The following is a 55,942-nucleotide window of genomic DNA, read 5'->3' as shown; positions in this document are numbered from 1 at the left end:
TCACCGTGACCGAATTCGACGGCAGCACAACCAAACTCAACGAGCGCGGACCAACCCTGGACGCCGCGACAGTCGACGCGTTGACCGCAGCCGTCGTGCAGGCCGCCGAGCGGGCATCGTGGGTGGTGCTGTCCGGGTCGCTGCCGCCGGGCGTGCCGCCCGGCTGGTATGCCGATGTCGTGTCGCTGTTGGCGCCGCTGGACTGTCGCGTCGCCGTCGACACCTCCGACGAGCCGCTGGCCGCGTTGGCGTCCTCCTTCGAAAGTGCTGCACCAGATCTGGTGAAGCCGAACGCCGAAGAACTCGCGAGCATCACAGGTTCATCCGCTGCCGCAATGGAAAGCGCTGCAGCGCAAGGAAATCCAGAGCCTGTGGTCGCGGCTGCCCGCCAGATCGTCGACCGCGGGGGGTGCGCGGTGCTCGCGACTCTTGGCGCTGCCGGCGCTGTGCTGGTGGACCGGACCGGCGCCTGGGTGGCGGCCGCTCCCCCGATCGCCGTGCGCAGCACGGTGGGTGCCGGCGACGCCTCGCTCGCCGGTTATCTGTACGCCGACGCGGCCGGTGCCGACGCACCGGACCGGTTACGCACGGCCGTCGCCTATGGCAGCGCGGCCGCGTCGCTGCCCGGGTCTGCGTTGCCGGCGCCGCACGAAGTCGACGTCGACGCGGTGACCGTGCACCCGATCTCCCGTCAGCCCGTCAACTAGCACCGAAGGTAGCCCCATGCCCGAATCGATCATCAGCCCCGACCTGGTGTTGCTCGACGCCGACGCCGGCGCGGACAAGGAGGCGGTGATCGGCCGGCTCGCCCGCCAACTCGCCGACACCGGGCGAGCCACCGACGCTGACGGGCTGATCACCGCGATCATGGCCCGCGAGGCGCAGTCGGCGACCGGCTTGCCCGGCGGCATCGCGATCCCGCACGCCCGTTCGCCGCACGTGGGCACCGCGTCGATCGGCTTCGCGCGGTTGCAGCCCCCGGTCGACTTCGGCGCCCCCGACGGTCCGGCAGACCTCGTGTTCATGATCGCCGCGCCGGAGGCGGGCGGTTCGGAGCATATGAAGCTGCTGTCCAGCCTGGCGCGCGCGCTGGTGCGGCCCGACTTCGTCGAGTCGCTGCGCGGCGCATCGAGCCGCGACGACGTGGTGCGGCTCGTCGAGAGCGTGGTGAAGCCGACACCAGCTGCCCCGGCCGCACGAACCGAACAGCCTGCGGCACAACTCAAGTCGCTCGTCGCCGTGACGGCGTGCCCCACCGGCATCGCGCACACGTACATGGCCGCCGACGCGTTGGTCGCCGCCGCCAAGCGGGCCGGTGTGACGCTGTCGGTGGAGACGCAGGGCTCATCCGGCAGCACCCCGCTGTCGCCTCACACCATCGCCGACGCCGACGCAGTCATCTTCGCCACCGACGTCGGCGTCAAAGACCGTCAGCGGTTCGCCGGCAAGCCTGTCGTCGCCTCCGGCGTCAAGCGGGCGATCAACGAACCGGACCGGATGATCGCCGAAGCAGTTTCGGCCGCAGGTAACCCCGCCGCCGCACGGGTGCAGGCCGCCCCCGGTGACGCCACACCTGAAGCCGCTTCGGCGGGTGGTGTCGGGTGGGGCACCCGAACCCGGCAGATCTTGCTCACCGGCGTGAGTTACATGATTCCGTTCGTCGCCGCGGGCGGTCTGCTGATCGCGTTGGGCTTTCTGTTCGGCGGCTACGAGATCGCCAATACGCCAAGCGGCGCCACCGACGCGCTCGGCAACATCATCGCCAGAACCAACTCGCTGACCGATCTCCCCGACGGCGGCCTGCTCCAGTATCTGGGCGCTGTGCTCTTCGCGCTCGGCAAGCTGGCGTTCGCGTTTCTGGTACCCGCGCTCGCTGGCTACATCGCGTTCGCGATCGCCGACCGGCCGGGGCTGGCCCCTGGATTCACCGCGGGCGCGGTCGCAGTGTTCGTGGGCGCCGGGTTCATCGGCGGTATCGTCGGCGGGCTGATCGCCGGGTTCGTCGCGCTGTGGATCAGCAAAATCACTGTGCCGGAATGGTTTCGCGGCCTGATGCCGGTCGTGGTGATCCCGTTGTTCGCGACGATGATCGTCGGGCTGTCGATGTTCCTGCTTCTCGGCCGGCCGCTGGCGTGGGTCACCACAAGCCTGACCAACTGGCTCAACGGAATGTCTGGAACGTCGGTGATCATCCTCGGCATCATCCTCGGGCTGATGATGTGCTTCGACCTCGGCGGCCCGGTCAACAAGGCCGCATACGCGTTCGCGACCGCAGGGCTCAACGTCGCCGACCCGGCCACCCTGCGGATCATGGCGGCCGTGATGGCCGCGGGAATGGTGCCGCCACTTGCGATGGCACTGGCATCGACCGTGCGGCCTAAGTTGTTCACCGAACCGGAACGGGAAAACGGCAGGGCCGCATGGCTTCTCGGCGCGTCGTTCATCTCCGAGGGCGCAATCCCGTTCGCGGCGGCCGACCCGCTGCGGGTGATTCCGTCGATGATGGCCGGCGGAGCGGTCACCGGTGCCCTCGTGATGGCGTTCGACGTGACGCTCAAGGCACCGCACGGCGGCATCTTCGTGTTCTTCGCGATCGGCAACCTGGTCTGGTTCGTGGTCGCGCTGGCCGCCGGCACTGCTGTGGGTGGCGTCGCCGTGATCTTCGCCAAGCAGTTCATCGGCGCCAAACCGCAGCCGTCGGCGGCCGAACCCGCATTGGCCGCTGCCTGAATCCCCCTGCAAATCAAGGAGTATCGCTCATGTACACGAAGACCGTGATCGTCGGCTCAGCCATCGGCCTGCACGCCCGGCCAGCGGCGATCATCGCCGATGCCGCTGTGAAAGCCGGTGTGCCCGTGACGCTGGCCGTCGACGGCGGCGAACCCGTGGACGCGGGTTCGGCGCTGATGATCATGACGCTGGGCGCGGGCAACGGCGCGCAGGTGACCGTGGCATCCGACGACGAGCAGGCCGTGCAGACCGTCGCCGAGCTGGTGGCGCAGGACCTCGACGCCTGACGCTGTTTCATTGCGCTGGCGACGGGTATGCCGGTACCCACCGAGAGGAGATCGCCATGGGTGCCGCCGACAAAGTGCGCAACAAGATCGACCAATTCGCCGGCCGGGCGAAGGAAGCCCTCGGCCGCGCCAGCGGGGACCGCGACATGGAAACGCGCGGCCGCGGCCAGCAGTCGAAATCGCACCTGGAGGACGCCGGCGAGAAGATCAAAGACGCGTTCCGCCCGAAGCGTTAGCTCGCAGCGTCAACTCGCCGAAACAGGCGCCTCCGTCGTGGTTTCGCGCGAACCACGCCTGAACGTGTCACCACGGTCGGCAACCGCCGAATCACCCAGTACCGCGCGCACACTCGCATCGGGCCTCAGGTCCAGCCGGCGCAGCAGCTGAGCATTGACGGCCACCACCACGGTGGACATCGACATGAGCAGCGCACCCACCGACATCGGCATCACGAAACCGACTGGTGCCAGCACGCCGGCTGCCAACGGTACCGAGAGCAGGTTGTATCCCGCTGCCCACCAGAGGTTCTGCTTCATCTTGCGGTAGGTGGCCTTCGACAGCTCGATCACCGACAGCACCGAGCGCGGGTCGGAGCTGCCCAGAATCACGCCCGCCGAGGCGATCGCGACGTCGGTGCCCGCACCGATCGCGATCCCGACATCGGCCTGCGCGAGCGCCGGGGCGTCGTTGACACCGTCGCCCACCATCGCGACTTTGTATCCCTCGCTTTGTAATTCGCTGACTTTCGCGGCCTTGTCTTCCGGCCGCACTCGCGCGAACACCCGGTCGATGCCCAGCTGCGCGGCCACCGCATCGGCGACCGCGGGCGCGTCGCCGGTGATCATCACGACACGCAGGCCCAGCCGGTGCAGCGCGTCGACGGCCTGGCGGGATTCCGGCCGGATCTCGTCGGCAAGCTCGAGCGCACCCACCACATCGCCGTCGACGACCACATGCAGCACGATCGCGCCTTCGTCGTGCCAGGCCGCCGTCTCCGGCAGTTCGTCGAGGCCTGCTTCCTCGAGCATGCGCGGCCCACCGACGCGCACGGTCCGCCCGTCGACCGTCGCGGTGACGCCGACCGCCGGCGCGGACGTGAAGTCGGTCCACCGGGGCAGCGACAACTCACGACGGCGAGCCTCGTCGACGATCGCGCGGGCCAGCGGATGCTCGCTGTCGGATTCGGCGGCCGCGGCAAGCGCCAGCACCTGATCCGCGCTGCCGACCGCCGCAGCGATGCCCGTGACGGCCGGCTCACCCTTGGTCAGCGTGCCGGTCTTGTCGAACAGCACCGTATCGACCGTGCGCATGCTCTCCAGCGCCAGCCGGTCCTTGACCAGCACGCCGCCGCGCGCCGCGCGCTCGGTGGCGATCGACACCACCAGCGGTATCGCCAGGCCCAGCGCGTGCGGGCAGGCGATCACCAGCACCGTGATGGTCCGGATCACCGCCTGGTCGGGGTGCCCGATGAAACCCCACACGATCGCGGTGATGATCGCCGAGCCCAGCGCGAACCAGAACAGCCAGCCGGCCGCGGTGTCGGCCAGCCGCTGGGCCCGCGACGACGAGTTCTGCGCCTCGGTGACCAGGCGCTGGATGCCGGCGAGTGCGGTGTCGTCGCCGACCGCCGTCACGCGGATACGCAGTCCGGAATCGGTGGCGACGGTGCCGGCGACCACCCGCTCGCCCGGTCCCCGGGACACCGGGCGGGATTCGCCGGTCACCATCGACTCGTCGATCGCGGCGGCTCCTTCGACGATTTCGCCGTCGGCCGGCACGCTGCCGCCGGGTCGCACGATCACCAGGTCCCCGACGCGAAGCTGCGCCGGCGCCACACGCACGGTCGCGTCGCCGTCGACGCGCTCGGCTTCGTCGGGCAGCAACGCGGCCAGCGAGTCGAGCGCCGAACTGGTTTGCGCCAGCGACCGCATCTCGATCCAATGGCCGAGCAACATGATCACGATCAGCAGCGCGAGTTCCCACCAGAAATCGAGTTGATGGCCGAGCACCCCGAGGCTCGCGCCCCAGGACGAGATGAACGCCACTACGATCGCCAACCCGATGAGCAGCATCATTCCCGGTGCGCGCGAACGGATTTCGCTGACCGCGCCGGTGAGGAAGGGCCGGCCACCCCACACGAAGATGACCGTGCCCAGCACAGGCGACACCCAGCGCAGCCCAGGAAGCTCAGGAAGTGAGTAGCCGAGGATCATCGCGAACATGCCCGAGGCGGCCACCGTCGGGATTGCGAGCAGCAGCATCAGCCAGAACAACCGCCGATATTGCGCGACGTGGTCGCTGTGGTCGCCGTGGCCGCCACCACAGTGGCCGGCCGGGGCGGCGTGCTCGTGGTGTCCGTGATGCTCGGTCATGCGGTCACTATACCCCTAGGGGGTATCAGCGGATGGCTCTGGCGGGGCGAAGGCGCCCTGCTGGTCAGTAGATGATCGGACCGCTGCCCGTCGAGGTGGGCGGCTTCACCGGCCCTACGGTCGGCCGAGAGATCGTCGGCTTCGAGGGTTTGACAGGACCGGCCGACGGCGACGGCGGCGTGGTGGAAACAGGCGGCTCCTCGATCACCGACGGCGTGGTGGTCACGGGCGGCTGCGGCTCGGGCTCTTCCGACGTCGTCGACGGGGTGAACACCGGAGCGGCCGATGTCCCCGACGACGGGCCGGCCGGCGGTGGCCCGGCGGGCGCGGTCGTGGTGACGGCAGGCGGCGCCTCGGATGGCTGCGCCGTCGGCGGAAGCGTGGTCACGGCGGGGATCGTCGTGGTGAGGTCGTCCGACGGCGGCGGTGCTGCCGGGGGGCCGGGCGGTGACGGCGCGACGACGCGCGGAGCCTGGAGCTGCCCGGTCGGCGGCGGCGCGGGCTTGGTGAGGTTCGCCGGCGCGATGTGCTCGTTGCGCTGGTGAAGCCACGCGATGGTCAGCCCGAGCACCAGAAGCAGCGCCAGCGCGGCAAGGGCGGCCGGCAGCGCCGTGCGCCGCGAGAACAGTGCCGGCTCCTCGCCTGCACCGGCTTCGGCGAGTGCCATCGGCTCGTCGCCGTCGGTGAGCGACGTGCTGGCGCACGTGAGGTTGACGTGGTCCAGCGTGCGGTCGCGCAACCATGCCGGGGCGGGAATGAACACCGGCACAGCACCCAGCAGCGCGACGGGGTTGACCATTCGCCGCCGCTCCTCGTCGCACACCGGGCACGATTCGATATGGCGCGCAATACGTTTGCGCATCAGCACCGTGAACTGGCCGTCCCACCCGGCCAAGATCTCACCCAATTCGGGGCATGCGTTCGGATTGCTGCGCACGCCACGCGACACCAGCAGCGCACCCAGTGAACGTTCGATGGTGTCACGCAGCCGCTGCGCCATCTTCTTCGCGTTGGCGGCGCTGACGCCCAGTGCCTCGGCAAGTTCGGGCCCGTCCAGCCCATGGCGGTACGCCAGCTCCAGCACCGCACGGTCCCGGTCGGACAGCCCTCCGGCCGCCTCCGCGATCAGGTCCGCGAGCTCACTGCGGGCGGCCAGGGTGTCCGGGCCGGCATCCGTCGACTCCACCTCCGGCAACTCGTCCGACGCACGTTCGCGGCTGCGCGCGCGGATGCAGCGCAGGCACTCGTTGCGGGCGATCGCATACAGCCACGGCCGCAGCTTGTCGGCCTCGCGGAGTTGGGGAAGCCGCGTGGCCGCCGCACAGAACACGTCCTGCACGCAGTCCGCAGCGGCGTCGCGGTCGCGCAGCATGCCGATGCAGAAGTCATGCAGCCGGTTGGCGTACCGGTCGTAGATCGTCGCGAACGCGCCACGGTCACCGCCCGCCGCAGCAGACGCCAGCTCGGCGTCGCTGACGAGGTCCCAATCGGGCAGAGCCGTCATCGCGGTGGTCCCCTCTGACTGCGTACTGATCGTAGTTCGCGACAAGGACACGCTGGACCCATCTGCAGAAGTTCAATCCGGCTAGCATCCGCTGCATGCTGGCCTCGCTGCGCTCGTCCGCCGGCCGAGCCCGGCAGTGGGCCAGCGCCTCGATCAACCGCGCGGGTTATCTGCGCAAGTGGCTGATCCTCGGTATCGCGATCGGTGTCATCGCCGGACTCGGCGCCGTCGTGTTCTACCTTGCGCTGGACTACGCCGGCCGCGTGCTGCTCGGCTACCTCGCCGACTACCACATCCCCAAACCCGTCGGTGACGGCGGCGACCCCGGCTCACCGCGCTTCACCAGACCCTGGGCGATCCCTCTGGTCACGGTCGCTGGAGCGCTCGCGTCCGCGGTGCTGGTGGCCAGGTTCGCGCCGGAAGCCGAAGGACACGGCACCGACAGCGCAATCGAGGCCGTGCACACCGATCCGCGCGCAATCCGCGGCCGCGCGATCGTCGTCAAGACCATCGCCAGCGCACTGACCATCGGCTCCGGCGGATCGGGAGGTCGGGAAGGCCCGGCAGCGCAGATCTCGGCGGGCTTCGGCTCGCTGCTCAGCCGCCAGCTCAACCTGACCGACGAGGACGGTCGCATCGCGGTGTCGCTGGGCATCGGCTCGGGCATCGGAGCGATCTTCGGCGCCCCGCTGGGCGGTGCGGTGCTGGCCGCATCGATCGTCTACCGCGACGACTTCGACTATCGCTCGCTGATTCCGGGGTTCATCACGTCGGCCACCGGCTACGCCGTGTTCGGCTCGATGCTCGGCTTCGAGCCGCTGTTCGGCGACGTGGCGTCGTCGTTCCAATTCCACCAACCGCTGCAGCTGATCTGGTTCGCGGTGTTGGGAATCGTCGCCGCGGCTGTGGGCTACCTGTACGCCAAGACGTTCTACGGCACCGTCGCGCTGACCGCGCGGCTGCCCGGGGGCACTGTGATCAAGCCGGCAGCCGGCGGGCTGGCCGTCGGGCTCCTCGCGCTGCTGCTGCCCCAGGTGCTGTCCAGCGGCTACGGCTGGGCGCAGAAGGCCGCCGCCGCGCAGACGCTGATGGCGATCCCGCTGTGGGTGGTGCTGTTGCTGCCGGCGGCCAAAATCGTGGCCACCTCGCTGTCGATCGGCACCGGCGGCTCGGGTGGCATCTTCGGCCCCGGTGTGGTGATCGGCGCCTTCACCGGAGCAGCGATCTGGCGGCTCGCGGACGCCCTGCACGCGCCCGGATTACCGAGCAACCCCGGCGTGTTCGTCGTCGTCGGCATGATGGCGTGCTTCGGCAGCATCGCGCATGCCCCGCTCGCGATGATCATCATGGTGGCGGAGATGACGACGTCGTTTTCGGTGCTGCCGTGCGCGATGGTTGCAGTCGGCATCGCCTACCTGCTGATTTCGCGTACGGACGTGTCGATCTACCGGGCGCAGCGGCGCAACCGCGAGACCGCCGGCGAAGAGCGCCGCGCCTAGCTAGGCGCTCTTCTTGTCCGACTTCGCTGCCTGCGCCGCGCCTTTCTCGGTCTTCTCACCCGCGTGCGTCAGCGCACCGCCGGCGTTCTCCAGATGCGCGCGCACGAACCACTGGAACTTCTCCAGCTCGGCGGCGTGGTCGATCAGCATGTCCTGGGTGACCAGGTCGAGGTCTTCGAGCTTGTCGATGTTCTTGCGGGTGTCTTCGATCACGCCGTTGTACACGAGGTCGAGCGCGGCCAGGTGCGCCTGCACGGTGTCGCGGTCGACGGAGTAGTCGTCCCAGGTGCGGTCTTTGATGATTGCCCCCGGCGTGCCCTTCGGCGAGTGGCCCAACGCGGCGATTCGCTCGGCGACCTCGTCGGCGTATTTGCGCACCAGCTTCACCTGCGGGTCGATCATCTCGTGGACGCCGATGAAGTTGGGCCCCACCACATTCCAATGGATGTGCTTGAGCGTCAGGTGCAGGTCGTTGTACCTGCTCAGCTGCTTTTGAAGCAGCTTGGCCACCTCCGCCCCTTGCTTGTCCGACATGCCCGGAACAGTGAACTGACCCATTGCCACTCCTCGTCCTGCGTTTCTTGACTCGGTCCAGCAAGGGCTACCCATGACGCCCCCCAGGAAAACGGACCCTTACAGCTTCGAAAGATTCTTGATCGCCTGCCGCGGGCCGAAGCGTTCGTAGCGGGCCATCCCGCTGACCTCCAGCAGCCGGACCACGCGATACCGGTGCGGCCGCAGCGGCTCCAGCAGCGTCACCATCTGCGCGTCGTCGATCGGATAGCCGAGCAGCGTGCGGCCGATCACCCGGGCCAGGTGGTAGTCGCCCACCGACAGTGCGTCGGCGTCGCCGAAGGCGCGTTGTGCGGTCTCGGCGGCCGTCCACACTCCCACCCCAGGCAGTGAAGTCAGCGCCTCGCGGGCCGCTTGCGGGCTGCGGCGGGTCAACCGCTCCAGCGCCGACGCGCGCTGCGCGCATCCGACGATCGTGCGGGCCCGGCCGGGGTCGACGTTGGCGCGGTGGAATTCCCAGGACGGGATGCGCCGCCAGACCTGCGCCGACGGCGGCACGCGCATGCGGGCAGGGGCCGGACCCGGCGCCGGTGCGCCGTACTTGGTGACCAGCACCCGCCACGACCGGAACGCGTCCGCACCGGCGACCCGCTGCTCCACCACCGCAGGAATCAGCGCCTCGAGCACGCGGCCGGTACGGCCCAGGCGCAGATGCGCCGCCTTGCGCCAGGCGGCGGTGATCGTCGGGTGCTGCGGCGCGAACCCGGCCGCGTCGTCGTCGAGCCCCAGCATCGCCGGCAGCGCGTCGGCGAATTCGGCAGCGCCCGCACCCCAAGCTTCGCAGTCCACCACGCACGGCGCCGACTTCGTGATCCGGGCCGTCACCGGGCCGCTGGGCATCAGGCTGGTCCGCCAGAGCGCTCCGTCGGGCGCCACCACGAAGCACGGATCGCCCCGGCCGCGTCGCAACGGGTCCAGAGTGGCCCGCGGTCGCGCCGGAGCGGGGAACGTGACGCTGCATTCGCATTTGATGAACCAATCGTGACATCCGTTGCGCGGGCTGAGCGGTCGGTGCGCCGCTCCGATGTAATGAAGCCTGGTTGTCCGCCAAGGTGACGGGGTAGAAAAGGTCGATGGGGTTCCGGGGTCCGAGCGCGCGGCGGCTCGAGCTGCTCGACGCGCCCGCCGGCGGCGGCTCGGGGGCCGTCACCGGTACCGAGTCTTTCGACGCGTGGTGGGACCGCATCCGCCGCACGGTGCGCACACACGTCCAGGACTTCGTCGACGTGCGATGCGCTGCCGACTTGGCCGGCGCCGGTGTCGACGTGGCCGTCGATGTGCTGGCGCAGTTCGTCTCAGGCGGGAAGTGCCTGCGCTCGACGTTCGCGTACCTGGGCTGGCGATGCGGCGCCGCCGAGGACACCCGCGCGCTGCGCGCCGCCGACGATGATGCCGCGCTCCGCGCGGCGGCCAGCTTCGAGCTGCTGCACGCCTTCGCGTTGCTGCAAGACGACGTGATGGACGGCTCGGCGCTGCGCCGCGGCCGCCCCGCCGCCCATGTGCAATTCGGCCACTGGCACCGTGACCGCAAGCTGTCCGGGTCGGCGCGCCGGTTCGGCGAGTCGGCCGCCATCCTGCTCGGCGACTTGTGCCTGGTCTGGGCCGCGCAGATGCTGCGTGAAAGCGGCCTGCCCGGCGAGGCGCTGAACCGCGCCTGGCCGCGGTACGACGCGATGCGCACCGAATTGGCGGTCGGCCAATTCGCGGATCTGGTGAACGACGCGCGGGGACTGCCCACACTGGACGACGTGCTCGACGTGGCGCGCCGCAAGTCCGGCAACTACACCGTGCGCCGCCCACTGGAAATCGGCGCCACGCTGGCCGGCTGCGACAACCGGACGCTGCTGCTGCTCGGCGGCTACGGCGCCGCGGTGGGCGAGGCCTTCCAGCTGCGTGACGACCTGCTGGGCATCTTCGGTTCGACCGCGGTCACCGGGAAGCCCAGCGGCGGCGACCTGTCCGAGCACAAGGCCACCAGCGTCGTCGTCGCGGCGCACCGGATGGCCGACCCGACGATCCGCCGCCAGCTCACCGAACTGATGCACAGCGACGAGATCGACGACGACGACATCGCCCGCTGGCGGACGCTGATCGTGGCCACCGGCGCAGTGCAGTGGATCGAGGAGATGATCGACGAGCGGGTCGCCGCGGCGCGTCAGCAGATCGGCGACACCCGGATCGACGAGTCGGTGCGTGCAGCGCTGGCCAACATGGCGACCGTCTGCACCGCGCGGACCGCATGATGATCCGCACTGTCGGAGGGCACGCAGATCACGTCGTCGTGGTCGGCGCGGGCCTGGCCGGTCTCTCGGCCGCGCTGCACCTGGCTGGGCGCGGCCGCCAGGTGACCGTCGTCGAACGGGAGCCGGTTCCAGGTGGCCGGGTCGGTCGGGTCGACGCGCGCGGTTATCTGCTCGACACCGGCCCGACGGTGCTGACGATGCCCGACATCATCGACGACATGTTCGCCGCGGTCGGTGAAAGCCGTTCTGCCCGGCTGGATTTGGTGCCGGTTCAGCCGGCGTATCACGCCGCGTTCGCCGACGGCAGCGAGCTCGACGTGCACACAGAGCCGGGCGCAATGACCGCCGAAGTCGAAGCATTCGCCGGGCCGGACGCGGCAGCGGGCTATCTGCGGCTGCGCGAATGGCTGACTCGGCTTTACCGCACCGAATTCGACGGCTTCATCGCCGCGAACTTCGATTCCCCGCTGGGCTTGCTCACGCCGCAACTCGCGCGACTGGCCGCGCTCGGCGGCTTTCGCCGGTGGGCACGGGTGGTGCAGCGGTTCATCGACGACGAGCGGCTGCGGCGGGTGTTCACGTTCCAGTCGCTGTATGCCGGCGTGCCGCCGCACCGGGCGCTGGCCGTGTATGCGGTGATCGCCTACATGGATACCGTTGCGGGCGTCTACTTTCCGCGGGGTGGGATGCGTGCGCTGCCCGACGCGCTCGCCGCGGCGGGCGCTGACGCCGGCGTGCGGTTCGAGTACTCGTCAGCTGTCACCGCGCTGGAGACGTCCGGCGACCGGGTCAGCGCCGTCCACACCGAGCGCGGCAGCCGCATCGCCTGCGACGCGGTGGTGCTGACCACCGAACTGCCGCAGACGTACCGGCTTCTCGGTCGCACACCGCGCCGGCCGTTGCGGCTGCGTCCCGCGCCGTCGGCCGTGGTCGCCCACGTCGGCTGCGCCGCAGTGCAATCCGGTGCACACCACACGATCCTGTTCGGGCACGCGTGGGAGCAGACCTTCGACGACATCATCCGCACCGGCCGACCGATGACCGACCCGTCGCTGCTGGTGACCCGGCCCACCGCCACCGACGCACCATTGGCGCCGCCGGGTCGCGACCTGCTGTACATCCTGGCTCCGGCACCGAATCTCGCCCGCGGACAAGTGGATTGGGACACCATGGCTGACGGTTACGCCGCACGCCTGCTCGACACCGTGCGGAACAGACTTCCCGGTGTCGGCGACGACGCCGAACTGCTGCACCTGGTGACTCCGGCCGATTGGGCCCGGCAGGGCATGCTGGCGGGCACGCCGTTCGCACTGGCGCACACGTTCGCCCAGACCGGGCCGTTCCGGCCTGCCAACACCGTTCGCGGAGTGGCCAACGCGGTGCTCGCGGGTTCGTCGACGGTGCCGGGTGTCGGGGTGCCCACCGCGTTGCTGTCGGGGCGGCTCGCTGCCGACCGGATCACCGGACCGCTGCAGCAGCCCGCACGCAGGATCATCGCTACCGAAGGCAGCAAAGCATGATCCGGTCCGAGCTCGACGCGGCAGGGGTGACGCAGCCGCGGCTACGAATGGCCTACTGCCGCTGCCGCGATCTCAACGCCCGCCACGGCCGCACGTTCTTCTTGGCCACCCGGCTGCTGACACCGGCGCAGCGGCCCGCCGTGCATGCGTTGTACGGGTTCGCCAGGCTGGCCGACGACATTCTCGACGACTTTGATTCGCCGCTCGACACCGAGGCCAAAGAGGCGGGCCTGCAACGACTTTCGGATCTCTTTTTCGAAGGCGGCACCGCTGACGACGAGGAGACGGACCTGGTGCTCACGGCGGTGCGCCACACCGCGGCGTTCTACGGCATCGCCCCGGAACTGTTCCGCGACTTCTTGGCGTCGATGCGGATGGACCTGACGGTCACCGACTATCCCGACCGCGCGGCGCTGGAGCGCTACATGCACGGCTCGGCGGAAGTCATCGGCTTGCAGCTGCTGCCGGTACTCGGCACGGTCGGCCCCGCCGACGAGGCGGCTCCCTACGCTGCGGCGCTGGGTCAAGCGTTTCAGCTCACCAACTTCCTGCGTGACGTCGACGAAGACTTGGCCAGAGAGCGGGTGTACCTGCCGGCCGATGAGCTCGCCTCGTTCGGCGTCGACCGCGAGTTGTTGACGTGGTGTCACGAACACCGGCGCACCGATCCACGGGTGCGCCGAGCGCTGTCCGCGCAGCACCACATCACCCGTGGCATCTACCGGTTCGCCGCCGAGGGTGTGCAGATGCTGGCGCCGTGGTCGCGGCCGTGTGTGGCCACCGCACTGACCCTGTACTCCGAGATCCTCGACTGCATCGAGGAAAGCGATTTCGCGGTGTTCAGCCAGCGCGCCCGGGTCGGCACCGCGCGTCGGCTGCAGGTGGCCGGCGGTGCGCTGATCCAGGCGTGGCGGGCGCGGCGCGGGCAGGCCGCGTAGCCGTGGACCGATGGCAGTACCTGCTGGTGCTGGGCGCCTGCCTGCTCGTCACCGCGCCGCTGGAGTTTTTCGGTCCCGGCGTATACCGCCAGCCGTGGCGCACCGTTCGGTCGGTGCTGCCGGTCGCGTTGCTGTTCGTCGTCTGGGATGCACTGGCGGTCGCGGCGCACGTGTGGACGTACAACCCGCGCTACATCAGCGGAGTTCACGTCGGCTTCGGCATTCCGCTGGAGGAATTACTGTTCTTCATCGTGATCCCGTTGTGCGGCCTGCTCACCTACAACGCGGTGACGGCGATGCTCGGCCGGCTCAGGCGCCGCTCGTGAGCGGGCTCGGCTATACGCTTCCCGCGGTGGTCGCGGCCGCCGCCGTCGTCGCGCTCGAGGTGGTGGTGTGGCGCACCGGGCTGTTCCGCAAGACCGCGTACTGGCTGTCCATGTCGATCGTGATCGGCTTCCAGGTTCTCGTCGACGGCTGGCTCACCAAATTGAGCGCACCGATCGTCGTCTACGACGACGCGCACACCGTCGGCGTCCGGTTTCCGTTCGACATTCCCGTCGAGGACTTCCTGTTCGGGTTCGCGTTGGTGACGGCGGTGCTGTTGCTATGGGAGCGGCAACGTGACAGTCGGTGACGCCGGCCTGCCGCGCGACGCGGTGCCCTCGGCGTTCGACGTCGGCGCACAGGCCTATGACCGCATGGTGGGTGCCAATCCCGGCTACCACGAGCATCTGCGAATCTCAGTGCAGCGCATGCGTATTCCGAACCGCGGGCGCGGATTGCGGCTGCTCGACGCCGGGTGCGGCACCGGGGCGTCGACGGCGGCGCTGCTCGCCGCGGCGCCGGAAGCTCAGATCGTCGCGGTCGACGCGTCGGCCGGGATGCTGCGTGAGGCGCAAGCCAAGACGTGGCCGCCGTCGGTGCAGTTCGTCCACGGCCGCATCGAAGATCTCGCCGACCTCGGCGTCACCGGACCATTCGACGGCATCCTGGCGGCCTACCTGGTGCGCAACCTGGCCGACCCCGACGCGCAGCTGAAGCGCTTCCTGACGTTGCTGCGGCCGGGCGGAACCCTTGCGGTGCACGAATATTCGGTACGTGATTCGCGCGCGGCGACGCTGACGTGGAGCGCGGTGTGCTGGGGCATCATCATCCCGTCGGGTTTCCGGCACACCCGCGACACCGCGCTGTACCGGCACCTGTGGCGCAGCGTGCTGGCGTTCGACGGCGCCACCCGCTTCCGCCGCCGGCTGGCCGACGCGGGGTTCGTGGCCGTGCACAGCGAGACGATGACGGGCTGGCAGCGCAACATCGTCCACACCTTCCTGGCCGACGCTCCCCATGACTAGCAACGGTTTTCGCGATCCGCGCCGTGTGACGCACGCCGCCGAGCCCGGCTTGCCGAACGTAGACTCACTGGCGTCCAGACCGCACGCGGTGGTGGTGGGTGCGGGAATTGCGGGACTGGCCGCAGCGACCGGACTTGCCGAGCGCGGCGTGAGCGTCGAGGTGCTGGAGCGACAACGGTATCTCGGCGGCCGGGTCGGCGGGTGGTCCGAGACGCTGCCCGACGGCACTTCCGTCGCGATGAACCGTGGCTTCCACGCGTTCTTCCGCCAGTACTACAACTTGCGAAACCTGTTGCGGCGCACCGATACTGCGCTGAGCCAACTGACCGCCGTCGACGACTACCCGCTGGTCGACGCCCAGGGCCGCCGCGACACGTTCCGCGGGCTGCCGCGCACCCCGCCGTGGAATGCGCTGTTGTTTGCACTTCGCAGCCCCACGTTCCGGCTACGGGACTTCATCGCGCTCGACGCCCGCGCCGCCGCACCGCTGGCCGCGGTGTCGGTGCCGGACATCTACCACCGTCTCGACGACGTCGACGCCGAAACGTTTCTGCACCACATCAACTTCCCCGACGCAGCGCGGCACCTGGCGTTCGAGGTGTTCTCGCGCAGCTTCTTCGCCGAGCCCACGGAGCTGTCAGCGGCCGAGCTGGCGACGATGTTCCACATCTATTTCCTTGGCTCCAGCGAGGGCTTGGTGTTCGATGTCGCCGCCGCCAACTTCGACACCTGCCTATGGGAACCGTTGCGGCAGTATCTGTCCGACCGGGGTGTGCAGTTCCGCACCGGAGTATCGGTGTCGTCGATCGGCACCGACGGCCCCAGAGCGTTTCGCGTGCATGGTGATTCGATCGACCCGGTCGACACCGACGCTGTCGTCCTCGCCCCCGACGTCAGCGGGCTGCGCGCGATCGTCGGCGCGTCACCGGATCTCGGCGACGAAGCGTGGCGCGAGACGGTGGCGGCCCTGCGGACGGCGCCACCGTTCGTCGTACAGCGGCTGTGGCTCGACCGTCCGGTCAAGCCGCAACGGCCGGCGTTCCTCGGCACCGGGGGACTGCCGCCGCTGGACAACATCAGCGTGCTGAACCGCTATGAGCGCCAAGCGATCGACTGGTCACGGCGCCACGGCGGCGCCGTCGTCGAGCTGCACTCGTACGCCGTGCGTGACCGCGACGGGCTGACGGAGCGGTTGCTCACTCGGCTGCATGAGCTGTACCCCGAGACCCGCGACGCAAAGGTGGTCGCCGAACGAACCTTGTGGCGCGACGATTGCCCCCGGTTCGCCCCGGGCGATTTCGCCCGCCGGCCACCCGTCACCACGCCACACCCTCGGCTGATGCTCGCCGGCGACGGCATCCGCATCGACCTGCCGGTGGCGCTGATGGAACGCGCGGCCACTACCGGGTTCACCGCGGCCAACAAGCTGCTGGCCGGCTGGGGGCTGGCCGGGCACCCACTGCATACCGTGCCGACGCAGGGCCGCATTCCGCTGCTGCGCCGCCTGGCGGGTCAAAGGCAACAACTGGTCGTGAGAGGGCACAGCTCGCCGTGAAGTGGCCGAAAAGCTTTCCAATCCAAGTCCTTCCGCGCACTCAGTGGGCGCAGCAGCCACCCACCTACCGCGACGCCGAACCGGCGATCATCGACGCGGCGCTGCGACGCGCACAGCGGCGGCCGTCGGGCAACTGGTACGCGTTCGCCGCCAGCAGCAACGTGCGAAGCCGGCGCCCGTTCGGCACGACAGTCGCCGGAGTGGAGATCGTCGCGTGGCGCGACGGGAACGGCGGGCTGCACGTCGGCCCCGCCACCTGCCCGCATCTGGGCGCCGATCTGGCTACGGGAACGGTGGACTGCGGGGCACTCGTCTGCCCGTGGCACGGGCTGCGCCTCACCGGCAGCCCCGAGTTCGGATGGAAGCCGCTGCCAAGTCACGACGACGGCGTGCTGGTGTGGGTGCGACTGGACCGCATCGGTGGCGAGGAGTCCACCCCGCAGCCGGTAATTCCGTTGCGGCCCAGCGGGATTCGGCTCGACGCGGTGACGCGGCTAGTCGGCACCTGCGAGCCGGACGACGTCATCGCCAACCGGCTCGACCCGTGGCACGGCGCCTGGTTCCATCCGTACTCGTTCACCCGGCTGGAAGTCCTCAGCGCGCCGCCGCCCGACGCCGACGACGACACCGACCGCTTCCTCGTCGCCGTCACGTTCAAGATGGGCCGGTTCGGCGTACCGGTGATCGCGGAGTTCACCAGCCCGGAGCGGCGCACGATCGTGATGCGGATCGTCGACGGCGAGGGCGCCGGCAGCGTGGTCGAGACGCACGCGACACCACTGGGCGCAGGGCCCGACGGGCACCCGCGCACGGCGGTGATCGAGGCAGTGATCGCCCACTCCGACCGGTCAGGTTTCGCCCGGACCCGACACGTCGCCCCGATGATCACGCCGCTGATGCGCTACGCCGCCACTCGGCTGTGGCGCGATGACCTCGCCTACGCCGAGCGCCGCTATCACGTGCGCACCCGTAGCTAGCGCGATCTCCACGCTCGGCGCACCCGTGGCTAGCCGACGGTGATCTCGGCCTTGTCCGGATAGAACGCGACGTGGCCGGCGATCGCGGCCACCTCCTCGTATGGGTGCTCGTAGGTCCAGATCGCATCTTCGACCGTGCCCGCAGGGGTCACCACGCTGTAGTAGCTCGCGTCGCCCTTGAACGGGCAGTAGGTCGCGGTGTCAGTGGGCCGCAACAGGTCGTGGTTGACGTCGCTGCGCGGGATGTATTGGACGGGCGGATACGTCGACTCTTGCAGCGTAAGCGCGTTGTCGGTGTCGGCCACCACCTCGCCGTTGACGCGGACGGTGACGTGTCCGACGGTCGGGGTGATCGTGATCGGGTGGCGGGCGCTCGGTTGCAGACGCGGCTTGCTCATAGGACAGTCAACGCCGCGTCGGGAATAAGATTCCCGGCTAGCCCGCCTTCGATTTCCTGGCCGCTGCCCGCAAATCCACCCAGAACCGCGCCGCGGCGCGAATCGAATCCTCGACCGGCTGCGGCTGCCAGCCCAGCTCCCGCACCGCCTTGCTGTGGTCGAGTGGCGCTTCGGCCCGCATCAACCTCAGCGACCGCAGGGTCAGCATCTCGCGGCTGCCGCGGCGCGACTTGAGGCTTCCCATCGCCGCCATGCCGTACAACACGGGCAACGACACGGATCGGCGGGGCACCGGCGCACCGGCCGCCTCCGCCGCGATCCGCACGATCTGCGCGTTGGTCATCATCTTCTCGGAGACGATGTAGCGCTCGCCGTTGCGCCCGCGCTCGGCGGCCAGGATCATGGCCCGCGCCGCATCGTCGACGCCGACGACCTCCAGGGCGATGCCGTTCATCACGAACGGCACCTTGCCGAATGCGGCGCCGGCGATCATCGCGCCGTGCGGCGTCATCGCCCAGTCGCCGGGCCCGTAGGTGGTGGACACGCACATCGCGACCGCGGGCAACCCGTGGTCGGCGGCGTAGCGCAGTACCAACTGCTCGGCCTGCAGCCGCGACAACACGTACGGGCCCAACGACCGCCGCCAGTGCAGCTGGTCCTGCTCGGTGGCGACGTGCCCTCGGCGGCGGCCGATCGTCACGTAGCTGCTGGTGAACACGAACCGCCGCAGTGGCATCGTGCGAGCCACCTCGAGCACGTTGCGGGTGCCCTCGACGTTCGTCCGAAACAGCGGCGCGGGATCCCGCAGCCAGGCGCGGGTGTCCGCCACGCAGTAGTAGACGACGTCGCAGCCGGTCATCGCCTCGCGCAGCACCTCGGTGTCGAACACGTCGCCGTGAAACCGTTGCACCGCAAGATCGTCGATGCCTTTGGTGTTCGCGCCGCTGCGCACCATCGCCCGCACATCGGCGCCGCTTTCCACCAGCTGGCGGGTGACGTGGCTGCCCAGGAATCCGTTCGCGCCGATCACCAGAGACGTCGTCATCGGTATTGCTCCATCCAGCGGGCCGCCTCGTCGGGCAGCGTGCCGAGCTGTTGTGCCTTGCGGCACCACTTCATCGTCGCCTTGAGGAACCGCAGCGGGTTGTAGACGTCCTCTTGACGGCGCCACAGCCCGTCGCCGGCGTAGGTGATGATCGAGATGTTCGTGGCGCTGATGATCGTGCCGTCGCCGGGGTCGGCCATCGGGTTGTCGAGCTCCATGATGATTCGTCCCGTCGGCTCGTCGACCACAGACCACAGCGTCGGAAACGCGGTCATGTAGCTGCCCGGGAACGTGGTCATCGTCTTCCAGATCCACTCCCGCACTTCGTCGCGGCCCCGCATCGTGCCGGCGGCATGCTCCACATATTCGACGTCTGCGGTGTACTGCTGCACCCACGGGTCCCAGTCGCGGGTCTCGGCGGCCCGCGCCACGGTCTGCTCGAAGTGCTCGAACGCCGCCGTCAACTCGTCGCGGCCAAAACCGGTCACAGCTCAAAACTAGAACACGTTCTACCAGCGTTGTCGAGGGGCGACATATCGGTGTAAGGAGGAGCCATGACCTACAAGAAGGCGATACTGGCCGGCGGCTGCTTTTGGGGCATGCAAGAGCTGATCCGCAAGCAGCCCGGGGTGGTCAGCACCCGCGTCGGCTACACCGGCGGCGAGAACGCGAACGCCACCTACCGCAACCACCCCGGTCACGCCGAAGCCGTCGAGATCATCTACGACCCAGAGCAGACCGATTTCCGCACGCTGCTGGAGTTCTTCTTCCAGATACACGACCCGACCACGAAAAACCGGCAGGGCAACGACGTCGGCACCAGCTACCGCTCGGCGATCTTCTATCTCGACGACGAGCAGAAGCAGATCGCGCTGGACACGATCTCCGACGTCGAAGCGTCGGGACTGTGGCCCGGCAAGGTGGTCACCGAGGTCACCCCGGCGAGCGACTTCTGGGAGGCCGAGCCGGAGCATCAGGACTACCTGCAGCGCTATCCCAGCGGCTATACCTGCCACTACGTCCGTCCGGGCTGGAAGCTGCCCAGGCGCGCCGGCAGCACTCAGTAATCAGCTGCACTGCGGCAGCGAGCGCAGCGCATCCGACTCGAAAGCCACGCGCTCACCGGAGTCGTCGAGAACCAGTTGCAGTTCGCCTGATTCGACGAACCGCCGACCGTCATCGGCCGACAGCAGCCATTGCGCACCGTCTCCCGGCCACCGGCCGCCGACCACGCGGATCTTGCCGTCGTCGTCCGACTTGACGCAGCTCACCGGCAACTGCGGTGGGACCTGCCGGAAATACACCGCGAGCCGTTGCCGATTCAGGTTGGTGCCCACCGGAATTCCGATCACCGGAAGTTCGGTTCCGCTCGGCCGGTCGCTGAGTGCCTTGCGTACCTCGCGTGAGCCCATCCCGGCACCGAACCAGTTGAGCGTGAACACAGTGGAGAGGTAGTCGACGATCGCGAACGCCAGCAACCCACCCGCCCCGGCCGCGCCCACACCCGCAGCACCGACGGCGGCCGTCACCGGCAGCGCCAGCAGACCGACCACCGCGGCCACTCCCACCGCGGTCGCGGCGTGGCCCGCAGCGGTGAGGCTGAAGTTAGGCTGCACAACGGGTTTGGCCGTCTGGCTGGGCCGCACACCCACGGTGCGCGGTAGTTCGGCGATCCGGTCGTTGGCCCGCTTGACCTCCGCCTCGTATTCCTCTTCGCTCAATTCTCCGGCGCTTCGGCGTTCGCCGGCCTGCTGCAGTGCGCGCTGCAACTCCTCCATCGTCTCGCCGGTGAAGGTTCTGGTCTCATTGCCCACCGCATCGCGGGGGATGTCGTCGAGCACCATGTCGTAGGTGATCGTGAACGCCGCGTCGAAGTCGTAGAACTTGCTGTGCGCGTTGACTTTTCCGTCGATTACCAGGCGGCCGTCCCCGGTGCGGGGCGTGATGTCGGCGTCCAGTGATTCGAGCACACGCTCGTCGCCGCCGATCATCACGGTCTTCGGGCCGTTGAGCAGACACGGCGCGTCGGGGTCGAAGTCGGACTCGTCGAGATTGAACGTCGACTTCACAGTGTCACGCACCTCGCGCAGGATGCTCCACCCGGTGACGGCTAAAGCCGTGTGCTCGCCGGGGTTTTCGGCGAGTACTGACGCGGGCAGCTCTTCGCCGGCCGGCAGTTCGCGCAGCGTCTTCAGTTGCACGACGATGGACTCGTGCGGGCGGCCGCCGACCTCGTAGCGTTGCACCACCGCGTCGAGCTCCTTGACGGTGCTGTCGTCGTCCGCGGCCGGGTCGACGTCCATGGTAGTGGGCAGCACGCCCACGATGCCGTCCTCGCCGAGTGCTCCCACCTCCGGGCCGACCGCCTCGGCGATCTGCGCGGCGATGAAGTCCAGCACCGCGGTGCGGGCGTCGTCGTCGGAGATTCCGGGGTGGCGCAGCTTCTGCAGATTCACCAGCAGCTCACCGGCGACGCAGTGGGTGATCCAGTACGCCTCGGCGTCGTCTAGGTCCCAGGTGACGCGCGGATCCTTCCCGCTGAACGTGGTGTCGCCGTTGGGTATTCGCTCGACACCGGGACCGTAGAGACGTGCACCGTCGTCGGCTGCACTTGCCACCAGCACCGGCGCATCCTGCGATTTGAAATTCAGCGCAATGGTCTGCTTGCCGGGCTCGGGCTCGCGGCATTCAAGTTGTTCGTGAATGGTGAGCCGGCCCATCAGCGGGATCTCGTTGTACGGGATCTGCCGCGACTCCCCGGCGCGCGGACCGTCGGGCACTGTGACTGTGCGCGGCGGCAGCGGCACCAGCGGGATGCAGGTGACGGACTCGATCGCGAGCTTGGAGTCGAAGATCGCCAGGTCGATCGCAAAGTGCCGCAGTGGATCCCGTTCTTGGCTGTCGACTTGCTCTCGCCACAGCCGCCCGCGGGCGTCTTCGACGAACCAGACCCGGTCCAGCGTGAGGTCCAGCGTGGCGGTCGCGGTGAAGCCGGGGCCGTTGGCCGGCTGTGAATACTTCTCGCCGCCGAAGAACTCGAGCGTGAGATCCTGCACCCGCTGTCGATGGATCTCGACCATGGTGTCGGGGCGATCCATGGCTGAACAGTTAGCCAGCCTGGCCGCGGCTCAAACGTCAGCGGTGATGCATGACGATCCGCCCGCCCCGCTTCGGCGTGTACGCCACGCCGCGAGAGTGCACCTTCTCGCCGGGGTCGGTGGTCGAGTCGAGCTCGAAATGGCGCAGCACCGTCCGCAGCACCACATCCATCTCGGTGTTCGCGAACGCCGCACCCAGGCAGCGCCGGGTCCCGCCACCGAACGGCACCCACGCGAACGTCGGCGGTCGGTTGCCGACAAACCGGTACGGGTCGAACCGCTCCGGCTCGAGGAACGCGGTCTCGTGCAGCTGCGCGATGCTGACGACGATCGAGTACCCCTGCGGGATACGCCAGTCACCGAGTTCGAACACGGGCGCCGCGACGTGGCGGCCTGCGAAGTCGATCACGGTCCGCGCCCGCTGCACCTCGAGGATGGTCGCCTGACGCAACTCGTTGCCGTCGCCGTCGGCCTCCTCGGCAAGCGCGGCGACCACGTCGGGGTGCCGGCGCAGCCGCTCGAACGCCCAGGCCAGCGTCGACGCGGTGGTCTCGTGGCCCGCGGCGACCAGCGTCAGCAGCTCGTCGGAGATGTCCCGGTGCGACATCGGCGAGCCGTCGTCGTAGCGGCTGCGCAGCATCAGCGCCAGGATGTCGGTGCGCTCGTCGAAGTACGGGTCGGCTTCGGCCTTGGCGATCAGGGTCTCGACGATCGCGTCGAACCGCTGATGCGACGCCGCCAGCCGGCCCCACGGGCTGAACCGGCCGTATGTCCGTGACGGCTGGGGCAGAGTGGCCAGCCGCGAGCCGAGCTTCACCCAGCCGGGTATCAGCCAGCGCAGGTCTTCGAGCTCGGTGCCCTCGGCGCCGAACACCGCACGCAGGATCACATTCAGCGTGATCCGCATCATCGGCTCCAGCGTCCGAAACTCTTGTCCTACAGGCCAATTCGCAGCTTCGCGAAGGGTCTCTTCTTCGATGATCCGTTCGTAGTTCTTGATGCTCTTGCCGTGGAACGGCGGGTGCAGCAGCTTGCGACGGTTGCGGTGCTCGGCGCGGTCGAGCGCGAAGATCGAGCCCGGCCCTAATACCCGGCTGAGGTTGGGCTGGATGTTGAGCAGATCGTCGGTGCTGGCCATGAACACCTGCTTGACCAGGGCGGGCTCGGCGACCACGACGGTGTGGCCGAACACCGGAATGTCGAGCGTGAACACGTTGCCGTAGCGGCGGGCGGCTTGCCGAATGGTCCAGCGACGGGACACCACGAAGCCCACGCCCTGCACCGGACGGGGCAGTGGCACTTGCGGTGGGAGTTTGGCAGGCGGCGGCGCGCTGCCGCTTTCGACGAGGTTCAGGGCCGCTTCGCTCATCGCTCACTCCCAACCGCGGTCGTGGTACCACGCAGTACCAAGGTGTCATGTTGTACGGTACCGGTTAGTACCGTGCCGATCAAGACTCAACCGTGGACAGGAGGCGCGATGACGGTGGCCGACATCGCCGTCACGGCTTCCGAGCAAGACATCGAGCACCCGTTTCGACGCCGACTGCTCGACGGCCTGGCCGAGTCGATCGCCGAGCGGGGGTACCGCGACACCACGATCGCCGACATCGTCCGGCACGCCCGCACCTCGAAGCGCACCTTCTACCAGGAGTTCGACGGCAAGGAGCAGTGTTTCGTCGAGTTGCTGCGCACGGCGATCGAGGACATGGTCGTCCAGATCAAGGCTGCCGTCGACCCAGAAGCCAACTGGCAGAAGCAAATTCACCAAGCTATCGACGCCTACGTCGGCGTCATCGAGTCACGCCCGGCCGTCGCGCTGAGCTGGATCCGCGAGCTGCCTGCGCTCGGTGCCGCAGTGCGGTCGGTGCAGCGGCACAACATCGAGGTGCTGACGCAGATGCTGGCCGAGGTGACCAGTAACCCCGGCTTTCAGCGCGCAGGCATGCGGCCGGCGTCCCCGGAGATGTCGGTGATCCTTCTCGGCGGCCTGCGGGAGTTGACCGCGTTGACAGTCGAGGACCGCAAGGATGTCCGCGAGATCGTCGACACCGCGGTGGCTGCCTCGATCGCTCTGGTGTCGGCCGAAGCTCAGGTGTCCTGACGCGCGTCGCGTCGGTACCGGCTGACGAATCGGCGTCCGTTCACCAGGAATTCGAGATTTTCGGCCACATCCCGCAGCGGCTGAGGGCTGCGCAGCGACCGGCACAGGATCACCGCGCCCTCGATTGCGGCAAGCATGGTGGTGGCCAGCGTCGCCGCCTCGTCGTCGGGGAAGCCGTCGGCCACGAACGAGCGGGTGAGCGCATCGCGCAACTGTCCGAATATGCGTGCCGCATCGGCGGACAGCGGCGGATCCTCGTCGGTGCTGCTGATCGCCGCGGCGGCCACGGGACAGCCGGCCATGAAGTCGCTTTCGCGCAGTACGGCTTCCCACATCTCGACGAATTCGTGGACCAGCGCCATCGGGCCTCTGGCGGCCGCCTCGCCGATCGCGGTCGTCATCGATTCGCCGGCGAACTGCAGTGCTTCGGCCAGCAACTGATGGCGTCCGCCCGGGAAGTGGTGATACACCGAGCCACGGGGTGCACCGCTTCGGGCGAGCACCTCGTCGATGGTGACGCCGGCCGCACCGCGTTCCCTCAGCACTTCGGCGGCGCTGGTGAGCATCCGGCGCTTGGTCGCGCCTCGCTTAGCTCGTTGCCGCAGCATGTCCATGCTCGACGGCGCGCGTCACGCCGCGGAGTCGGCCGCCTGTACGGGACGGCCGGACCCGCGGACTTCTTTGCGGCGCCACGTCCGGCAGCTGTGGTACCAGGACTTCTTCCCGCCGTCGTCGTGGGCCGAACGCGTGAAGTGCAGTCCGGCGATGTTCAGCTCAATGTTCGTCATGGCGGTTTACCTTTCGCGGAGCGGTTGCATCTCCGCAGCCACGACTATGCCGCTAGCCATACTAACGGTCAAGAAGGCCGTGATCTGGCCGTTATCTTCGACGGCGCTTCCCTGCGCTGATTGCCAGAACTATGCGCCAAGTCATACTTTTTACGGGGTCATCACGACCTTGATCATCCCGTCCTGCTTCTTCTGGAACGTCTCGTAGGCCGCCGGCGCCTCGTCAAGGGACAACCGGTGGGTGGCAAAGGACTCGACGCCCAGCGGATCGTCGGACGTCAGCAGCCCCATGATGTCGGGAACCCAGCGCTTGACGTTGGCTTGGCCCATACGCAGCTGCACCTGCTTGTCGAACAGCGTCATCATGTTGATCGGGTCCGTGGCGCCGCCGTAGACGCCGGACAACGAAATCGTGCCGCCACGGCGCACCATGCCGATCGCGGCATTCAACGCGGCGAGCCGGTCGACGCCCGCGTTGCGCATCACCACCCGACCGACCGGCGACGGCAGGAAACCGGCCGCGGTCTGGGCGGCCTCGGCGATCGGCGAGCCGTGCGCCTCCATCCCGACTGCGTCGATCACCGAATCGGCGCCACGACCGTCGGTGGCGTCGACCACCACAGGTTCGGCGTCGTGCTCGTTGAGGTCGATCACCTCGGCGCCGAAGTCGCGGGCCCGGCTGAGCCGCTCCGGCACCAGATCCACGCCGATCACGCGACAGTTGCCGCGATACAACGCAATCCGGCACGCCATCGACCCGATCGGTCCGAGCCCGAGCACCACCAGCGTGCCGCCGTCGGGAACGGCGGCGTACTCCACGGCCTGCCATGCCGTCGGCAACACATCCGACAGATAGACATACCGTTCGTCGGGCCCGTCGTCGGGCACCTTGATGTGCGTGTACTGAGCCTGGGGCACGCGCAGGTACTCGGCTTGGCCGCCGGCGACTTCGCCATAGAGCTTGGAGTAGCCGAACAGCGCGGCTCCGGTGCCCTGGTCGCGGTTCTGCGTGGTCTCGCACTGGCTCTGCAGCCCGTGGTCGCACATGAAGCAGTGCCCGCACGAGATGTTGAACGGGATGACGACACGATCGCCGACCTTGAGGTCGCCCACCTCACGACCGACGTCTTCGACGACGCCCATCGCCTCGTGGCCCAGGATGTCGCCCGGTGTCATGAATGCGCCGAGCACTTCGTACAGGTGCAGGTCCGAGCCGCAGAGGTTGGTTTTCGTCACCCGGATGATCGCGTCGGTAGGTTCCTTGATCAATGGGTCGGGCACGTTGTCGACCGATACCTTGCGCTTGCCCTGCCACGTCACTGCTCGCATCAAACCTCCCGAAGTTGCTTGGACAGCCATGCCCGTTCGGGGTGGTGTCAAACATTTGGTGCGCCAACGCAACAAGTGTCGAGGCGCAGGTAAGCGGGTATAGGTTGCGCCAACACTCGACGCGGAGGTGACTAGTGAGCGTGACTTCGAAAGTGACGTACAAGGCCTTATCGATTGCGGCGAGCGTGGCCGGCGGTCTTCTGGCGGGCGCCGTGTTCAACCAGATCTGGAAACGCGTCGGCGAGTCCGAGGAGACGCCGGACCCGAAGGATCTCGGGCAGTCGTCACGTGAGGTGCTGACGGCCGCCGCGCTGCAGGGTCTGGTGTTCGGCGTGGTCCGCGCCGTGGTGGATCGGGCGGCGGCGCGCGGCTATCACGCCGTCACCCATGAGAACCCCGCCTAGCTAACCGGCCGAAATGTCACCCGACCCTGACGATCCGCGCAAGCCCGACTCGCCGACCGACCTCACCAAGCCCTCGCTGATCTATTCGGTGCGCATGGCGGTGCGCGAGTTCTCCCGCGACCAGTGCCTCGACCTGGCGGCGGCGTTGACGTACTACGCGGTGCTGTCCCTGTTTCCGGCACTGGTGGTGATGGTGTCGCTGCTCGGCGTGTTCGGCCAGGGCAAGCGAACCGTCGACACCGTGCTGCAGGTGATCGCCGACGTGGCGCCGCCGTCGACGGTCGACACCCTGCGCGGTCCGGTCCAGCAGTTGGTCGACTCTCCGTCGGCGGGTTTCGCGCTGGTTGTCGGTCTGCTGGGGGCGCTGTGGTCGGCGTCGGGATATGTCGGCGCGTTCAGCCGCGCGATGAACCGGATCTACGAGATCGAAGAGGGCCGACCGATCTGGAAGCTGCGCCCGCAGCAGTTGGCATTGACGTTGGCGGGGCTGGTGCTGGCGGCAGCCGTCGCGTTCATGTTGACGGTCAGCGGGCCGCTGGCGTCGGCGATCGGGGATGCGATCGGGCTGGGCGATGTGGCGATGGGCATTTGGCGGATCGGGCGGTGGCCGCTGATCTTGGCGTGCGTCGTGGTCGCGGTCGCGGTGCTCTATTACGCCACGCCGAATGTGCGGCAGCCGAAGTTCCGCTGGATCAGCGTCGGCGCGATGGTCGCGATCGTGGTGTGGGTGGTCGCGTCGATCGGGTTCGGCGTGTACGTCGCCAACTTCGCCAGTTACAACAAGACCTACGGCGCGCTAGGTGGGGTGATCGTCTTCCTGCTGTGGCTGTGGATCACGAATGTGGCCTTGCTGTTCGGTGCAGAGGTGGATTCGGAACTCGAGCGTGGCCGCGAACTGCAGGCCGGGCTGCCGGCTGAAGAGGAGCTGCAGTTGCCACCGCGCGACACGCGCCTTCTCGAGAAGAATCAGGCCAAGCAGGACAAGGACATCGAGCGTGGCACCGCGTTGCGGCAGTCCCGCGGGAAAGAGCAGTGATGGCCGCTAACCCGGTGCAGGGAGCCGTCGGCCGGGCCACCGACAACGACGCATTTCAGCTCGCGGCGCGCGCCGGGTTCGTGATCAGCGGCATCCTTCATCTGCTGGTCGGCTACATCGTCGCGCACATCGCGCTCGGGTCGGCCGGAACCGCCGACCAGTCGGGCGCACTGGCCGCGCTGGCAGCCGGACCCGGCGGAGCCGCGTTGCTGTGGGCAACTGCCGCCGGCTTGGCCGCATTGGGCCTGTGGCGACTGGCCGAGACCGTCGTCGGCCAGCACCCCAGCGAACGCAAGGTGGAGGAGCACGGCATCACGCAAGTGACCAACCGGCTCAAGTCTTTTGGCATCGCTGTCGTCTATTTCGCGATCGCATTCTCCGCGGCCAAGTTCGCGACCGGCGGCAACGAGCCGAGCACGGCACGTAACGCCGGGCTGAGTGCGCGGCTCATGCAGCACGGGTGGGGAGAGTTCCTGCTTGTGGTGATCGGTTTGGCGGTTGTGGCGGTGGGCGGGTATCACGTCCACAAGGGTGTGACGAAGCGTTTCCTGGACGACGTGACCGTTGCGGGTGGCCCGCTGCTCATCCCGCTGGGCATCGCCGGGTACGTTGCCAAGGGCCTGGTGCTGGCCGGTGCGGGCGTTCTGCTGATCGTCGCGACGATGACTTCGGATCCCGCCAAAGCAACAGGCATCGACGGTGCCGTGAAGACCTTGGGTGCGGCACCGTTCGGCAAAGTGCTGTTGATTGCAGCGGCGCTCGGGTTCGCCGCGTTCGGGTTGTATAGCTTTGCCCACAGCCGCTACTGCCGGTTGTAAATGGATCGTCGACAGGAAGGTGCCCGCGTGACCGAGGCTCCGAGGGAAGAACGCTCGTGGGAACAGTGGCCGGGCAAGGCCTATCCGCTGGGCGCGTCCTACGACGGGTCGGGCACCAACTTCGCGATCTTCAGCGAGGTCGCCGAGCGGGTGGAGTTGTGCCTGTTCGACGCCGACGGGACCGAGTCACGCGTGACGCTCAACGAGGTCGACGGATTCGTGTGGCACGGTTTTCTGCCGCAGGTCGAGCCGGGACAGTGCTACGGGTACCGGGTGTACGGGCCGTACGATCCCGCCGCAGGACACCGGTGCAATCCGAACAAGCTGCTGCTGGACCCGTATGCCAAGGCCATCGACGGCAACTTCGAATGGAACCAAGCGCTTTTCAGCTACAACTTCGGCGACCCCGACAGCCGCAACGACGAGGACTCGGCACCGCACATGCCGAAATCGGTGGTCATCAACCCCTACTTCGACTGGGGTGTCGACCGCCCGCCCGGCCACGAGTACGCGAACACGGTGATCTACGAGGCGCACGTCAAGGGCATGACTCAGCTGCACCCTGACATTCCCGATCGCATCCGCGGCACCTACGCAGGGATCGCGCATCCGGCGATCATCGAGCATCTGCAGAAGCTTCGCGTCACAGCGATCGAACTGATGCCGGTGCACCACTTCGCCAACGACTCGCACCTCGTCGAGAAGGGCCTGTCAAACTACTGGGGCTACAACACAATTGGGTTCTTTGCACCCGATTTCAAATACGGCTCCAGCACCACCCCGGGCGGACAGGTGCAGGAGTTCAAGACCATGGTGCGCACCCTGCACGAGGCGGACATCGAGGTGATCCTCGATGTCGTCTACAACCACACCGCCGAGGGGAACCATCTAGGCCCGACGCTGTCGATGCGCGGGATCGACAATGCCGCCTACTACCGCCTCGTCGACAACGACAAGCGCTACTACATGGACTACACCGGCACCGGCAACAGCCTCAACGTCGGGCATCCGCACACGCTGCAGCTGATCATGGATTCGCTTCGGTACTGGGTGACCGAGATGCACGTCGACGGATTCCGATTCGACCTGGCGTCGACGCTGGCCCGGGAGTTCTACGACGTCGACCGGCTGGCCGCGTTTTTCGAACTGGTGCAACAGGATCCCATCGTCAGCCAGGTGAAGCTGATCGCCGAACCGTGGGATGTCGGCCCGGGCGGATATCAGGTGGGCAACTTCCCGCCGCAGTGGACGGAATGGAACGGCAAGTTCCGCGACACCGTGCGCGACTACTGGCGCGGAGAGCCGGCGACGCTCGACGAGTTCGCGTCGCGGCTGACCGGGTCGGCTGATCTGTACGAGCACACCGGACGGCGGCCCGTGGCGTCGATCAACTTCGTCACTTGCCATGACGGGTTCACGCTGCGAGACCTGGTGTCCTACAACGAGAAACACAACGAGGCCAATGGCGAGGACAACCGCGACGGCGAAAGCCACAATCGGTCGTGGAACTGCGGCGTCGAGGGACCCACGGACGACCCGGCGGTCAACGAGCTGCGGGCGCGTCAGCAGCGCAACTTCTTGGCCACCCTGTTGCTTTCGCAGGGCGTGCCGATGATCAGCCACGGTGACGAGTTGGGCCGGACTCAGCGCGGCAACAACAACGGCTACTGCCAGGACAACGAGATCACCTGGATCCATTGGGACGAGGCCGACACCGCGTTGACGGAGTTCACGCAAGAGGTGTCCGCGTTGCGCACCGAGCATCCGGTGTTCCGTCGTCGCCGGTTCTTCACCGGCCGGCCGGTGCGCCGGCGCGGCGCCGAAGGCCTGCCCGACATCTCGTGGTTCCGGCCGGACGGCTCGGAGATGAGCGACGACGATTGGGAGGCCGGCTTCGGCCGGTCGATCGCCGTCTATCTGAACGGACTCGGCATTCCCGACCTCGACGCGCGCGGGCAGCGGGTGACCGACGACTCGTTCGTGCTGTGCTTCAACGCTCACGACGAGGCGCTCGACTTCACTCTGCCGCCAGCGGAATTCGGGTCGGCGTGGTTGCCGGTGGTCAACACGGCCGTCATCGCGCCGACGGACGGGCCGGAGCCCAAGCCGATCGCGGCCGCCGGCATGCTGAAGGTGGAGTCACGCGCAATGGTGGTGCTCAAGAACGTATCGGAGTGAGCCCTTGGTGCCCTAGGCTTTGTCGAGGGTTGACTCCTGGTGGAGGTGATCGATCATGGTTCGTGCACTACGCGTTCTGACCACCGCGGGTGTGGCCGCGCTGGCCGTCGCAGTGTCCACCGCCGCACCTGCGGCTGCCGGGGAGAGCGAGTACCTGCATCTGCTGGCGCCGAAGTATCCGTTCCTGAGTAACCAGCAATTGCTCAACGAAGGCCACCGGGTGTGCCGCGCGATCGACAGCGGCATGATCTCCCCCGATGCCGCCAAAATGGTGCAAGACGATCTCAAGGCGTCACTGGCTGTCGCGGTTGATATCGTCAGCACTGCCGCTGTCACACTCGGCTGCTGATCTCGAATATCTCTGCGCGCCAGCGGTTTTGAGACGGCCTCAGAACGGGGGCGGGTCATCGTCGTCGTCCGTCATTCTCCTGCGCTCGATGTCCCACATGTCGGGCCGCTTTTGCTGCGGTGGCGGCTTTTCGGCTCGTGCAGCGCTCGGTTGGCATCGATACTCGGCAAGAGCGGCCGCGTTGAGTTTGCGCTCCTGCGCGATGTGGTGGGCGCGGTCAGCCGCGCGGCTGCGGCGCCGCCGCGGCATCATAAGCCCGCGACCGGCAACCGGGTCTGCCGACACCGGTCGTTTGGGAAGCGCGGCGGTAGTGGTGTTCCATGCGGGGAAGAAGATTCGGCTCCCGGGCAGTGTCTTGTAGGTTCTGCCGCTGGGCGCCTTCCAGATCACGGTGCCGTCGGGTAATTGCTCGTCAACCCACCCGTCGATGCCTGTCCAGAAAGTCTTGAGCAAGTGGTGTTTTCGGCATAGCGACTTGAGGTTGGACGGGTGGGTCGGGCCGAGCGGCCACGGAATCGTATGGTCGACATCGCACAGTTCGGCCGGGTGCTCGCATCCGGGGAAACGGCATGTGAGATCTCGGCAGCGCACGAATTCGGCCATCTTGGCTGACGGGACATAGCCCGGTTCGGGCATGGTGCCGGGGGTGTAGACCTGCTTGACGGTGGCGCCGCGGTGAATCAGCTCGGCCAACAGCGGACTCGGCACGATGCCCCCGCGACCCAACAAGCCCACTGCCGGTGCGTGCTCCGGTGGCGGCGACGGTTCCGACTCGCCGGCGGCGGGTTCTTCCCCTGACATCCGCGAATCGGGCTGGGCGTCAAGAGCGGAGGCGTCGGTGACCACGTGGATCACGACGTTGGCCGCTCTCGCGTCGGCACCGCCGGCCGAGCAGTCCGGGTTGTTGCAACCACACGCCAACCGGTCGGCCCCTGCCGCCAGCGCCCCGAGCGCGTCGGCACGGCGCTGTGCGATGGTACGCGGGTCGTCGTCGCAGACTCCGTGGGCCATGGTCATTAGTCGGCGGTCCAACACCGCGGCGTCACTGGCGTAGAGCCGACCCCACACCGCGGTGGTATCGCGTGCGTCGTCCTTTTTACCCACATACAAATCGCGGCTGCGCGCGCGCTGACGCAGCTGTCGGCGTGCATCCGGATCACGGCGATCAATCCACACGTCTATCGCCTGAGCCAATTTGTAATCCGACAACTCGCCGAAGCTGCCGGCGCGCTCTGCCAGCGCTGAATCGATGTACTCCAGCACCGCCTCGTCCTCGACGAGATGGGTGTGCCAGGCAATCGCCGAGATGACCCGGTAGCTGACCTTCCCGTCCAGGAAGAGCGCAGCCACCTTGGGCACGCGGTCACGCAATGTCAGGCTCAACGACATTTGGCTCGACGCCTTTTTCGGACTGGTGCCCAACGCTGCAGCTACCTCGCCAGCGACGCTGTCCCAGCCATCGCAGGCCCAGTGCGCGCGATCGCCTTCCTTGTCGCAGCGCCGTCCGGTGAGTTCGGCAATTGCCGCCAACCGGCGCGCACAGGCCGCCGCCTCGATGCGGTTCCATCGCTCGATCGCCGCGACCACGGTCTCGTCGTCGGCTGCGCGCAGCGCCTCGGGTTCGGGCGGTAGCGATTCGAACATGTGTTCGAGTATAGCTGAATCCACTGACCGATCGAGCGCTTCGTCGCGAACCTGTGGATGAACCGAATCAGTTGCTCGGGTGACGGAATGGGCAGCCCCGTATTGCGCCGACGACGTAGAGCAGTCCGGTACCGAGTGAGGCGAACTGGACTAGTGCCGCGCGGCGCGCCCGACGCGCATTGACCGCAATCGCCTCACGATCCAGAACCTTCAGCAGCAACACTAACCCCAACCGGCGGATGCTGGATCCGGCGGCGCGCATGGTCCACCAGCAGCGCGGTCAGGATTCCGTGCGTTCGGCCCGCGGTGCGGTCCGCGGTATAACCCACGAAAGCTACTGTCGCCGAGGCTAATTCGCGTGTCTGAGCGGACCGCATGAGAACCCCTTCTGCCAAGCGTTCCATCACTACCAATCCTTCGTTGACCAGTCGGCCGAAGCAACAGCGACGATGGAGTGAAACAAGCGATGACATGCAGATCGGAGTCGAACTTTCATGAGCACCGGGCGCCCCAATGTACTCATCATCGGCGGAGGGTTCGGCGGTCTGTTCTGCGCCCGCCGACTCGGACGCGTCGATGTGGACGTCACGCTTCTCGACCGCACCGCCTGCCACGTCTTTCAGCCGCTGCTCTACCAATGTGCAACAGGAACGCTGAGCATCGGCCAGATCAGCCGGTCGCTGCGCGAAGAACTGGCCCGCCACCGCAACGTCACGACCCTGCTCGGCGAAGCCATCAGACTCGACGCTGATGCACGCCGAGTCACCGCCCGTCGTCCCGATGAATCGACATTCGACCTCGACTACGACTACTTGGTGATCGCGGCCGGCATGCGCCAGTCCTATTTCGGCAACGAAGAGTTCGCCGCATGGGCACCCGGAATGAAGACGCTTGACGACGCATTGAGCATTCGCCGTCGAGTGTTCGCAGCGTTCGAGATCGCTGAGAGCTTGCCGCCTGGTCCACAGCGAGACCAATGGCTTACGTTCGCCGTCACCGGAGCAGGGCCTACGGGTGTCGAATTGGCCGGGCAGATCCGGGAACTGGCGACCCGTTCGCTAGCCAACGAGTTCCACAGCATCAAGCCGGAGGACGCGCGGGTGCTGTTGTTCGACGGCGGAGACCGGGTCCTCAAGAGCTTCGCACCGGCGCTCGGCGAGCGCGCGTCACGGACGTTGGAGACATTGGGCGTCGAACTGCACCTCGGCGTGCACGTCATCGATGTCCGACGCGACGGGGTGGCCGTGAGCCCGAAAGATGGTGGCCCGCAACAGAATTACGCCACCCGCACGGTGCTGTGGACGGCCGGTGTGGAGGCCGTCCCCTTTGCGCGGCACGCAGCGGAGGTGTTGGGCGCCAAGACCGACCGATCCGGGCGCATCGCGGTGAACTCGGACCTGTCCGTGCCCGGACATCCCGAGGTTTTCGTCATCGGTGACTTGGCTGGGCGTGACGGCCTGCCTGGGGTGGCAGAGAACGCCATGCAGGGCGGGTGGCACGTGGCCGCCTGCATCCGGCGCGAGCTCGGCAGAGGCGGACGCAAGGATTACCGCTACCGCGACCTCGGCTCAGCGGCGTACATCAGCCGTGGCCACGCGCTTCTGCAGGCGGGACCCCTCAAGATCACGGGCGTCCTCGGTTGGCTGGCCTGGGGTTTCATCCACATCGCCTTTCTCACCGGGGTACGCAACCGCTTCAGCACCGTTGCAACGTGGATGGCGAGCATTGCGCGGGCCAACCGCAGCGACCGCACGTTCATCCTCGGCGGTTCGGGCCACCCCGAGGAGCCATACACATGGGAATCACCGGTACATCAGGGACACCACAGTCTTGACGGGAAGCCGAAGCAGCATTAAGCCGACCACATGGCGGTAGAAATCACCGATCTCCTCGGCTCCCGACTCGACACTCTGCGCTACCAACCCACCGCGAAACGGCTACGCGCCGCGGTGAACCACCACGTCGTCGTCGACACCTGCGACGGTCTTCTGGTCTGGGAGCCCCGGCGCGTCGTTCCCACGTACGCCGTTCCACTGCAAGCGGTTTCAGCGCAGCTACAGCCGACCATGAACGGTCCGGGGCCGGTCGATGCGCCCATCCTGGACCCCAGCAATCCTTTCGCCCACCACACCAGCCCCGGCCAGGCCTACGACGTCGCGGTCGCCGGTATCACGCTGCCGTCAGCCGCTTTTCGCCCCGCCGACCCAGATCTGGCACGTCATGTCGTGCTGGATTTCGCCGCTTTCGACTGGCGCGAAGAGGACGAGCCGATAGTCGCTCATCCCCATGATCCGTTTCACCGCATCGATATCCTGCGCAGCAGCCGCCATGTCCGCATCGAGCTCGACGGGCAGGTTCTCGCGGAGTCGACGCAGCCCGTGCTGTTGTTCGAAACGCTTCTGCGCGTGCGGTACTACCTTCCTCCCGAAGACGTCGCCGTGCGCCTGGAACCCAGCGACACTGTCACCTATTGTGCGTACAAGGGCCGCGCGTCGTACTTCTCGCTGCCCGGCGGACCGCGCGACATCGCCTGGACCTACCGCAGCCCGCTACGAGAAGCCGCCCCTATCGAAGGCCTCGTCTGCTTCTTCGACGAGCAACTCGACGTCACGGTCGACGGCGCTACCGTGGGGTCATGAAGGCGCTGATCATCACCGATGTCCAAAACGATTTCTGTGAAGGCGGCACCCTGGAAGTCACCGGCGGCAGCCGCGTCGCGCGGGCAATCAACCACCACCTTGCAACCACCCACTACGATCATGTGGTGGCCACCAAGGATTTTCACGTCGACCCGGGCAGCCACTTCTCCGAGAACCCCGACTATCAGCACTCGTGGCCGCGGCACTGCGTCGCCGGCACACCCGGTGCTGAGTTTCACCCCGACCTATCCACCGAGCCGATCGAGGCGGTGTTCACCAAGGGCCGGTACTCAGCGGCGTACAGCGGCTTCGAAGGCACTGACGAGAACGGCACACTTCTTGCCGACTGGCTCAAGCAGCGGGGCGTCGACGAGGTCGTGGTGGTCGGCATCGCAACCGACTACTGCGTCCATGCGACCGCCCGTGACGCTGTCCGCCACGGGTTCAGGACGACGGTGCTGAGCGACCTGACAGCAGGCGTCGCGCCGGACACGTCGCACACCGCGCTCGACGATCTCCGCTCACGCGGCGTCGCAGTCGCCTGATTCAGTCGGCGACGGGGAAGAAAGAGTCGCCGTCTTCCGGGGTGCCGTCCACCTGGCCGCGCGTGACGCGGGAATCCTCGACGATTACACCGTCCACCACGTCGGCTTCGTTCAGGCCGAACTCCGGTGAAGAAACGCCGTCCTCCAAGGTGTCCGGGTCGGGCGCGGGGCCGTCGGCGGCGGGCTCGGGCTCTTCGGCGGCCAGCCGCTCGTCGAGCGAATCGTCGTCACGCGGCTCGATCCAGGTGTCAGGCGGCTCCACCACCTCGTCACCGTCGTCGTTGCGTACGTCGTCGGAGTCCAGCGACTCCGCGGGGCTCAGGGTGTCGCCCGGCCCACCTGCGTCGGGATCATCAGCCCTGTCTGTTGGCATAGCGCTCGATTAACCGCCGCCTCCGACCACTAAACACAGTCGCCGACCCAGCCTGACCACGGACGCCGACATCTGGGCCGCCGTCCAAGATGTCGACACCAACACGAGGACTTTCATGGCGGGGTCGCGTTCTTGCGCCGAAGCATTCTCTTGGAGATATCGCGCGCCAGCCGACCGGCTGTTGGTCAACTGGGATTGCGGGATGCTCCACCGCTCTATCGTGGCGCAGCGGTCGAAGACACCTCGTACCACGCGAAGAGGACTGAATACGACGGAGGCATGTCGACAGGCTCTTACGTGCGCCCACGTGACGGACAGCCGGTGGTACGGACCATCGCTATTCGCTATTGACAGCGGTGGCCTTCTTCATTCGGACCTACAAGTGTTATGACAAAGTTAATAACGCGGCTCCCGCTCGCGTCAGGGTTCAGTTCCCGGTAAACATTTCCGGTTGTCGCTCTGCCGGTTTTCCATTCTGTATTCCAGATGGTCCATTGCTCGACAGTGGCACATTGTCCAAACACACCTGATCGATACCACATGTCAAGGAAGGCACGAGGTGGTTCCGCCACCATGCTCTGTTCAGTTGGGGGCGGGGCACATCCGGCCACGGGTCGGAGCAAAGTCGCGTCTCTTTGAGCGTGCATCTGGCGCAAATACGCATCCACGTCTTGCTTCGGGGCTTCGAAGGCGGCTCCTATGCTCCGCTCTGAGCCGAGGTTTGGAGGTGCCTCGAACGCCAGAATGGGGACGAACGAGTCTGGCAGTGGCACCGACTTGGCGGCGGCGTCAATCTTCTGCGCGGCTTCGTGGGCTGGGATGTTGTCCACAGATTCCGAACCGATGTCCGCGCACCCTGTAAAAAGCAGAAGCGCTGCTAACACTGTGATCGCGCTGACACCGCACGCTGTCCCCGACTTCATCGTCAGCTGACGGGCGGCCGGCGCGCCCACGGCCGCACCGATTCGATCTGCGCACTCAACGACAGCAGAGTGGCCTCGTCGTGCGGCCGGCCGACCAGCTGGATCGACAGCGGAAGCCCGTCGGCGTCAAAGCCGAACGGCACCACCGCGGCCGGCTGGCCGGTGACGTTGAACATCTCCTGGAACGGCACCCGCTGGCCGACGAGCAGCAGCGTCGTGACAGCGCCTCGGCGCTGGTAGGTACCGATCCGCGGTGGGCCGGTCGTCGCGCCGGGGGTGACGACGACGTCGACGTCGTCGAAGATCGACAGCACTCGTGCGCGGACGCGGTCCTCGGCCGCGAGAACGGCGGCCATCCGGCGGTTCGAGAACAGACCGCCCAGCCGTCCTATCCGCCGAGTGCGAGCTTCCAGTCGCTGCGGGTAGGGCATCGTCGTGATGTCGTCGTGCACGCCGCGCAGGTATCGGGGCAGCAGGTTGGTCAGCGTGGCGGTCGGTAAATAGTCCGGGTCGCGGGCGACGACGTCGTGGCCGAGTTCGCGCAACAGCACGCCGGCGTCGTGGACCGCGCGGCGCTGCGCCCGGCCGACAGGTGCGATCAGCGGCGGAGGAACTTTGCAACTCAACGCAATTCGTAGCCGATCCGGTGGGCGCGCCGCGGCACCGACGAACCCGCCCGGTGGCGCTTGTGTCGAGGTCGTGACGTCGAGGAAAAGCGCTGCGTCGGCGACGCTGCGAGCGATGGGACCGTTGACACTGAGCCCGTACCAGGCGTTGTCATGCGGAGCCAGCGGCACCCGGTCCCGTTGCGGCTTGATCCCGAACACGCCGCACCAGGTGGACGGAATCCGAATCGATCCGGCGCCGTCGGACCCCAGCGCCATCCCTGCGAGCCCCGCGGCCACCGCCGCCGCCGACCCGCCGCTGCTCCCGCCGGGAGTGCGGCTGAGATCCCACGGGTTTCGAGTGGCGCCGTACGTCAGCGACTCGGTGAACGGCCAGATGCACAGCTCGGGCACGTGCGTCTTACCGAGAATCACCGCGCCGGCCTTGCGCAACCTGCTTACCACTTCGGCATCCCGGGTCTTGGCCGGCCCGTGCGCCCCCGTGCCCATCGCGGTGACCTCTCCTGCGACGTCGACGTCGTCTTTGATCGCGATCGGAACACCCAGCAGCGGCAGCCTTTCTCCGGCGTCGATGCGCCGCTGCGCAGCCGCGGCTTCGTCACGCGCCGATTCCGCGAGCACCACCCGATAGCTGCGTAACAGCGGGTCCAGCCGGGCGATCCGGTCGAGATAGGCCTCGACGAGTGCCGGCGCGCTGACAGTGCCGGCGGCAAGCATGCGGGCCAGCTCGGCGGCGCCGGCGAACGCGATGTCGGTGGTCACGGTGCCGCCATTGTCACCGCCCGGTTTCCGGCGGTCGCCACGCGGGTACCTGACGGCTCATGAGCACGCCGAAGGACGACGACAAGAGCGAAGGCGACGTCGGTTCGGATCCGAACGTCGCGAGTTCACGTGCCGGCAAAGAAGACGGCGAAGACGGCACGTACGTCGGCCGTTCGGGTTCCGACGACGCGATCGACGTCGGTGAGAGCGGCGCAGAGGCCCGCAGCGACGACGGCTAACTGACTCGAGCTGTCGCGCTGACACGCCGGCGCGATCCCAATTGCATTACGACATGGGCACATTCGCCCTGCCGTGAAGAGTGGTGGGCAGCTAGGCCAGCCACTCACGATCGATTTGCTGTGGTCTCGGCAGGTCGCGAGGACACGATCCGCCCGGTCGCTCTGGTACTCAAATGCCCTGTCCTGCAACAAATTTCGGTCTTCCGCCAATGCCGGCGGTAGGGCCGTTGAGTCCTCCCCGACGTGAAATCGTTAGCCAACCGCGACATCAAGATCGGGTGTAGATCGGCGGGACAGCGGACAAACGATGGTTCACTACCCCAGAAGCGACGACGTCGATCGCATGTGGTGCGGCATACGAAAGATGGGATGGATACCGAACATGAAGTTCTTTGAACGATTGCGTGGTGCGTGGGGGCGCCGGCTGACGGTCGCTGCGGTGGCCGCGGCGTTGTTGCCGGGGCTCGTCGGCATGGTCGGCAGCATGCCGGCGGCAAACGCGTTCTCGCGGCCCGGTCTGCCGGTGGAGTACCTTCAGGTGCCGTCACCGTCGATGGGACGCCAGATCAAGGTGCAGTTCCAGTACGGCGGTCCGCACGCGGTGTATCTGCTCGACGGTCTGCGGGCCCGCGACGACTACAACGGCTGGGACCTCGAGCTGCCCACGTTCGAGTGGTACAACGGCTCGGGGTTGTCGGTGGTGATGCCCGTCGGTGGCATGTCGAGCTTCTACACCGACTGGTATCAGCCCGCGACGGGCAACGGCGGCACCTGGACGTACAAGTGGGAGACGTTCCTCACCCAGGAGCTGCCCGCCTACCTGGCCGCCAACAAGAACGTCTCGCCGACGGGCAATGCCGTTGTGGGCCTGTCGATGTCGGGTGGCTCGGCGCTGATCTTGTCGGCGTACTACCCGGACAAGTTCATCTACGCGTCGTCGCTGTCGGGCTTCCTCAACCCGTCTGAGGGTTGGTGGCCGATGCTGATCGGCATGGCGATGAACGACTCCGGCGGCTTCAACGCGACCGCGATGTGGGGACCGTCCAGCGATCCGGCCTGGCAGCGCAACGACCCGATGCTGCAGATTCCGCGCCTGGTGGCCAACAACACTCGCATCTGGGTGTACTGCGGCAACGGCACGCCGAGCGAGCTGGGCGGCTCTGACCTGCCGGCGAAGTTCCTGGAGGGGTTCACGCTGCGGACCAACGTCACCTTCCGTGACAACTACCTCGCAGCGGGTGGGCGCAACGGCGTGTTCAACTTCCCGGAGAACGGCACCCACTCCTGGCCGTACTGGGGCGCCCAGTTGCAGGCCATGAAGCCGGACATCCAGCAGGTGTTGGGAGCAACTCCCACCGCCTGACCATCGAAACCACTTCGGCCCCGGCACCCCAACCGCCGGGGCCGAAGTGTTTCATCCCCCTCGCCAGCGCAGCGCTTCTAGCGCGACCGCGACATGCACGCTGGTGTTCTCCAACGGCCGCGGCAGCATCTCCTCAGCGCGAGCGAGTCTGCGCAGCAATGTATTTCGGTGGGTGTACAACTTCGCAGCGGCCCTCGACGCGTTGCACTGCTCGCTGACGAACGTCAGCACGGTTCGGTGCAACTCTGGATCGGCATGCTCGAAGTCTCCGAGCGTGTCGGAAATGAACCGGTCCGCGCGTTCGGGATCCGTCGTGATCAGCGCGACGAGCTCCACGTCGGTGAAGCTGACCACTTTCTGCGCCGAGCCCAGCCGGGCCACCATCCGCTGCGTGGTCACCGCGTCGAGGTGGCTGCGCCGGAACCCCTCGATGCCGGTGGCGCTCGGTCCGACCGCGACCCGCACCCCACGCAGGTCCGCCAGCGCGTCAGCGATGCGAGCCGGGTCCACGCCGTCGCGACCAGGAATCCACACCCACCTGGTAGCGGCGCCGGCCATCACGGACAGGGGCCGCCGACCGTCGCCCACGTGCAGCACCGCGTCGGTGGCACGGTCCAGATCGGACAGCTCGGCAGTGGGCTGGTCACTCCAGATGACGGCCGCGGTGTGGGTCTGGTCGAGGCGGTATCCGAGCCGGCTTTCCGCGCGCTGGCGGGTGATCGGGGCTCCGTCGAGAATCAGCGCGACCACCTCGCGACGTTCGGCGTGCGTTCCACGCGTGAGTTGTTCGCGTTCGATCTCGACTTGCCGATAGATGCCCGCGATCGTCGCGTCGACGAATGAGCTGATCGAGCGTGCTGACACGTCGAGCAGTTCGCGCAGCTCCTCCGGGTCCGACGTCAGCCCGAACGCCACCTGCATCCAGAACCGCCATGCGACGTTCTGGCCGATCCGGTATGCATCCACGGCGGACTCGTCGAGGCCACGGCGGATGAAGTCACGTGCCACATCCAGCGTCTCTGGGCTGAGATTCGCGGGCACGGGTGCGCACGGATGGCTGATGTTGGCGGCGGCCCAGTGCAGCAGGTTCGCCCGGTTGCTACGCCGGATTGACTCCGCGAGCACGGGATCGCCGGCGATGACGCGCATGTACTCCGACGACAGCGTGGCCGTGTCCAACTCGTCGAGCCATTCCTGGGGCACGTTGAGCAGGAATTCTGCGCCTTGCCGCATCAATTCGCAGATTCGTGGCGACGGGCGCGGCCACTCCATGTGCAGATACTAGGTCTGTCGGTGCACATTGCACCAGTAAGCCGGTGGAAACGGTGCAACTTGGCATTGTTCGACGGACCTGTCGGGCCTGACGATGGGACGCACCGTCAAAGGAGCCAGTGTGATGCCACAAGTCCCCACCGACCACGTCGACGTCCTGATCATCGGCGCCGGTATCTCCGGAATCGGCGCGGCCTACTACCTGCAGACCGAGCAGCCCGGCAAGTCGTACGCGATCCTCGAGGCACGCGGCGACATCGGCGGCACCTGGGACCTGTTCCGCTATCCCGGCATCCGGTCGGACTCGGACTTGCACACTTTCGGCTACGAGTTCAAGCCCTGGGCGGACGAGGACGCCATCGCGAGCGCCGACAAGATCCTGGCCTATCTGCGCGAGACCGTCGCTGAGAACGGCATCGGCCGACGCATTCGCTTCGACCACAAGGTTCTCGGGGCGGCCTGGTCGAGTTGCGACGCGCGCTGGTACGTCGACGTCGAACATGCCGGTGAGCGGGTCACGGTGTCCGCGAACTGGCTGTTCGCCGCGGGCGGTTACTACCGCTACGACGAAGGCTTCACCCCGCACTTCGAGGGCCGCGACCGGTTCCGTGGGCAGATCGTGCACCCGCAGCACTGGCCGGAGAACCTCGACTACCGCGGCAAGCGCGTCGTGGTGATCGGCAGCGGCGCGACAGCGGTCACATTGGTGCCGGCGATGGCCGGCGACGCGGCGCACGTCACGATGCTGCAGCGCTCGCCCACCTACATCATGCCCGTGCCGTCGAAGGACACGATCGCCAACGCGTTGAAGAAGGTCCTGGGCAGCCGGCGTGGCTACGCGATCACGCGTCGCAAGAACATGCTCAAGCAGCGAGCGGTTTACCGTGTGTGCCAACGCTTTCCGCGTGCGGCCCGGCAGATCATCCGCTATGTCAACGCTCGTCAGCTACCCGACGGCTATCCCGTCGACGAGCACTTCAACCCCACCTACGACCCGTGGGATCAGCGGCTGTGCGCGGTGCCCGACGCCGACTTGTTCAACGCCATCCGCGACGGCAAAGCCTCGGTGGTCACCGACCGCATCGCCACGTTCACCGAACGCGGCATCCTGCTCGAGTCGGGTACCGAGCTGCAGGCCGACATCATCGTCACCGCAACAGGTTTGAACTTGCAGGCGTTCGGCGGCATTGAACTCAGCGTCGACGACGAGCCGGTGCATCTGCCCGACACGGTGGCTTACAAGAGCATGATGCTGTCGGGCGTGCCGAACTTCGCGTTCGTGTTCGGCTACACGAACTCGTCGTGGACGCTGAAAGTCGGCCCGCTGTGCGAGCATTTCTGCCGTCTGCTCGGCTACATGGACGACCACGGCTACCACACCTGCGTCCCTGAGGTACGCGACCCGGACATGGCGACCGGTCCACTGCTGGACTTCGACGCCGGCTACGTGAAGCGCGCCGTGCACCAGTTGCCCCGGCAGGGCGACCGCGGCCCGTGGCGCATGGTCATGGACTACCGCCGCGATGTCGAGCTGCTGCGCAACGGCCCGGTCACCGACGAGAATCTGACGTTTCGCACTGCGGCCGCCGAGTTGGTGGCGGTCTAATCACGCACGCGCAGAACGACTTTGCCCTTGGCGGTCCGGTTCTCCAGTGAAGCCACAGCGGCGGCAGCCTGCTCCAGCGGATACACCGATGGTTCCGGTGCGGGCAGTCGCCCCGAGGCGAGCAGCTTCTCCAGTCCGGCCCACTGCTCGGCCAGCGCGCCCGGATGCGTCATCGTCCACGCACCCCAGCCGACACCGACGACGTCGATGTTGTTGAGCAGCAACCGATTCACCTTCACAGTCGGGATCTCACCGCCGGTGAAGCCCACCACCAATAGCCGGCCCGCCGGTGCCAGCGAACGCAGCGAGTCGGTAAAGCGGTCTCCGCCGACGGGATCCATCACGATGTCCACGCCACGACCGTCGGTCAGCTCCTTGACCGCGTCCTTGAACCCGTCGGTCAGCACCACGTCGGTGGCACCCGCGGCCGTTGCGACAGACCGCTTCTCGTCGGTGCTCACCACCGCGATCGTGCGCGACGCTCCCAGTACCGGCGCCAGCCTCAATGTCGAGGTGCCGATGCCACCCGCGGCGCCGTGCACCAGCACCGTCTCGCCCTCGGTGAGACGGCCACGGACGGTGAGCGCGAAATACACTGTGAGGTCGTTGAACAGCAGGCCGGCGCCGGCTTCGAAGCTGACGTTGTCGAGTAGCTTGAACGTCCGCTGTGGGTCCAGCACGGCGACTTCGGCCATGCCGCCGCTGATCATCGTCAGCCCGGCGACGCGGTCCCCGGGCCGTACGTGGCTGCCGTCCGGGGCGCTGCGCACCACGCCGGCGATCTCGCCGCCGGGAACGAACGGTGGCTCCAACTTGTACTGGTACAGGCCGCGAGACAGCAGCGCGTCGGGGAACGCGACACCCGCGGCGTGCACGTCGACCACCACGCCGTCACCGCTGGGCTCCGGGATCTCGGAGATCTCGATCGCGTCTGGACCGTCGAGCCGGGTCACCTGTGCTGCGCGCATGCCACCTCCGATTTGGGTCCGCGGCGACAAAGCCTACTGTTCACACCAACGGCAAGAAATGGAGGCATCCCATGCAGCTTGCGCTGACAGACGACGAGGCGAAGTTCCGCGACGAGCTTCGCGAGTTCTACACCACCGAGATCCCGGCGGAGGTACGCCAGCGGGTACGTGAAGGGGTGTTCGAGCGCGACGACATCGTCAACACACAGAAGACACTGAACGCCAACGGCTTGGCGGTGCCGAACTGGCCCCTGGAGTGGGGCGGCAAGGACTGGACTCCCACCCAGCACCAGATCTGGCTCGACGAGATGCAGCTGGCCTGCGTGCCGGAGCCGCTGAACTTCAACACCAAGATGGTGGGCCCGGTGATCGCGGAGTTCGGTTCGCAGCAGATCAAGGAGCGCTTCCTGCCGCCGACGGCCAACCTCGACATCTGGTGGTGCCAGGGCTTCTCCGAACCGGAGGCCGGCTCGGACCTGGCGTCGCTGCGCACCACCGCGGTGCGTGACGGCGACAGCTACGTGGTCAACGGGCAGAAGACGTGGACCACGCTGGGGCAGTACGCCGACTGGATCTTCTGTCTGGTTCGCACCGACCCCGGCGCGCCGAAGAAGCAGGCCGGCATCTCGTTCTTGCTGATCGACCTGGACACTCCTGGCATCACGATGCGGCCGATCAAGCTGATCGACGGCAGCGTCGAAGTCAACGAGGTGTTCTTCGAAGACGTCCGAGTGCCTGCCGATCAGCTCGTCGGCGAGGAGAACCAGGGCTGGACCTATGCGAAGTTCCTGCTGGGCAACGAGCGCACCGGCATCGCGGGCGTCGGTCGAACCAAGGTGAAGCTGGCGTCGGTCAAGCAGCACGCGGCGCAGAAGGGAATGCTCGCCGACCCGCTGTTCGCGGCACGCCTGGCCGAGGTCGAAAACGACCTGCTGTCACTGGAATTGACGCAGATGCGCGTGGTGGCAGGATCGGCGGACGGCAAACCGAACCCCGCCTCGTCGGTGCTGAAACTCAAAGGAAGCCAGCTGCAGCAAGCGGCCACCGAGCTGCTGGTCGAGGTCGCCGGCTTCGACGCGCTGGGCGGTGGGGACGACTGGACCGGACGCGCTGCTCCGACCTATCTCAACTATCGGAAGACGTCGATCTACGGCGGCAGCAACGAAATCCAGCGCAACATCATCGCGTCGACGATTCTCGGATTGTGAGGTAGGCCATGGACTTTCAGTTCTCAGAAGAGCAGATCCTGCTGCGCGACACCACACGCAGCCTGCTGTCGCGCAGCTACGACCAGGAGAGCCGCAACAAGGTCGCCGACACCGAGCTCGGCTGGAGCCGCGACGTGTGGAATCAGTTGGCGGAGATCGGGATTCTGGGTCTCGGGTTCGACGAGGACGCCGGCGGGCAGATCGAGATCCTGGTGGTGATGACGGAAGTCGGCCGCCATCTGGCGCCGGAACCGGTCGTCTTCGGTGCGCTGGCACCGGGCGGGCTGATCGCCGACCTGGGCACCGATGCACAGCGCGGGCTGCTCGACGAGGTCGCCGGCGGCCAGCGGCTGTTGGCTTTCGCTCACGAGGGCACCACTTCGGCTGCGCAACAAGGTGATTCGTGGACGCTGAGCGGTCGCAAGAATCCCGTGCTTGCCGGTGACAGCGCCGACACGCTGGTGGTGAGCGCGGAACTGCCCGACGGCGGCACCGGGCTGTTCGTCGTCGACGCGGCCGCCACGACCAGGCGCCCGTACCGCACCTTCGACAGCCGCCGCGCAGCGCAGATCGACTTCGAAGAGACGCCGGCGGAGCCGCTGGGCGACGCGGCCGACGTGTCGGAGCACATTGCGGCCGCGCTGATCCGGGTGCAGTCGGCGCTGTGCGCCGAGGCCGTCGGCGCGATGGAGGAGTCGTTGCGGTTGACCACCGAATACCTCACCAGCCGAAAGCAATTCGGTGTGACGCTGAACAAGTTCCAGACGCTCACCCAGCGGGCGGCCGACATGTACGTGTCCCTCGAGATGGCCCGCAGCATGAATCTGTACGCCGCGATGTCGATCGCGGACGGCCGGCTGGATCCGGTGGTTGCGTCGCGCGCCAAGCTGCAGATCGGCCGGGCGGGCCGGCACATCGGGCAGGAGGCAATCCAGCTGCACGGCGGCATCGGCGTGACTGCGGAGTATCCGGTCGGCCACTACACCGCCCGGCTGACCGCGATCGAGCAGACGCTGGGCTCGTCCACGGACCACCTGCGCCGGCTCGTCGAGCACGTCGGCGACTACGACATCGTGACGTTGTGACCGCTCACCGAGCGTGAGCGGGTGGCGATATTTCGGCCGATTTTTCGCAACCAGCTCACGCTCGGCGCGGGAGTTACACAGACCAGCCAGCGCTCAGCTGACCAGTCGCGCGATCGACCGCAGCGGAATCGACAGCCACGTCGGGCGGTGCCGCGCCTCGTAGGCGGCCTCGTACACGGCTTTGTCCAACTCGTACGCCGACAGCACGGTCGCCGAGTCGCGGGGATCGGCGCCGGCCACCGCGGCGTATCCGTCGCAGAACGCGGCCTGGTTGCGTTCTACCCACTCGCGCGCCCGGGCGGCCAACTGCTTGGCCGTGTCGCCGTCGTGGTCCACCAGCCGCTGATAGGCGGCGTACTCGTAGGACCGCAGCATCCCCGCCACATCCCGCAACGGCGAGTCTGGCTTGCGCCGCTCGTCCAGCGGCTGCCCCGGCTCCCCTTCGAAGTCGATCAGCAGCCAGGTCTCCGGTGTCCGCAGCACTTGGCCCAAGTGCAAATCGCCGTGGATGCGCTGCACCGTGATCGTCTCGCCCACGAGCTTGTGGAAGCGCTCCTCGATGGCCGGTGCGAACTGCTGCAGCTCCGGCACCGAAGCCGCCGCTGACGTCAACCGCCCCAGCATCACGTCGACCGGGAAGTCGACGGTCGAGGTGCCCAGCTCGTTGGCCAGCGTCGCGTGCACCGACGCCACCGCCTCGCCCAGCCGGTACGACTCCCCGGCGAAGTCACCGCCGACCTCGTACGCGTACAGGTCGCCCTCCGCGAACAGATCACGGGTGCTGGCCGTCGCCATGTCCCAGCCTTCGGCGGAGTTCGCCGCGAATTCGGTGACCATGCCCAACGGCCAGTCTTGCCCGTCCAGCCGCATCTCGATCGAGCCGAGCAACGCCGCGACGTGCGGATTGCCCGCCCGTGCGAGCACTCGGTTCAGCTCGATGTCGGGGTTGATGCCGGGTGCGATCCGGCGGAACACCTTCAAGATGGCTTCCTGCTCGAAGATCACGCTGGTGTTGCTCTGTTCGGACTCGAACACCCGAGGGGCGGCATCGACCGGCAGCCTCGCGCCGGGCTCCTTGGAGAACCGGACGTCATCGCGGGTGGCGTCGGCGTCGATCAGCGACACCAAGAAGTGGGCAGCGGCGGGGTCGTACAGCGCGTCGTAAGCGGTGTGGTCACCCTCGGGTCCGGACGACGTGCCGATGGTCGCGACGTGGCTGTACTCGTCGGGCGGCGGGCAGTCCCACAGCACGATCACCTGGTAGCGCTCGGACGAGCCGTCGGTGTAGGACACGTCGACGAGCACCAACTCGAGGTCCTCGCGCAGCGGCACCACCCGGGCAGGTTGCGCCGCGGCCAGCTCCCGGCTGCGCCCTGCGTACCAGCGCTGCCGCGGTAGCCATTCGGCAAAAGGCAGGTTCATGTGTTCCTCGCGCAAGCTCATCACCGATTCTCCTCGAACATGCGCAACTGGAACCAGTAGAAACCGTGGCCCGGCAGTGTCAGCAGGTACGGCAGGTGCCCGATCCGCGGGAATTCGACGTGCCCGGTCAGTTCGACCGGCGTGTAGCCGTTCCAGTGCTGCAGGTAAAGCTCGATCGGCTGCGGAAAGCGCGACAGGTTGTTGACACACAACACCAGGTCGTCGCCGTCTTCGCGCAGGTAAGCCAGCACCGACGGGTTCGACCCGCCCAACTCCTTGAACGTGCCGGTGGCGAACGCGGGGTGGCGGCGCCGCACCGCCAGCATCGTGCGGGTCCAGTTCAGCAGCGAGGTGGAGCTGTCCAGCTGGGCCTCCACGTTCACCGACTGATAGCCGTAGATCGGGTCCTGGTTCGGCGGTAAGTAAAGCCGGCCGGGGTTGGCCTTCGAAAAGCCCGCGTTGCGGTCGGGCGTCCACTGCATCGGAGTGCGCACGCCGTCGCGGTCACCGAGCCAGATGATGTCGCCCATCCCGATCTCGTCGCCGTAATAGATGACGGGCGAGCCGGGCAGGCTCAGCAGCAGCGCGGTGAACAGCTCGATCTGGTTGCGGTCGTTCTCCAGCAGCGGAGCCAGCCGACGACGGATGCCGACGTTCGCCTTCATGCGGGGGTCTTTGGCGTACTCGGCGTACATGTAGTCGCGCTCTTCGTCGGTGACCATCTCGAGCGTCAACTCGTCGTGGTTGCGCAGGAAGATGCCCCACTGCGCCATTTCAGGAATCGGCGGCGTCTGGGAAAGGATCTCCGAGATCGGGATCCGCGACTCGCGCCGCACGGCCATGAAGATGCGCGGCATCAGCGGAAAGTGGAACGCCATGTGGCATTCGTCGCCGCCGGTGGCCGGGTCGCCGAAGTATTCGACGACGTCGGCCGGCCACTGGTTGGCCTCGGCCAGCAGCACCCGACCGGGGTATTCGTCGTCGAGCACCTTGCGGCAGCGCTTCAGAAACGCGTGCGTCTCCGGCAGGTTCTCGCAGTTGGTGCCCTCCCGCTCGAACAGGTACGGCACGGCGTCGAGTCGAAAGCCGTCGATTCCGAGGTCCAGCCAGAACCGCAGCACGTCGATCATCGCCTCTTGGACGGCGGGGTTGTCGTAGTTCAGGTCGGGTTGGTGCGAGAAGAACCGGTGCCAGTAGAACTGCCGACGGACCGGGTCGAATGTCCAGTTGGACTCTTCGGTGTCGACGAAGATGATCCGCGCATCGGAGTACTTGTCGCTGGTGTCGCTCCACACATAGAAGTCGCCGTACGGCCCGTCCGGGTCGCGGCGGGATTCCTGGAACCACGGGTGCGAATCGGAGGTGTGGTTCATCACCAAGTCGGTGATCACCCGGATGCCCCGCCGGTGTGCTGCGTCCAACAGTGCGACGAAATCCTCGACAGTGCCGAAGTCGGGCAGCACCTTGTAGAAGTCGCGGATGTCGTAGCCGCCGTCGCGCAGCGGCGAGTCGTAGAACGGCGGCAGCCACAGGCAGTCCACGCCGAGCCACTGCAGGTAGTCGAGTTTCTCGGTCAGCCCGCGCAGGTCGCCGGAGCCGTCGGCGGTCGCGTCGTAGAACGCTCGCACCAGCACCTCGTAGAACACCGCGCGCTTGTACCAAGTGCGGTCTGGCGGCAGGATCCGCGCGTGCCCGAAGTCCTCGGCGGTGGGATGCTCTACGAGTCCGTCTTCGACGTGGCTGCCCTGCGAGGGGTGGGTGTCATGATCCGGATCGCCGACGTCGTGTGTCATCTGCATCAGAATCTCACCTACCCGGACACGCGCAAACCCAACCCCGGCCGGCGAAAGCCATTGCGCCGCCTACTGCTCGAATTCCAGATGGTGCCGGATCTCCTCGGCGGCGGCTTGCAACGTCCGCGAGACGATGCCGCGCCCGACGAGCTCGCCGAACCACGCAGTACCCCATCCGGTCAGCGCGAACGTCAGAGACAGGGTGAGACGGCATCCGAGCTCGTCGTCGTCGACATGTGCGTCAAGCGAATGCCGCGTTCCGGACAGTGATCGCCACCGCAGCTGTCGATTCCCCGCCCGCGTCACCAGCACTCGGCCACCGAGATAGATTGTGCCGCTTCGCATGAACACATCCCACAGTTGGCCATCGTCGCTGTCGCCGACGAACTTGCAGCGCTTGAACGTCGACACTGCCGGAACCAGCTTGTGCATGTCGGTGAGGAACGCGGCGGCTTCGTCGGCCGGACATTTCACCGTCTTGGTGACAGAGACCGTTTGCGCCATCGCCTCACCTGATCATCGGGACGACGGTTTTGCTTGCCAGCTTTGACAATCCGACTTGCATCACGCTGGTGACGTAGTCGTAGGCGAGGTCCCAGTCGGGCTGCTGGCCGAAACGGTCGCGCACGTCTATCGGTTCGAGGACCTGCATCCGGATCTTCGCGGGAAACGGAAAGTGCGGCAGCGGCAGCGGCGACAACCCCCACGGCATGCTGAATGTCAGCGGCAGGCTTTTGACCCGCAGCAGCTTGTCCAGCCGCAGAGCTTTCGCGGTGCGCCGGCCGTCGTTGAGCACGAACAGCGTGTCGTGTCCACCGGTGGCCACCACCGGCACGATCTTGACGTCGTTCTGGTGGGCCAGCCGCAAGAAGCCCTTACGGCCGGAGAACACGATCTTGTGCCGATCACGCCACGGCCGCAGCGCCTCGACGTCACCGCCCGGGTAGACCAGCGCGCAACCGCCGCTGGAGAAGATCTTCTCCGCACACGAGTTGTCGGCCGGGACGACACCGAGCTTGCGTGTCAGCGGGCCGATCCCGGGCGCCTTGGTGATCGTGTCGTGTGCGAGCGCGTACAGCGGCCGGCCCTCGACCGTGAAGTAGGTGTTGTAGGCGAGCAGGAAGACGAAGGTGTCGGGGGTGGCACCGCCGCCGCTGTGGTTGCCGACGAACAGCACCGGCTCGTCGGGCACATTCTCGAAGCCGTCCACTTCGGCGCGAAACCAGACGGTCGCCGCAAGCCAGAGCGTGGGCAGCACGTTGCGGATGAACTCGGGGTCGCGGCCCCGTAACTCCTCGGGAATGTCCACGACAGCGTGCCGTGGTTCAGCGACTGGCCGTCGATGCCTGCAACCGCGACAGGTTCTCCACCGACTTGCGCACGTCGCCCTTCAGTACGCGCGCCACTAGTGAGCCCACCGGCCCGGATAGCACGCCGCCGCACAGGTCGGCGCACAGGTGGAATTCCGAGCCGCGGCGATGCTCGGCGATGGTTAACGTCAGCGCGATCCGCACGCCGCCGAACCCGTGGCCTTTCATCTCGATGCACGACGGCGGGTTGTACTGGGTGACCTTCCAGTGGATGGTGTTGCGAAAGCCCTTGACCTTGATGCACGACGACACCTCGGTGCCTTCTTCGATGGTGTCCGGCACTTGGCTTCGCCAGCCGCCGAAGATGGTCAGCCACTCGTCGAAGCGGTTGAGGTCCGACGCCAACTCCCACGCCTGTTGGGGGGTCATGTCGGCGGCCACCGACACGTCAACTTTCGCCATCGCAAGCTCCCTTCGCTGTTGTCCCGGTACCCAGCGAGTCGCTGCTCTTAACCGCCGAGCTCGCGGACCGCCACGTCGAGGTTTTCCGCCTGCTCGGCGAGTTCTCGCTCCGACAGGTCGCGCCCACCGGTGCGTTTGAGCAGGTCGTCGCGCGAGATGACCTCCAGCGCGCCCCGGTACTGCTCGGAGTCGCGCTGCTCTCGGCCCAGCACTTCGGTGCGGCCTTCGATGAGCACCAGCGCCGCGTCGGGCTGCTCGGCGTCGAGCAGCTTGCGTACGTCGTCGACCGAAATCGTCATCACTTGCCCCGTCCTGTTCGCTGCTGCAGCTGGTCGATGAGGTCAGACGCCTGTGCCTTGGTGAGGTCGTCGGGCACCTGCTCTCCGGCCTCCCGCGCCAGCGTGTTGAGGTAGCTGCGCTGCGCTCCGGTCATCGGTTCGTCGCCGGTCACCCAGTCCGCCGGATCCTTCTCCGGATTCTCCGCGGGCGCCCTGTCGGCATTCTCGGTCATTACCCACACCCTTCTGTCAGTGTCCGGGGGTAGGGATGCCCGCCAGTTCTGTTTGGTATGCGTCAGCTGGTCAGTACTTGTGGTGACAGTTCTTTGAGCATGGCGTTGGCCCAGCGCATCTGCCGCATAGTCTGCGGTCCCCCGGTCCATACGGTGTCCTGCCGCCCACGGGTTCGCGATGCTGCTTACCCGGCCGGCATGCTGGATAACCGTCGAAAACTGGGGAAGTACTTCGCGGTGACAGCCCAACGACTGGAAACCATGCTGCGCGAACGCGTCGACGGCGAGGTGCGCTTCGACGACGCGAGCCGGGCCGCCTATTCGACCGACGCGTCGAACTTCCGCCAAGTGCCTATCGGTGTCGTGATCCCGCACACGCCCGAGGCGGCAGCCGCCGCTGTAGCCGTCGCTCGCCAGTGCGGCGCTCCCGTACTCTCTCGTGGCGGCGGCACCAGCCTGGCTGGCCAGTGCACCAACACCGCCGTGGTGATCGACTGGTCCAAGTACTGCAACAAGCTCGAGTCCGTCGACGCCGACGCCCGTCGCTGCGTGGTACAGCCCGGCATCGTGCTCGACGATCTCAACCGCCAATTGGCAAGGACCGGACTGCGATTCGGGCCGGAACCGGCCACCCATATGAACTGCACGCTGGGCGGGATGATCGGCAACAACTCGTGCGGCGCAACCGCACAGCGCACCGGCAAGGTCGTCGACAACATCGCAGGCCTGGAGGTTCTGTGCTACGACGGCACCCGGTTCTGGTGCGGACCGACCACCGACGATGAGTACGCCCGCATCGAGGCGCGGGGCGATCTGCGTGCGGCGATCTACCGCCAACTGCGCCGACTGCGCGACGGGTACGCCGACGACATCCGCGACGGCTTTCCGCACATCCCCCGGCGGGTGTCCGGCTACAACCTGGACTCGCTGCTGCCCGAGCACGGCTTCGACGTTGCCGGACTGTTGGTGGGCAGTGAGTCGACGTTGGTCACGGTGTTGCGAGCGGAGCTGAAGTTGGTCGACGTGCTGCCGGAGCGCACGTTGGTGGTGCTGGGTTATCCGAGCATCGACAAGGCCGGCGACGCGGTACTGGCTGTGCTGCCGCACGAGCCGATCGCGCTGGAAGGCTTGGATTCCAAGCTGATTCGCGACGAACAGCTCAAGCACCTCAACCCAGAGGCGTGCAAGAAGCTGCCCAAAGGACCGGCGTTTTTGATGGTGCAATTCGGCGGTCACGACAAAGAGCACGTCGACCAGCGGGCTCACCGGCTGCTCGAGGCACTGGAAGGCGGCGACCACGACCCCACCGTCGCATTCCTGGACGACCCCGATCGCGAAGAGGAACTGTGGCACGTGCGCGAGGCCGGACTGGCCGCGACCGCGCATGTCCCTGGTCGGCCGGAAACATTTGAGGGATGGGAAGATTCAGCGGTCGCGCCCGAGAAGCTGGGCGAATATCTGCGGCGGTTGACCCAGCTTTTCGCCGAGTTCGGTTACGAGAGCGACACCGGACCCAGCCTCTACGGACACTTCGGCCAGGGCTGCGTGCACACCCGGATTCCGTTCGACCTGTTCACCGCCGACGGGGTGGCCACCTACCGCCGATTCCTGCAACGCGCCGCCGATTTGGTGGGCGAGTTCGGCGGCTCACTGTCCGGTGAGCACGGCGACGGGCAGACTCGGGGCGAGCTGTTGCCCAGAATGTTCGGCCCGCGGCTGATGGACGCGTTCGAATTGCTCAAGGGCATCTTCGACCCGTTCAACAAGATGAACCCCGGAAAGGTGGTCTTCCCCAGGCGCCTCGACCAAAACCTGCGGCTCGGATCCGATTGGGCCCCAGAGGCTCCCGCGGACCTGCACTTCCGTTATCCGCACGACGAAGGCTCGTTTGTGCACGCGGTCAACCGCTGCGTCGGGGTCGGCAAGTGCCGCCAGCATTCCACCGATGGCGGTCAGGTGATGTGCCCCTCCTACCAGGTGACCCGCGAAGAGCACTACACCACGCGAGGCCGGGCCCGGCTGCTGTTCGAGATGCTGGACGGCCACGGCGACAGCCCGATCCGCGGCGAGGGGTGGCGCTCGCTGGAGGTCAAGGACGCGCTCGACTTGTGCTTGGCCTGCAAGGGATGCAAGACCGATTGCCCCGCCAACGTCGACATGGCCACCTATAAGGCGGAGTTCCTGGCGCACCACTATGCCGGTCGGCAATGGCGCCGGCCGCGCTCCGACCTGACGATGGGCTGGCTGCCGGTCGCGGCCCGCATGGTGACCGCCGCGCGGCTGGGTCCGCTGCTCAACGCGGCCGCTACCTCGCCGAGACTGCGCCGGGCGGTCGTGGCCGCTGCCGGGATCGAGGACCGTGACATCCCCCGGTTCGCCAATCAGACACTGCGGCAATGGTTTCGGTTGCATACGCCGCGCGGTTCGGGTGAGCGCGGAACCGTCATGCTGTGGCCGGACACTTTCACGGACTGCTTTCATCCGCACATCGGCCAGGCCGCTGTTGCCGTGCTCGAAGACGCCGGCTGGTCGGTAACCCTGCCGCCGAAGGCGTTGTGCTGTGGGCTGACCTGGGTGTCCACCGGACAGCTCACCACCGCGAAGAAGGTCCTGTCGCGTACGGTGCGCGCACTCGCGCCGCACGTGCGGGCCGGCGGGCTGGTGGTGGGACTGGAACCCAGCTGCACCACAGTGTTTCGCGCGGACGCCGCCGAGCTGTTTCCCGACGACCACGACGTGCTGCGGCTGCGCGACCAGACCGTCACGCTGGCCGAACTGCTCACCCGCCATTCGCCCGGCTACTGCCCGCCCACCCGCCACGTCGACGCGCTGGCGCAGGTGCACTGCCACCAGCACGCGGTGCTCGGCTGGCAGGCCGACGAGGAACTGTTGCAGGCCGCCGGCGTGGATGTGCACCGCCTGGACTCCGGATGCTGCGGATTGGCAGGCAATTTCGGCTTCGAACGCGGCCATCTCGAGGTGAGCAAGGCATGCGCTGAACGGGTGCTGCTTCCCGAGATCCGACGCGCCTCTGAAGACACCGTGGTACTGGCCGACGGGTTCAGTTGCCGCACACAGATTGCCGAGCTGGCTGGTGGCCGCGAGGGACTGCACCTGGCCGAACTACTCGCCGACGGAAAGGAACAGGCATGCGAGCCATCACTGTCGAGCCGGGCCACAGTGGAACGCTGAAGGTCGCCGACGTGCCCGACCCAGAGCCGGGTGAGGGCGAGTTGCTGGTCGATGGCATCGCGGTCGGCGTGTGCGGCACCGACAAGGAGATCGTCGCCGGCGAGTACGGCTGGGCGCCGGCGGACACGCCGTGGTTGGTGCTCGGCCACGAGTCATTGGGCCGGGTTCGGCAAGCACCTCCGGACAGCGACTTCAGCGAAGGCGACGTGGTGGTCGGCGTGGTCCGCCGCCCGGACCCGGTGCCGTGCGGTGCCTGCGCGCACGGGGAATTCGACATGTGCCGCAACGGCCGATACCGCGAACGCGGCATCAAGGAATTGCACGGCTACGGCAGCCAGCAGTGGACCGTCGAACAGGACTACGCCGTGCGGCTGAACCCGGCGCTGCATGACGTCGGCATGCTGATGGAGCCCACCTCGGTGGTGGCCAAGGCGTGGGAGCAGGTCGACGCGACCGGGCAGCGCAGTTGGTTCGAGCCGCACCGGGTGCTGGTCACCGGCGCCGGCCCTATCGGCTTGCTGGCCGCGCTGATCGGCACGCAGCGCGGACTGGACACCCACGTGCTGGACCAGGTCACCAGCGGGCCCAAGCCCGAACTCGTGAAATCGCTGGGCGCGACCTACCACCACGACGACGTCGACTCCGTCGCCAAGCGTCTGCAGCCCGATGTCGTGATCGAGGCAACCGGCGTCGCGAACCTGGTGTTCAGCGCCCTGCAGCACACCGACACCTACGGCATCACCTGCCTGACCGGGGTGTCGCCGACCGGCCGGAAGCTCAGCCTGGACGCCGGCGCGGTGAACCGGGAGATCGTGCTGGAAAACGACGTCGTGGTCGGATCGGTCAACGCGAACCTGCGTCACTACCAGCAGGCCGCCGACGTGCTGGCGCGCGCGGACACCGGGTGG

The 55,942-nt window shown here is 67.3% G+C and carries 54 protein-coding genes (2 of these 54 only partly in view); 30 read left to right on the top strand and 24 right to left on the bottom strand.

What is annotated here, in order from left to right; genetic code table 11:
• The 4 genes in view from AC5Y39_RS00555 to AC5Y39_RS00540 are tightly spaced (at most 56 nt apart) and all read left to right on the top strand, a layout consistent with a single transcriptional unit that may run on beyond the window.
• A protein-coding gene (locus AC5Y39_RS00555) for a 1-phosphofructokinase family hexose kinase (protein WP_500015791.1) crosses the window boundary here: on the top strand, positions 1–707 show its 3' portion. It extends 268 nt beyond the left edge of the window; only the last 707 of its 975 coding nucleotides appear in the window; its start codon lies beyond the left edge, outside the window; the stop codon is at positions 705–707.
• 16 nt (positions 708–723) lie between these two features.
• Positions 724–2,730 carry a PTS fructose transporter subunit IIABC gene (locus AC5Y39_RS00550; RefSeq protein WP_500015790.1) on the top strand — a complete coding sequence of 669 codons (2,007 nt, stop codon included), beginning with the start codon at positions 724–726 and terminating at the stop codon, positions 2,728–2,730.
• A gap of 29 nt (positions 2,731–2,759) precedes the next feature.
• The gene (locus AC5Y39_RS00545; protein WP_500015789.1) at positions 2,760–3,017 is read left to right on the top strand and encodes an HPr family phosphocarrier protein; all 258 of its coding nucleotides are present in this window, start codon (positions 2,760–2,762) and stop codon (positions 3,015–3,017) included.
• A 56-nt stretch (positions 3,018–3,073) separates the two neighbouring features.
• The gene (locus tag AC5Y39_RS00540) at positions 3,074–3,253 is read left to right on the top strand and encodes a CsbD family protein (protein ID WP_500015788.1); all 180 of its coding nucleotides are present in this window, start codon (positions 3,074–3,076) and stop codon (positions 3,251–3,253) included.
• Between the two features lie 9 nt (positions 3,254–3,262).
• On the opposite strand, the gene AC5Y39_RS00535 is transcribed toward AC5Y39_RS00540, so the two are convergent.
• Complete coding sequence (locus AC5Y39_RS00535; RefSeq protein ID WP_500015787.1) at positions 3,263–5,389, bottom strand: heavy metal translocating P-type ATPase; 2,127 nt, start codon at positions 5,387–5,389, stop codon at positions 3,263–3,265.
• 64 nt (positions 5,390–5,453) lie between these two features.
• Positions 5,454–6,893 carry an RNA polymerase sigma factor gene (locus AC5Y39_RS00530; RefSeq protein ID WP_500015786.1) on the bottom strand — a complete coding sequence of 480 codons (1,440 nt, stop codon included), beginning with the start codon at positions 6,891–6,893 and terminating at the stop codon, positions 5,454–5,456.
• A gap of 95 nt (positions 6,894–6,988) precedes the next feature.
• Here AC5Y39_RS00530 and AC5Y39_RS00525 point away from each other — a divergent pair, with 95 nt between their 5' ends.
• Positions 6,989–8,392, top strand: coding sequence for a chloride channel protein (locus tag AC5Y39_RS00525; RefSeq protein WP_500015785.1), 1,404 nt, complete (start codon positions 6,989–6,991; stop codon positions 8,390–8,392).
• Here AC5Y39_RS00525 and AC5Y39_RS00520 read toward each other — a convergent pair whose 3' ends face one another.
• Together AC5Y39_RS00520 and AC5Y39_RS00515 are read right to left on the bottom strand one after the other, a co-directional pair.
• Complete coding sequence (locus tag AC5Y39_RS00520; protein WP_500015784.1) at positions 8,393–8,950, bottom strand: Dps family protein; 558 nt, start codon at positions 8,948–8,950, stop codon at positions 8,393–8,395.
• Between the two features lie 75 nt (positions 8,951–9,025).
• Positions 9,026–9,937 carry a DNA-3-methyladenine glycosylase family protein gene (locus tag AC5Y39_RS00515; protein ID WP_500016104.1) on the bottom strand — a complete coding sequence of 304 codons (912 nt, stop codon included), beginning with the start codon at positions 9,935–9,937 and terminating at the stop codon, positions 9,026–9,028.
• Between the two features lie 101 nt (positions 9,938–10,038).
• Between AC5Y39_RS00515 and AC5Y39_RS00510 the strand changes: the two genes are divergently transcribed.
• From AC5Y39_RS00510 to AC5Y39_RS00475, 8 genes are read left to right on the top strand one after another with little or no spacing between them, the layout of a single operon-like run.
• Positions 10,039–11,208, top strand: a complete 1,170-nt coding sequence (locus tag AC5Y39_RS00510; RefSeq protein WP_500015783.1) for a polyprenyl synthetase family protein — start codon at positions 10,039–10,041, stop codon at positions 11,206–11,208.
• Between the two features lie 2 nt (positions 11,209–11,210).
• Positions 11,211–12,728, top strand: coding sequence for a phytoene desaturase family protein (gene crtI / locus AC5Y39_RS00505; protein ID WP_500016103.1), 1,518 nt, complete (start codon positions 11,211–11,213; stop codon positions 12,726–12,728).
• Complete coding sequence (locus AC5Y39_RS00500; protein WP_500015782.1) at positions 12,725–13,666, top strand: phytoene/squalene synthase family protein; 942 nt, start codon at positions 12,725–12,727, stop codon at positions 13,664–13,666. The genes crtI and AC5Y39_RS00500 overlap by 4 nt, the downstream gene beginning before the upstream one ends.
• Positions 13,667–13,668: 2 nt before the next feature.
• The gene (locus AC5Y39_RS00495) at positions 13,669–13,992 is read left to right on the top strand and encodes a lycopene cyclase domain-containing protein (RefSeq protein WP_500015781.1); all 324 of its coding nucleotides are present in this window, start codon (positions 13,669–13,671) and stop codon (positions 13,990–13,992) included.
• Entirely contained in the window at positions 13,989–14,300 is a 312-nt protein-coding gene (locus AC5Y39_RS00490) for a lycopene cyclase domain-containing protein (RefSeq protein ID WP_500015780.1), read from the top strand. The genes AC5Y39_RS00495 and AC5Y39_RS00490 overlap by 4 nt, the downstream gene beginning before the upstream one ends.
• On the top strand, positions 14,287–15,015 hold the full coding sequence (locus AC5Y39_RS00485) for a class I SAM-dependent methyltransferase (RefSeq protein WP_500015779.1): 729 nt from the start codon (positions 14,287–14,289) through the stop codon (positions 15,013–15,015). The genes AC5Y39_RS00490 and AC5Y39_RS00485 overlap by 14 nt, the downstream gene beginning before the upstream one ends.
• The gene (locus AC5Y39_RS00480) at positions 15,008–16,570 is read left to right on the top strand and encodes an FAD-dependent oxidoreductase (RefSeq protein WP_500015778.1); all 1,563 of its coding nucleotides are present in this window, start codon (positions 15,008–15,010) and stop codon (positions 16,568–16,570) included. Before AC5Y39_RS00485 ends, AC5Y39_RS00480 begins: the two co-directional genes overlap by 8 nt.
• On the top strand, positions 16,567–17,547 hold the full coding sequence (locus AC5Y39_RS00475; protein WP_500015777.1) for a Rieske (2Fe-2S) protein: 981 nt from the start codon (positions 16,567–16,569) through the stop codon (positions 17,545–17,547). Before AC5Y39_RS00480 ends, AC5Y39_RS00475 begins: the two co-directional genes overlap by 4 nt.
• A gap of 29 nt (positions 17,548–17,576) precedes the next feature.
• On the opposite strand, the gene AC5Y39_RS00470 is transcribed toward AC5Y39_RS00475, so the two are convergent.
• From AC5Y39_RS00470 to AC5Y39_RS00460, 3 genes are read right to left on the bottom strand one after another with little or no spacing between them, the layout of a single operon-like run.
• Positions 17,577–17,945, bottom strand: coding sequence for a DUF427 domain-containing protein (locus AC5Y39_RS00470; protein ID WP_500015776.1), 369 nt, complete (start codon positions 17,943–17,945; stop codon positions 17,577–17,579).
• A 37-nt stretch (positions 17,946–17,982) separates the two neighbouring features.
• Positions 17,983–18,990 carry an NAD-dependent epimerase/dehydratase family protein gene (locus AC5Y39_RS00465; protein ID WP_500015775.1) on the bottom strand — a complete coding sequence of 336 codons (1,008 nt, stop codon included), beginning with the start codon at positions 18,988–18,990 and terminating at the stop codon, positions 17,983–17,985.
• Positions 18,987–19,478: a nuclear transport factor 2 family protein gene (locus AC5Y39_RS00460; RefSeq protein WP_500015774.1), complete on the bottom strand. Its 492-nt coding sequence runs from the start codon at positions 19,476–19,478 to the stop codon at positions 18,987–18,989. The genes AC5Y39_RS00465 and AC5Y39_RS00460 overlap by 4 nt, the downstream gene beginning before the upstream one ends.
• A gap of 66 nt (positions 19,479–19,544) precedes the next feature.
• On the opposite strand from AC5Y39_RS00460, the gene msrA reads away from it, so the two are divergent.
• Positions 19,545–20,057 (top strand): peptide-methionine (S)-S-oxide reductase MsrA, encoded by a 513-nt coding sequence (msrA, locus tag AC5Y39_RS00455; RefSeq protein ID WP_500015773.1) that lies wholly within the window; start codon positions 19,545–19,547, stop codon positions 20,055–20,057.
• Here the strand turns inward: msrA and AC5Y39_RS00450 are convergent, their stop codons facing one another.
• Entirely contained in the window at positions 20,058–22,088 is a 2,031-nt protein-coding gene (locus AC5Y39_RS00450; RefSeq protein WP_500015772.1) for a hypothetical protein, read from the bottom strand.
• A 37-nt stretch (positions 22,089–22,125) separates the two neighbouring features.
• On the bottom strand, positions 22,126–23,457 hold the full coding sequence (locus AC5Y39_RS00445; protein WP_500015771.1) for a cytochrome P450: 1,332 nt from the start codon (positions 23,455–23,457) through the stop codon (positions 22,126–22,128).
• A gap of 108 nt (positions 23,458–23,565) precedes the next feature.
• Between AC5Y39_RS00445 and AC5Y39_RS00440 the strand changes: the two genes are divergently transcribed.
• Complete coding sequence (locus tag AC5Y39_RS00440) at positions 23,566–24,189, top strand: TetR/AcrR family transcriptional regulator (protein WP_500015770.1); 624 nt, start codon at positions 23,566–23,568, stop codon at positions 24,187–24,189.
• On the opposite strand, the gene AC5Y39_RS00435 is transcribed toward AC5Y39_RS00440, so the two are convergent.
• The 3 genes from AC5Y39_RS00435 to AC5Y39_RS00425 form a co-directional block, all read right to left on the bottom strand.
• Positions 24,177–24,755 (bottom strand): TetR/AcrR family transcriptional regulator, encoded by a 579-nt coding sequence (locus tag AC5Y39_RS00435; RefSeq protein WP_500015769.1) that lies wholly within the window; start codon positions 24,753–24,755, stop codon positions 24,177–24,179. The genes AC5Y39_RS00440 and AC5Y39_RS00435 overlap by 13 nt on opposite strands.
• Positions 24,756–24,818: 63 nt before the next feature.
• Positions 24,819–24,977, bottom strand: a complete 159-nt coding sequence (locus AC5Y39_RS00430) for a hypothetical protein (protein ID WP_500015768.1) — start codon at positions 24,975–24,977, stop codon at positions 24,819–24,821.
• Between the two features lie 150 nt (positions 24,978–25,127).
• On the bottom strand, positions 25,128–26,306 hold the full coding sequence (locus AC5Y39_RS00425) for a zinc-dependent alcohol dehydrogenase (RefSeq protein ID WP_500015767.1): 1,179 nt from the start codon (positions 26,304–26,306) through the stop codon (positions 25,128–25,130).
• 134 nt (positions 26,307–26,440) lie between these two features.
• Here AC5Y39_RS00425 and AC5Y39_RS00420 point away from each other — a divergent pair, with 134 nt between their 5' ends.
• From AC5Y39_RS00420 to AC5Y39_RS00400, 5 genes are read left to right on the top strand one after another with little or no spacing between them, the layout of a single operon-like run.
• Positions 26,441–26,710 (top strand): DUF4235 domain-containing protein, encoded by a 270-nt coding sequence (locus AC5Y39_RS00420; RefSeq protein ID WP_500015766.1) that lies wholly within the window; start codon positions 26,441–26,443, stop codon positions 26,708–26,710.
• A 13-nt stretch (positions 26,711–26,723) separates the two neighbouring features.
• Complete coding sequence (locus tag AC5Y39_RS00415) at positions 26,724–27,746, top strand: YihY/virulence factor BrkB family protein (protein ID WP_500015765.1); 1,023 nt, start codon at positions 26,724–26,726, stop codon at positions 27,744–27,746.
• Entirely contained in the window at positions 27,746–28,564 is an 819-nt protein-coding gene (locus AC5Y39_RS00410; protein WP_500015764.1) for a DUF1206 domain-containing protein, read from the top strand. The genes AC5Y39_RS00415 and AC5Y39_RS00410 overlap by 1 nt, the downstream gene beginning before the upstream one ends.
• A 27-nt stretch (positions 28,565–28,591) precedes the next feature.
• Positions 28,592–30,742 carry a glycogen debranching protein GlgX gene (glgX, locus tag AC5Y39_RS00405; protein WP_500015763.1) on the top strand — a complete coding sequence of 717 codons (2,151 nt, stop codon included), beginning with the start codon at positions 28,592–28,594 and terminating at the stop codon, positions 30,740–30,742.
• 55 nt (positions 30,743–30,797) lie between these two features.
• On the top strand, positions 30,798–31,091 hold the full coding sequence (locus AC5Y39_RS00400; protein ID WP_500015761.1) for a DUF732 domain-containing protein: 294 nt from the start codon (positions 30,798–30,800) through the stop codon (positions 31,089–31,091).
• A 39-nt stretch (positions 31,092–31,130) separates the two neighbouring features.
• Here the strand turns inward: AC5Y39_RS00400 and AC5Y39_RS00395 are convergent, their stop codons facing one another.
• Complete coding sequence (locus AC5Y39_RS00395; protein WP_500015759.1) at positions 31,131–32,735, bottom strand: HNH endonuclease signature motif containing protein; 1,605 nt, start codon at positions 32,733–32,735, stop codon at positions 31,131–31,133.
• Between the two features lie 494 nt (positions 32,736–33,229).
• Between AC5Y39_RS00395 and AC5Y39_RS00390 the strand changes: the two genes are divergently transcribed.
• The 3 genes from AC5Y39_RS00390 to AC5Y39_RS00380 are packed head-to-tail and all read left to right on the top strand — an operon-like array spanning position 33,230 to position 35,919.
• Positions 33,230–34,591 carry an NAD(P)/FAD-dependent oxidoreductase gene (locus tag AC5Y39_RS00390; protein WP_500015757.1) on the top strand — a complete coding sequence of 454 codons (1,362 nt, stop codon included), beginning with the start codon at positions 33,230–33,232 and terminating at the stop codon, positions 34,589–34,591.
• Positions 34,592–34,600: 9 nt separating this feature from the next.
• The gene (locus tag AC5Y39_RS00385; RefSeq protein WP_500015755.1) at positions 34,601–35,374 is read left to right on the top strand and encodes a DUF427 domain-containing protein; all 774 of its coding nucleotides are present in this window, start codon (positions 34,601–34,603) and stop codon (positions 35,372–35,374) included.
• Positions 35,371–35,919, top strand: coding sequence for a nicotinamidase (locus AC5Y39_RS00380; protein WP_500015753.1), 549 nt, complete (start codon positions 35,371–35,373; stop codon positions 35,917–35,919). The genes AC5Y39_RS00385 and AC5Y39_RS00380 overlap by 4 nt, the downstream gene beginning before the upstream one ends.
• A 1-nt stretch (position 35,920) precedes the next feature.
• Here AC5Y39_RS00380 and AC5Y39_RS00375 read toward each other — a convergent pair whose 3' ends face one another.
• Together AC5Y39_RS00375 and AC5Y39_RS00370 are read right to left on the bottom strand one after the other, a co-directional pair.
• Positions 35,921–36,292 (bottom strand): hypothetical protein, encoded by a 372-nt coding sequence (locus tag AC5Y39_RS00375; RefSeq protein ID WP_500015751.1) that lies wholly within the window; start codon positions 36,290–36,292, stop codon positions 35,921–35,923.
• A gap of 925 nt (positions 36,293–37,217) precedes the next feature.
• Complete coding sequence (locus tag AC5Y39_RS00370) at positions 37,218–38,603, bottom strand: amidase (protein ID WP_500015749.1); 1,386 nt, start codon at positions 38,601–38,603, stop codon at positions 37,218–37,220.
• Positions 38,604–38,662: 59 nt separating this feature from the next.
• Here AC5Y39_RS00370 and AC5Y39_RS00365 point away from each other — a divergent pair, with 59 nt between their 5' ends.
• Positions 38,663–38,842 (top strand): hypothetical protein, encoded by a 180-nt coding sequence (locus AC5Y39_RS00365; protein WP_500015747.1) that lies wholly within the window; start codon positions 38,663–38,665, stop codon positions 38,840–38,842.
• Between the two features lie 382 nt (positions 38,843–39,224).
• Positions 39,225–40,205, top strand: coding sequence for an esterase family protein (locus AC5Y39_RS00360; RefSeq protein WP_500015745.1), 981 nt, complete (start codon positions 39,225–39,227; stop codon positions 40,203–40,205).
• 51 nt (positions 40,206–40,256) lie between these two features.
• Here AC5Y39_RS00360 and AC5Y39_RS00355 read toward each other — a convergent pair whose 3' ends face one another.
• A complete protein-coding gene (locus tag AC5Y39_RS00355; RefSeq protein ID WP_500015743.1) occupies positions 40,257–41,477 on the bottom strand; it encodes an Rv1453 family transcriptional regulator in 1,221 nt (406 codons plus the stop codon).
• Positions 41,478–41,601: 124 nt separating this feature from the next.
• Between AC5Y39_RS00355 and AC5Y39_RS00350 the strand changes: the two genes are divergently transcribed.
• On the top strand, positions 41,602–43,083 hold the full coding sequence (locus AC5Y39_RS00350; protein ID WP_500015741.1) for a flavin-containing monooxygenase: 1,482 nt from the start codon (positions 41,602–41,604) through the stop codon (positions 43,081–43,083).
• Here AC5Y39_RS00350 and AC5Y39_RS00345 read toward each other — a convergent pair.
• Positions 43,080–44,051 (bottom strand): NADPH:quinone oxidoreductase family protein, encoded by a 972-nt coding sequence (locus AC5Y39_RS00345; protein WP_500015739.1) that lies wholly within the window; start codon positions 44,049–44,051, stop codon positions 43,080–43,082. The two genes, AC5Y39_RS00350 and AC5Y39_RS00345, sit on opposite strands and share 4 nt — an antisense overlap.
• A gap of 71 nt (positions 44,052–44,122) precedes the next feature.
• Between AC5Y39_RS00345 and AC5Y39_RS00340 the strand changes: the two genes are divergently transcribed.
• Both AC5Y39_RS00340 and AC5Y39_RS00335 read left to right on the top strand, forming a co-directional pair.
• Complete coding sequence (locus tag AC5Y39_RS00340; protein WP_500015738.1) at positions 44,123–45,259, top strand: acyl-CoA dehydrogenase family protein; 1,137 nt, start codon at positions 44,123–44,125, stop codon at positions 45,257–45,259.
• Positions 45,260–45,267: 8 nt separating this feature from the next.
• The gene (locus AC5Y39_RS00335; RefSeq protein WP_500015736.1) at positions 45,268–46,344 is read left to right on the top strand and encodes an acyl-CoA dehydrogenase family protein; all 1,077 of its coding nucleotides are present in this window, start codon (positions 45,268–45,270) and stop codon (positions 46,342–46,344) included.
• 93 nt (positions 46,345–46,437) lie between these two features.
• Here the strand turns inward: AC5Y39_RS00335 and AC5Y39_RS00330 are convergent, their stop codons facing one another.
• The 7 genes from AC5Y39_RS00330 to AC5Y39_RS00300 form a co-directional block, all read right to left on the bottom strand.
• Positions 46,438–47,766, bottom strand: coding sequence for a maltokinase N-terminal cap-like domain-containing protein (locus tag AC5Y39_RS00330; protein ID WP_500016102.1), 1,329 nt, complete (start codon positions 47,764–47,766; stop codon positions 46,438–46,440).
• 20 nt (positions 47,767–47,786) lie between these two features.
• Positions 47,787–49,559 carry a maltose alpha-D-glucosyltransferase gene (gene treS, locus AC5Y39_RS00325; RefSeq protein WP_500015734.1) on the bottom strand — a complete coding sequence of 591 codons (1,773 nt, stop codon included), beginning with the start codon at positions 49,557–49,559 and terminating at the stop codon, positions 47,787–47,789.
• A gap of 69 nt (positions 49,560–49,628) precedes the next feature.
• The gene (locus AC5Y39_RS00320; protein WP_500015732.1) at positions 49,629–50,063 is read right to left on the bottom strand and encodes an SRPBCC family protein; all 435 of its coding nucleotides are present in this window, start codon (positions 50,061–50,063) and stop codon (positions 49,629–49,631) included.
• 4 nt (positions 50,064–50,067) lie between these two features.
• Complete coding sequence (locus AC5Y39_RS00315; RefSeq protein ID WP_500015730.1) at positions 50,068–50,868, bottom strand: lysophospholipid acyltransferase family protein; 801 nt, start codon at positions 50,866–50,868, stop codon at positions 50,068–50,070.
• A gap of 16 nt (positions 50,869–50,884) precedes the next feature.
• Positions 50,885–51,331: a type II toxin-antitoxin system Rv0910 family toxin gene (locus AC5Y39_RS00310; protein ID WP_500015728.1), complete on the bottom strand. Its 447-nt coding sequence runs from the start codon at positions 51,329–51,331 to the stop codon at positions 50,885–50,887.
• 47 nt (positions 51,332–51,378) lie between these two features.
• On the bottom strand, positions 51,379–51,630 hold the full coding sequence (locus AC5Y39_RS00305) for a hypothetical protein (RefSeq protein ID WP_500015726.1): 252 nt from the start codon (positions 51,628–51,630) through the stop codon (positions 51,379–51,381).
• Complete coding sequence (locus AC5Y39_RS00300; protein ID WP_500015724.1) at positions 51,630–51,842, bottom strand: DUF3072 domain-containing protein; 213 nt, start codon at positions 51,840–51,842, stop codon at positions 51,630–51,632. Before AC5Y39_RS00300 ends, AC5Y39_RS00305 begins: the two co-directional genes overlap by 1 nt.
• A gap of 198 nt (positions 51,843–52,040) precedes the next feature.
• Between AC5Y39_RS00300 and AC5Y39_RS00295 the strand changes: the two genes are divergently transcribed.
• Entirely contained in the window at positions 52,041–55,034 is a 2,994-nt protein-coding gene (locus tag AC5Y39_RS00295; RefSeq protein ID WP_500015722.1) for an FAD-binding and (Fe-S)-binding domain-containing protein, read from the top strand.
• On the top strand, positions 54,992–55,942 hold the 5' portion of the coding sequence (locus tag AC5Y39_RS00290) for a glucose 1-dehydrogenase (RefSeq protein ID WP_500015720.1). Its footprint extends 108 nt past the window's final position; 951 of the gene's 1,059 nt are visible here — the first part of the coding sequence; it begins with the start codon at positions 54,992–54,994; the stop codon falls past the right edge of the window. The genes AC5Y39_RS00295 and AC5Y39_RS00290 overlap by 43 nt, the downstream gene beginning before the upstream one ends.

It is taken from the genome of Mycobacterium sp. NGS39, assembly GCF_059812765.1.
This window is presented reverse-complemented; position numbering and strand designations above follow the sequence as displayed.

Excerpts from the sequence above, each read along its gene's own strand:
- AC5Y39_RS00550 (WP_500015790.1), top strand. The coding sequence starts at position 724 with ATGCCCGAATCGATCATCAGCCCCGACCTGGTGTTGCTCGACGCCGAC.
- AC5Y39_RS00545 (WP_500015789.1), top strand. The coding sequence starts at position 2,760 with ATGTACACGAAGACCGTGATCGTCGGCTCAGCCATCGGCCTGCACGCC.
- AC5Y39_RS00540 (WP_500015788.1), top strand. The coding sequence starts at position 3,074 with ATGGGTGCCGCCGACAAAGTGCGCAACAAGATCGACCAATTCGCCGGC.
- AC5Y39_RS00535 (WP_500015787.1), bottom strand. The coding sequence starts at position 5,389 with ATGACCGAGCATCACGGACACCACGAGCACGCCGCCCCGGCCGGCCAC.
- AC5Y39_RS00530 (WP_500015786.1), bottom strand. The coding sequence starts at position 6,893 with ATGACGGCTCTGCCCGATTGGGACCTCGTCAGCGACGCCGAGCTGGCG.
- AC5Y39_RS00525 (WP_500015785.1), top strand. The coding sequence starts at position 6,989 with ATGCTGGCCTCGCTGCGCTCGTCCGCCGGCCGAGCCCGGCAGTGGGCC.
- AC5Y39_RS00520 (WP_500015784.1), bottom strand. The coding sequence starts at position 8,950 with ATGGGTCAGTTCACTGTTCCGGGCATGTCGGACAAGCAAGGGGCGGAG.
- AC5Y39_RS00510 (WP_500015783.1), top strand. The coding sequence starts at position 10,039 with ATGGGGTTCCGGGGTCCGAGCGCGCGGCGGCTCGAGCTGCTCGACGCG.
- AC5Y39_RS00500 (WP_500015782.1), top strand. The coding sequence starts at position 12,725 with ATGATCCGGTCCGAGCTCGACGCGGCAGGGGTGACGCAGCCGCGGCTA.
- AC5Y39_RS00480 (WP_500015778.1), top strand. The coding sequence starts at position 15,008 with ATGACTAGCAACGGTTTTCGCGATCCGCGCCGTGTGACGCACGCCGCC.
- AC5Y39_RS00470 (WP_500015776.1), bottom strand. The coding sequence starts at position 17,945 with ATGAGCAAGCCGCGTCTGCAACCGAGCGCCCGCCACCCGATCACGATC.
- AC5Y39_RS00465 (WP_500015775.1), bottom strand. The coding sequence starts at position 18,990 with ATGACGACGTCTCTGGTGATCGGCGCGAACGGATTCCTGGGCAGCCAC.
- msrA (WP_500015773.1), top strand. The coding sequence starts at position 19,545 with ATGACCTACAAGAAGGCGATACTGGCCGGCGGCTGCTTTTGGGGCATG.
- AC5Y39_RS00450 (WP_500015772.1), bottom strand. The coding sequence starts at position 22,088 with ATGGATCGCCCCGACACCATGGTCGAGATCCATCGACAGCGGGTGCAG.
- AC5Y39_RS00445 (WP_500015771.1), bottom strand. The coding sequence starts at position 23,457 with ATGAGCGAAGCGGCCCTGAACCTCGTCGAAAGCGGCAGCGCGCCGCCG.
- AC5Y39_RS00440 (WP_500015770.1), top strand. The coding sequence starts at position 23,566 with ATGACGGTGGCCGACATCGCCGTCACGGCTTCCGAGCAAGACATCGAG.
- AC5Y39_RS00435 (WP_500015769.1), bottom strand. The coding sequence starts at position 24,755 with ATGCTCACCAGCGCCGCCGAAGTGCTGAGGGAACGCGGTGCGGCCGGC.
- AC5Y39_RS00430 (WP_500015768.1), bottom strand. The coding sequence starts at position 24,977 with ATGACGAACATTGAGCTGAACATCGCCGGACTGCACTTCACGCGTTCG.
- AC5Y39_RS00425 (WP_500015767.1), bottom strand. The coding sequence starts at position 26,306 with ATGCGAGCAGTGACGTGGCAGGGCAAGCGCAAGGTATCGGTCGACAAC.
- AC5Y39_RS00415 (WP_500015765.1), top strand. The coding sequence starts at position 26,724 with ATGTCACCCGACCCTGACGATCCGCGCAAGCCCGACTCGCCGACCGAC.
- AC5Y39_RS00410 (WP_500015764.1), top strand. The coding sequence starts at position 27,746 with ATGGCCGCTAACCCGGTGCAGGGAGCCGTCGGCCGGGCCACCGACAAC.
- AC5Y39_RS00400 (WP_500015761.1), top strand. The coding sequence starts at position 30,798 with ATGGTTCGTGCACTACGCGTTCTGACCACCGCGGGTGTGGCCGCGCTG.
- AC5Y39_RS00395 (WP_500015759.1), bottom strand. The coding sequence starts at position 32,735 with ATGTTCGAATCGCTACCGCCCGAACCCGAGGCGCTGCGCGCAGCCGAC.
- AC5Y39_RS00390 (WP_500015757.1), top strand. The coding sequence starts at position 33,230 with ATGAGCACCGGGCGCCCCAATGTACTCATCATCGGCGGAGGGTTCGGC.
- AC5Y39_RS00385 (WP_500015755.1), top strand. The coding sequence starts at position 34,601 with ATGGCGGTAGAAATCACCGATCTCCTCGGCTCCCGACTCGACACTCTG.
- AC5Y39_RS00380 (WP_500015753.1), top strand. The coding sequence starts at position 35,371 with ATGAAGGCGCTGATCATCACCGATGTCCAAAACGATTTCTGTGAAGGC.
- AC5Y39_RS00375 (WP_500015751.1), bottom strand. The coding sequence starts at position 36,292 with ATGCCAACAGACAGGGCTGATGATCCCGACGCAGGTGGGCCGGGCGAC.
- AC5Y39_RS00365 (WP_500015747.1), top strand. The coding sequence starts at position 38,663 with ATGAGCACGCCGAAGGACGACGACAAGAGCGAAGGCGACGTCGGTTCG.
- AC5Y39_RS00360 (WP_500015745.1), top strand. The coding sequence starts at position 39,225 with ATGAAGTTCTTTGAACGATTGCGTGGTGCGTGGGGGCGCCGGCTGACG.
- AC5Y39_RS00355 (WP_500015743.1), bottom strand. The coding sequence starts at position 41,477 with ATGGAGTGGCCGCGCCCGTCGCCACGAATCTGCGAATTGATGCGGCAA.
- AC5Y39_RS00350 (WP_500015741.1), top strand. The coding sequence starts at position 41,602 with ATGCCACAAGTCCCCACCGACCACGTCGACGTCCTGATCATCGGCGCC.
- AC5Y39_RS00345 (WP_500015739.1), bottom strand. The coding sequence starts at position 44,051 with ATGCGCGCAGCACAGGTGACCCGGCTCGACGGTCCAGACGCGATCGAG.
- AC5Y39_RS00340 (WP_500015738.1), top strand. The coding sequence starts at position 44,123 with ATGCAGCTTGCGCTGACAGACGACGAGGCGAAGTTCCGCGACGAGCTT.
- AC5Y39_RS00335 (WP_500015736.1), top strand. The coding sequence starts at position 45,268 with ATGGACTTTCAGTTCTCAGAAGAGCAGATCCTGCTGCGCGACACCACA.
- AC5Y39_RS00330 (WP_500016102.1), bottom strand. The coding sequence starts at position 47,766 with ATGAACCTGCCTTTTGCCGAATGGCTACCGCGGCAGCGCTGGTACGCA.
- treS (WP_500015734.1), bottom strand. The coding sequence starts at position 49,559 with ATGACACACGACGTCGGCGATCCGGATCATGACACCCACCCCTCGCAG.
- AC5Y39_RS00320 (WP_500015732.1), bottom strand. The coding sequence starts at position 50,063 with ATGGCGCAAACGGTCTCTGTCACCAAGACGGTGAAATGTCCGGCCGAC.
- AC5Y39_RS00310 (WP_500015728.1), bottom strand. The coding sequence starts at position 51,331 with ATGGCGAAAGTTGACGTGTCGGTGGCCGCCGACATGACCCCCCAACAG.
- AC5Y39_RS00305 (WP_500015726.1), bottom strand. The coding sequence starts at position 51,630 with ATGACGATTTCGGTCGACGACGTACGCAAGCTGCTCGACGCCGAGCAG.
- AC5Y39_RS00300 (WP_500015724.1), bottom strand. The coding sequence starts at position 51,842 with ATGACCGAGAATGCCGACAGGGCGCCCGCGGAGAATCCGGAGAAGGAT.
- AC5Y39_RS00295 (WP_500015722.1), top strand. The coding sequence starts at position 52,041 with ATGCTGGATAACCGTCGAAAACTGGGGAAGTACTTCGCGGTGACAGCC.